The sequence below is a fragment of the Pseudomonas sp. CFII68 genome (genome assembly GCF_000416195.1).
Lineage (GTDB): Bacteria > Pseudomonadota > Gammaproteobacteria > Pseudomonadales > Pseudomonadaceae > Aquipseudomonas > Aquipseudomonas kilonensis.
On the sequence record NZ_ATLN01000074.1, the window covers coordinates 1 to 57,671 of the forward strand.

Here is a 57,671-nt window from a genome sequence, read left to right on the forward strand (position 1 = left end):
CACACCAGTTGCAACTCACCCACGCCCGGCTCGGCGATGAGCAGTTCCGTCAACGCCGCTTCCGGCCAGCCACCACTGGGCAACGCCGCATCCAGTGCCGCATGACCGGTGGGTTGCGGGCTGGCGGCTGGCGGCGCAGGCCGGCCCTTCCAGACCTGGCCGCCGTTGAACAGCGTGTCCAGCGCAACGACAGCGCCCATCAGCCTTGCCTCACCAAGCCACAGAACACCCCTTCTATCGCCAGGTCCTGGTCGGCCTCGACGATGATCGGTTGGTAGGCCGGGTTGCGCGGCAACAAGCGCACCCGCTCGCCAATGCGCTCGAAGCGCTTGATGGTGACTTCGCCATCCAGACGCGCCACGACAATCTGGCCGTTGGAGGCCTGGGGTGTGCGCTGCACGCCCACCAGGTCACCGTCAAGAATGCCGTCCTCGATCATCGAATCGCCCTGGACCCGCAGCAGGTAATCCGGCGCCTTGGTAAAAATCGCCGGGTCCAGCATCAGGCGACTGTGGACCTCGGCATCGGCGCCGATCGGCAACCCGGCGGCCACTCGCCCCAGCACCGGCACGTCCAGCAGCTCGGGTCGTGGTGGCTGGTTCAGCAAGCGAATGCCCCGGGCCTGGTGCGGATTGACCTCGATGAAACCGGCTTCGGTCAGCGCCAGCACATGCTTGCGCGCCACACTGCGGGAGGCAAAACCGAACGCCTCGCTGATTTCAGCGAGGCTGGGAGGCTGGCCCTGATCGGCGATGCGTTCGCGGATGAAAGTCAGGATGGCGGTACGGCGGGGAGTGAGAGTCGTCATGGAGTACATTTGTACTCTTCCGGGGTTTTTCTGACAAGCGCCACCAGTCAGTTCACAGCTCGGGGCTGCTGCGCAGCGGGGATAAATCCCCTCGCCACAGGCTCATCGTTTTCTTAGCCAACAGCATTCACAGGAGGAACGCATTCATAGGGGTTCTGTGGGAGCAAGGCTTGCCCGCGATAAAGAACACACGGTTTATCTGGTACCGAGTCGCCTGCTTCGCGGGCAAGCCTTGCTCCCACAGAGCGGCTGGCCACAGGGGCATTGCGTGCTCAGGGGAGTAACAGCCCCTGCTCCCGTTCGCACAACTGCACCACGTAATCCCACAACACCCGCAATCGTACGGATTTATGCAGTTCGCGGCGGGTGCTGATCCAGTAGCTGCGGCGGATGGTCTCGTCCGGCAGCAACCGCACCAATGTCGGGTCGCCGCTGGCCATGTAGCACGGCAGCACAGCGATCCCCAGGCCTGAGCGCGCGGCCTGTTGCTGGGCGATGACGCTGGTGCTGTGGAACACCACCCTGGGGTTGCGGCAAAAGCCGTTGAGGAACATCAGTTCCTGGCTGAACAGCAGGTCGTCGACATAACCGATCCAGGCATGGCGGGCCAGGTCCTCGCGGCTGCGCAGCGCCGGCGAGCGGTCCAGGTAGGCCTGGCTGGCGTACAGCGCCAGGCTGTAGTCGGTGAGTTTGCGGGTGACCAGCAGGTCGGCCGCCGGGCGTTCGAGGTGGATGCTGATTTCCGCCTCACGGTTGAGGATGCTGACAAAGCGCGGCACCGCCACCAGTTCCACCTCCAGCCCCGGATAGCGCTGGAACAGCCCGTCCATGCGGCTGGCGAGGAACATGATGCCCAGCCCTTCGGTCACTCCCAGGCGGATCTTGCCCAGGGGCGCACTGGACTGGGTGATGTCCTCCTGGGCCAGCAACGCCACGTTCTCCATGGCTTCGGCGTGCTTGAGCAGCGTCTCGCCGGCCGGGGTCAGTTCATAACCCTGGGCATGCTGGACAAACAGCGCGGTGCCGAGGCTTTTCTCGATGGCCTCGATGTGCCGGGCCACCGTGGCGTGGGTGGTGTTCAGGCGTCGTGCAGCCGTCAGCAGACGCCCGCTGCGTTGCAGCTCCAGGAAATAACGCAGGTCATTCCAGTCGAACATGAGGCGATCCTTGAACGCGCCTGAAGGCATGACTGTTTATAAACGCACAGCCGCTGCGCAAAAACTAACATTCTTTTGACGAAAACTAACAACTAGGATGGATCCCACAAAAACAAGAATGAGGTCGCGAATGCAACCTGTCGTCGATGAATACGATTACGTGATCGTGGGCGCCGGCCCTGCCGGATGCCTGCTGGCCAATCGGCTGTCGGCCAATCCGCAACACCGGGTGCTGCTGCTCGAAGCCGGCGGGCGCGACAACTATCCGTGGATTCACATCCCGGTCGGCTACCTGTTCTGCATCGGCAACCCACGCACCGACTGGTGCTTCAAGACCGAAGCACAACCAGGCCTGCAAGGCCGCGCCCTGAGCTACCCCCGCGGCAAGGTCCTGGGTGGCTGCTCCTCCATCAACGGCATGATCTACATGCGCGGCCAGGCGACGGACTACGACAGCTGGGCCGCCGAGGGCAATGCTGGCTGGGCCTGGAACGACGTGCTGCCGCTGTTCCGCCAGAGTGAAAACCACTTTGCCGGCGCGTCCGAATTCCACGGCGCCGGTGGGGAATGGCGGGTCGAACGCCAGCGCCTGTCATGGCCGATTCTCGATGCCTTTCGCAGTGCCGCCGAACAGAGCGGCATCCCCAACGTCGACGACTTCAACAGCGGCGACAATGAAGGCTGCGGTTACTTCCAGGTCAACCAGAAAGCCGGGGTGCGCTGGAACGCGGCCAAGGCGTTTCTCAAGCCGGTTCGCCACCGCGCCAACCTCACGGTGTTGACCGACGTCGAGGTCGACCGCGTGTTGCTGCGTGACGACCGCGCCCACGCCATCAGCGCGCGCTGGCAAGGCAAGGGCATGACCTTCAAGGCCCGCAAGGAAATCGTCCTGTGCGCCGGGGCAGTGGGTTCGCCGGGGATCCTGCAACGCTCCGGGATCGGCCCGCGCAGCCTGCTGCAACGCCTGGGCATCGGCGTGACCCATGAACTGCCCGGGGTCGGCGGCAACCTGCAAGACCACCTGCAACTGCGGCTGATCTACCAGTTGGAAAACGCCCGCACCCTGAACCAGATCGCCGGCACCCTGTGGGGCAAGATGGGCATGGGCCTGCGCTACCTATACGACCGCAGCGGCCCGCTGTCCATGGCCCCCAGCCAACTCGGCGCATTCGCCCGCTCGGGCCCGGAGCAGGCCTCGGCCAACCTCGAATACCACGTGCAGCCGTTGTCCCTGGAACGCTTCGGCGAACCGTTGCACAGCTTCCCGGCGTTCACCGCGTCGGTCTGCGACCTGCGTCCGCAAAGCCGTGGCCGGGTGGACATTCGTTCGGCCGACCCGCACGAAGCACCGCTGATCCAACCCAATTACCTGAGCCACCCCGAAGACTTGCGGATCGCCGCCGACGCCATCCGCCTGACCCGACGCATCGTCGCGGCCCCGGCCCTGAGCGCGTTCAGACCGGTGGAATACCTGCCGGGCCCCAGCCTGCAAACCGAAGAGGAACTGCACCAGGCCGCCGCCCGGATTGGCACGACGATTTTCCACCCGGTCGGCACGTGCCGCATGGGCCAGGATCGCGACGCGGTGGTGGATGCGCAACTGCGTGTCCATGGCATCAAGGGCCTGCGCATCGCCGACGCCTCGATCATGCCGCGCATCACCTCGGGCAACACCTGCTCGCCGACGTTGATGATTGCCGAGAAGGCGGCGCAGATGATGCTTGAGGCAGACACAAGAATCACCACGCTGCAAAAGGAGCCCGCCACGGTATAGAAAACAACAGAGTCCCCCTGTGGGAGCGGGCTTGCTCGCGAAGAGGTCAGCACATCCAACATCATCATCGACTGTGACGCCGCCATCGCGAGCAAGCCCGCTCCCACAGGAGAAACGCGGTCCCCATCAAGAACCAGGTCGGCTCTAAGGCCGCCTCGCGGTGGACGTTGATCTCGGGCGCCCCGTTAACCACGCTGGTTGAACGGTGGTGTTGTGGAGTGGGTAACCCGGCATGGATGCCGGGTTAGCCGCGCTGGGCCATGGATGGCCCTTCGCGGCGGGCCCACGGAGCAATGCCTTCGTTCAGGCATGCCGAGCCTAGGCGAGGTGCCGAGTGGGGGGGCAGAAGCGTTTTGCTTACTTTTGCGCTTCTCAAAAGTGAGCCGCTGTAAGAGCGGAACCCTAAGCCGCCGTTACCGCAGCAACGGATATACACACCGATCACACCCCAAAAAAAGCGAAGCCCAAAAAAAACGGCGCTTTCCGTCTCGGAAGAAGCGCCGTTTTTCTTGAGCAACTGAAATTCAATAATCAGTCAATATACTCAAACAATTTGACGATTTTCTGCACCCCAGACACACCTTGCACCAGGTTGGTCGCCTGCGCAGCCTCTTTTTTGGTCAACAACCCCAGCAAATAGACAATGCCATTCTCAGTCACAACCTTGATACGCGAGCCGGGAATGCTGGCGTCGGTGAGCATCTGGGTCTTGATCTTGGTGGTCAACCAGGCGTCGTTCTGGCGTGCCAGCAGCGAGGAGGGTTGCAGGACCTGCAGTTCGTTGTGCACGGTCTTGACCCGTTGCACGGCGCTGGCTTCCTGTTCGGCCTTGGCCTTGAGGTCGGCGCGCGGGGTCTGGCCGGCCAGCAGTACGACGCCGTTGAAGCTGGTGACGACGATGTGCGAGTTGTTGTCCAGGTCCGGATCGGCCTTGGCGATGTTCACGCCTACCTTGGTTTCAATCAGGGAGTCGTCGATCTTGCTGCCGAAGGTGCGGGTGCCGCGGTCATCTTCAATCGGCTTTTCCCGGCTGGCGTTAACCACCGATGTGCAGCCGCTGATGCCGAGGCACAGGGTCAGGGCCAGTAGGCCTAGGCGATTAGGGGTCATTCTTCACTCCCGAACAGTTGGCTGTCGATCAAGTCGCAAAGGCAGTGGATCGCCAGCAGGTGGACTTCCTGGATACGTGCGGTGACATTGGCCGGTACGCGGATCTCGACGTCTTCTGGCAAGAGCAGGGACGCCATGCCGCCGCCGTCACGACCGGTCAATGCTACGACAATCATTTCGCGATCATGTGCGGCCTGGATCGCTTGAATAATATTGGCCGAATTGCCGCTGGTGGAAATCGCCAGCAGTACATCGCCGGGTTGGCCCAGGGCGCGGATCTGTTTGGAGAAAATTTCGTTGTAGCTGTAGTCGTTGGCGATCGAGGTGATCGTCGAGCTGTCGGTGGTCAGGGCGATCGCTGGCAGGCTCGGGCGCTCGCGCTCGAAGCGGTTGAGCAGTTCCGAAGAGAAGTGCTGTGCGTCGCCGGCCGAACCGCCATTGCCGCACGAAAGCATCTTGCCCTCGTTGAGCAACGCGTTGACCATCACTTGGCTGGCTTGCTCGATGTGCGGTGCAAGTACGTCCATCGCCTGTTGCTTGGTGTCGATACTGGCCTGAAAAAGCTGGCGAATTCGCGATTGCATGTCCATCTGTGTGACCTTAAGTAGCGCGGCTTATCGGCACAAACATGTGCGGCGCGCAAAGCAAAGAGCAAAAAAGTTAGGTGAAGGTGTCCGGCTCGGCATGGGCGCTCAACTGTCGAAAGCGTTCTGCAGCCAGTTCAACTGAGCGGCGTTGCTGTCGATGGCAACCACGTCGAAGCGGCAGGGATGATCGGCCCAGCGAGACTCGCGTTGCAGAAAATACTGCGCGGCGAAAATCAGCTTCTGGCGCTTGCGCTCGTCAATGCTGTCGAGCGCGCCACCCCATTGAGTATTTTTTCTGTAGCGGACTTCGACGAATACTACTGTATCGCCGTCAAGCATGACCAGATCAAGCTCGCCGCGTTTACACAACCAGTTCTGCGCCACCAGCCGCAGGCCTTGTTGCTGGAGATGCGCGAGGGCCTGGCCCTCGGCATCCCGTCCGCTTTGCTGGCGTGATCGGTCAGGCATCAGCGCTGGGTATCCGGCAGCCGCTGCACCTGGCCGTTGACGAACTCGGCCCATGGCAGTTGACGCTGTACGCGCTGGGTTGGAGACACTGCCAGGCTGCCCGACAGGCCTTCGATTCGGCTGTCCGGCAACGTCTTGAGCTGACCCAGGCGCGGTGCCAGGCGATAGGCGTCTGCACCCATCGCGTACAACCGACCCAGGCTGCCGCCCGCCTGGGGCCACTGGGCGGTGACCTGCTTGCGCAGCGGGTCATTGGCGTCGAGCAGCCACGGGGTTTCGCAGAAGCGGATACCGCTCATGTCGTTATATTGATTCTGGTCGCCGCTGGCGCTGAACACTGAAGACGTCGCGTAGACCGGCACGTCGCCAGCGTACTGGAAGTTCAGGGTCGGCTTGATCTGCTGGGCCTGTTGCGGCGTCGATGCCAGGAAGATGAACTCGATGTCCTGGCGACGGGACGGCTGGGCCGCGACCGTGGTGCCAACGGTGCTTTGCAGGCTCTTGGCGCGACCTTCGCTCTGGCGCAGTTGGAACATGTCGGCGATCTGCTGGGCCAGTTGGACCGGTTGGTCGACCCGTTCGATTGCGATGATGGTACCGCCATTGGCCTGCCAGTCCTGGCTGAAGGCTTTCAGTACACGATCGCCCCATTCACTCTTCGGTACCATGACGGCGGCGCGATGCAGGCCATCGGCGCGGGCGCGGCGGGAGACTTCGCGAGCTTCATCCTCCGGTGCCAGGCCGAACTGGAACAGTTGCGGTGGCCCTTGCTCGCCTTCGCTGTAGTTCAGCGCCAGGGTGGTGATCGGCAGTTGCGGGCGGGTGCTGATTTGCTTGACCAGTGGTTTTTCCAGCGGTCCGACTACCAGCTGCACGCCATCGGCCTGGGCCTTGCGATAGAACTCGTCCATGGAGGTCAGGCTGGAGCTGTCGTAGAGCTGGATGCTTGGCGGCTTCTGCCCGGCCTGCTGGGCCTGGTAGTGCGCGGCCATGAAGCCCTCACGCAAGGCCTTGGCAACCGCGGCCAATGGGCCATTCTGTGGCAACAGCAGGGCAATCTTGCTCAGCGGCTGGCTCGCCAGTTCCTTGAGCTTGACCAGGGGGGTTGGCAGCTGCAGGGCGGCGGGGTGCTTCGGGTTCTGTTCGCGCCAGTGGTCGATGGCCGCCTGCTGTTGTTCCAGGGTGCCGGCGGTCTTGACGGCCTGGGCCAGGCTCAGCCAACCGCCTAGGTCGTCGTTGGCGCTTGGCTGCAACTGATCGGTGGGCAGCGAGGCGATCAACGACCAGATGGCTTCGTGGTTTTTTGCCGCAGCGTCGTTTTCCAGCAGGGGCGCGATGAAAATGCGCTCCTTGGCGGCGGCCAGGGTCTGGCCATCGGCCTCCAGGGCGCGGGCGCGGACGGTACCGGTACGGACCTGCTGCTCCACCGGCATTTCGCTCAGGTGTTGCAGGCTTGGGTGGCTCAGGGCGGTCAGTGCCGCCTTGGGCTGGTTGCGGGTCATCGCCAGTTCAGCCGACAGCGTGCTGGCGAAAATCTGCTGGCCGGGCTTGAGTTGCTCCATAGGCACTTGTTGCAGGATCTGTGCGGACTGGCCGGCATTGCCCTGGCGGTAGGCCAGGTCAGCAGCGCTCAGGCGCAGCAGGGCGGCTTTTTCCGGATTCTTGCTTTGAGTGGCCTGTTCGAGCAACTGCTCGATACTGGCATCCGGGGTGCGTGGGAGTTCGCCAAGGCTGGACGAGGGCGAGCTGGCGCAGGCCGCCAGGAGGGCAGCGAGGCAGAGGGCGGAGAGCAGCCGCAGGCAAGCGATCATGTAAGTGTTCCTGATACGAGATCAAATAAGCGTCGAATTGTACCCAAGCACTGGCCGGGGCGCGATGTTAGTGGTGTGAATCGATCAATTTAGGTATTTCAAAGAGTGCGGTGCACCACAAAAGATGACGGCACTGAACTGTGGCGAGGGGATTTATCCCCGCTGGGCTGCGTAGCGGCCCCCAAAAAACGCAGCCTCGGTATATCAGTTAAAAGGGAGCCCAGCCTTCCGGGGGGCCGCTACGCAGCCCAACGGGGATAAATCTCCTCGCCACAACACGCTACAATGGCGGTTTTTACCGATCATGAGGTGTGTGTCTTGACTGCTCCAGGTGCTTTGAATTCCGCTGCCGGCTCGCTTTATGTGGTGGCGACGCCCATCGGCAACCTGGACGATATCAGTGCCCGGGCGCTGAAAATCCTGCAGGAGGTTGCGCTGATCGCCGCTGAAGACACGCGCCACTCCCAGCGCCTGCTGCAGCATTTTGGCATTTCCACGCCGTTGGCGGCCTGTCATGAACACAATGAACGGGATGAAGGCAGTCGTTTCATTACCCGGCTGCTGGCGGGCGATAATGTCGCGCTGATTTCCGATGCCGGTACGCCACTGATTTCCGACCCTGGCTATCATCTGGTGCGTCAGGCTCGGGCGGCGGGCATCAGCGTGGTGCCGGTGCCGGGGGCTTGTGCATTGATCGCAGCACTGTCGGCGGCAGGCCTGCCGTCGGACCGTTTCATCTTCGAAGGTTTCCTGCCGGCCAAGGCGGTGGGGCGACGGGCGCGCCTGGAGGCCATAAAGGAAGAGCCGCGCACGCTGATCTTCTATGAGGCGCCGCACCGCATCCTGGAATGCCTGCAAGACATGGAGCTGGTGTTCGGCGCCGAGCGCCCGGCGCTGCTGGCTCGTGAGTTGACCAAGACCTTCGAAACCCTCAAGGGGTTGCCGTTGGCCGAGTTGCGAGCCTTCGTCGAAGGTGACAGCAACCAGCAGCGCGGCGAGTGTGTCGTCCTGGTGGCTGGGTGGACAGCCCCGGAAAGTGAAGACGCTGTCAGCAGCGAAGCGATGCGCATCCTGAACCTGCTACTCGAGGAAATGCCCCTCAAGCGCGCCGCGGCCCTTGCGGCGCAAATCACCGGTGAGCGCAAGAACGTGCTGTACCAGGTCGCACTGGAAAAACAGAAGGGTCAGTGAAAGCAGGGCGCAGGGCTGGCCCAAGGCTTTTAGCGCTTGTTCTTCAGGCGCTCTACCGTTAACCTTCGCGGCGGAGAGTCGATCGGACAGTCGCTGCCCTCTATGAAAATTAGGGGGGGGAGGAAAGTCCGGGCTCCATAGGGCGAAGTGCCAGGTAATGCCTGGGAGGCGTGAGCCTACGGAAAGTGCCACAGAAAATAACCGCCTAAGCGCTTCGGCGCCGGTAAGGGTGAAAAGGTGCGGTAAGAGCGCACCGCACGTCTGGCAACAGTTCGTGGCTAGGTAAACCCCACTTGGAGCAAGACCAAATAGGGTCCCAAGGCGTGGCCCGCGCTGGGACCGGGTAGGTTGCTAAAGATGTCCAGTGATGGCCATCGTAGACGAATGACTGTTCAAGACAGAACCCGGCTTACAGATCGACTCTCCACCTTTTTCCCTCCCTGCCGGAATCACTGGCAGACGCAGTTCCTAATACCAAAAAAATCTTACTCTTAACAAATCACTTTAACTTGTGCGCGCAGCCTCCTGTGCTCATTCGGGTTGAGGCGAAAATTCCTACGTCAGATTCTTGTTACCCCTCCTGAAACGCTCCTAAATCTCCGATCTATAAGGCTTTTCCTTCAATCCGCGCCTTGACGGTGCGGTAGGCGCATTCCTATAGTGTGCGCAAGTGGCGGAAAGTGGCATGAAGTGGGTTTTTTTGAAGGTAAAACGCCAAAAAGTGGAGAAACGCAGACGTGTTTCGCGGAGCTAACGCTATCAGTCTCGATGCAAAAGGCCGTCTCGCCATGCCGAGCCGGTATCGTGACGAGCTCGTTTCGCGAAGTTCGGGGCAGTTAATCGTCACGATCGACGCTGTTGACCCATGTTTGTGTGTTTACCCTCTCGATGAGTGGGAAATCATCGAAACCAAACTGCGCGCACTGCCTTCGCTGCGTGAAGAAAACCGCCGTTTGCAACGCTTGCTGATCGGTAATGCCGTCGACCTCGAACTCGATGGCAGCGGTCGTTTCCTGGTGCCGCCGCGCCTGCGCGAATACGCCAAGCTGGACAAGCGCGCGATGCTGGTGGGCCAACTGAACAAGTTCCAGCTGTGGGACGAAGATGCCTGGAATGCGGTTTCCGCCGCTGACCTCGCTGCTATTCAACAACCGGGCGCCATGCCTGATGAACTGCGTGATTTGATCCTGTGACTATTGATAGCGGCTTTAACCACATCACCGTACTGCTTGACGAAGCCGTCGAGGCTCTCGCCGTACGTCCTGATGGCTGCTATCTGGACGGCACGTTCGGGCGTGGCGGACACAGCCGGTTGATTCTCAGCAAGCTCGGTCCGGGTGGCCGGTTGCTGGGATTCGACAAGGATCCTCAAGCGATTGCCACCGGGCAAGCGCTGGCGGCCGAAGACGGCCGCTTTGTCATTGTGCAACGCAGCTTTGCCGAGCTGGCTTCGGAAGTCGCCGAGCGTGGCCTGGCCGGCAAGGTCAGCGGCGTGCTGCTCGACCTGGGCGTGTCTTCGCCACAACTGGACGACCCGGAGCGCGGCTTCAGTTTCCTCAATGACGGCCCGCTGGACATGCGCATGGACCCGTCCCGAGGCATCAGCGCCGCCGAATTCGTCAACACTGCCCCGGTGGAAGAAATCGCCCGTGTCTTCAAGGAATACGGTGAAGAGCGTTTCTCCGGCCGCATGGCCCGTGCCGTGGTCGAGCGGCGCGATATCAAGCCATTCGAGCGCACCGGCGACCTGGCCGAGGTGCTGAAAGTTGCCAACCCGGCCTGGGAAAAGGGCAAGAACCCGGCGACCCGTGCTTTCCAGGGTTTGCGCATCCACGTCAATAACGAGTTGGGCGATCTGGAAGTCGGTCTCGAAGCAGCGCTTGAAGCGCTGGAGATCGGCGGTCGGCTGGTGGTGATCAGCTTCCATTCCCTGGAAGACCGCATCGTCAAGCTGTTCATGCGCAAACTCACCAAGGGCGAAGCCGATAACCTGCCGCGCAACCTGCCGGTGCGTTTCGAAGCCTTCGTGCCAAAAATCAAGATCCATGGCAAAGCGCAGTTCGCCTCCGAGGCTGAACTCAAGGCCAACCCACGTGCCCGTAGCGCCGTCATGCGTGTCGCGGAGAAGTTGCGGTGAGCAAGCTCTTCGCCAAGCCACTGCCCGGCGGCAGCTTTTTCATGCTGCTGCTGTTTATCGGCGTGCTCGTGTCGGCCATCGCCGTGTCCTATAGCGCGCACTGGAACCGGCAGCTTCTCAATACCCTCTACAACGAACTGAGCGTGCGCGACAAGGCGCAGGCCGAGTGGGGCCGGTTGATCCTGGAGCAGAGCACCTGGACCGCCCATAGCCGTATCGAAGTCTTGGCCACCGAGCAGCTGAAAATGCGCATTCCCGGCGCCGCCGAAGTGCAGATGGTGGCGCCATGATGAAACTCGAAGGGGCGCTGTTCCCGTGGCGGTTCCGTCTGGTCCTGGGCTTGCTCGGGATCATGGTGGCGGCGATTTCATGGCGCATCATCGACCTGCAGGTCGTCGACCGTGATTTCCTCAAGGGGCAGGGCGATGCCCGCAGTGTGCGGCATATTCCTATCCCGGCTCACCGTGGCTTGATCACCGACCGCAATGGCGAACCCCTGGCCGTGAGCACCCCGGTGACCACCTTGTGGGCCAACGCCAAGGAAATGCAGCAGGCCAAGGAAAAATGGCCAGCACTGGCCGCTGCCCTCGGGCAGGATCCCAAGGCCCTGGCCGAGCGCCTCGAAGCCCAGGCCAACAAGGAATTCATTTATCTGGTGCGCGGGTTGACGCCCGAGCAAGGCCAGAGCGTGCTCGATCTGAAAGTGCCTGGTGTCTACGGCATTGAAGAGTTCCGGCGTTTCTACCCGGCCGGTGAAGTCACCGCCCACATGGTCGGGTTTACCGACATTGATGACCGAGGGCGCGAAGGTGTCGAACTGGCCTATGACGAATGGCTCGCCGGGGTCGCCGGTAAGCGCCAGGTCATCAAGGATCGGCGCGGCAGGCTGATCAAGGATGTCCAAGTCACCAAAAACGCCAAGGCCGGCAAGCCCTTGGCGTTGTCCATTGACCTGCGCCTGCAATACCTGGCCAACCGTGAACTACGCAATGCCATCGTCGAGAACGGTGCCAAGGCCGGCAGCCTGGTGATCATGGACGTGAAGAGCGGCGAGATCCTGGCGATGGTCAACCAGCCGACCTACAACCCGAACAACCGTCGCAACCTGCAACCGGCGATGATGCGCAACCGCGCGATGATCGACGTGTTCGAGCCCGGTTCGACCATGAAAGCCGTGTCCATGGCCGCGGCCCTGGAAACCGGGCGCTGGAAACCGAGCGACACCGTCGAGGTGTATCCGGGCACCCTGCAGATCGGCAAGTACACCATTCGTGACGTGTCCAAGACCGAAGGCCCGGTGCTCGACCTGACCGGCATCCTGATCAATTCCAGTAACGTCGGCATGAGCAAGATTGCCTTCGATATTGGCGGCGAGGCGATCTATCGCCTGGCCCAGAAAATCGGCCTCGGCCAGGACACCGGCCTGGGCTTCCCGGGCGAGCGTGTCGGCAACCTGCCGAACTACCGCGACTGGCGCAAGGCTGAAACCGCCACGTTGTCCTACGGCTACGGTGTTTCCGTGACCGCGATCCAGTTGGTCCACGCGTTTTCCGCGCTAGCGAACAACGGGCGGATGGCACCGCTGACCCTGATCAAGACCGACAAGGCGCCGCAGACCACCCAGGTGATCCCGGAGGATGTCGCCAAGACCATGCAGGGCATGCTGCAACAAGTGATCGAAGCGCCGCGCGGTGTCTATCGCGCCCAGGTCCCGGCCTATCACGTGGCAGGCAAATCGGGTACGGCCCGTAAAACCTCGGTGGGCACCAAAGGCTACGCCGAGAATTCCTACCGTTCGCTGTTTGCCGGCTTCGGCCCGATGAGCGACCCGCGCTACGCCATCGTCGTGGTCATCGACGAACCGAGCAAGGCGGGCTACTTCGGTGGCCTGGTCTCGGCGCCGGTGTTCAGCAAAGTGATGTCCGGCACCCTGCGCCTGATGAACATTACCCCGGACAACCTGCCGCCGACCCAGCAGGCCAATACCGCACCGGTCGTTCCCCTGAAAGCCGAAGGAGGGCGTGGCTGATGTCCCTGAGCCTGAACAAGATTTTTGCCCACGCCGGTCACGATCTGTTGATCCGCGAACTGGCCCTGGATAGCCGCAATGTCCGTGCCGGGGACTTGTTCCTGGCGGTGCCGGGTGCGCGTTTCGATGGTCGCGACCATATCGCCGACGCCCTGAAGCGTGGCGCGGCTGCCGTGGCGTATGAAGTGCACGGCGCGACCGTGCTGCCGATCACCGACGTTCCGCTGATTCCGGTCAAGGGCCTGGCGGCGCAGCTGTCGGACATCGCCGGGCGTTTTTATGGCGACCCGAGCCGCCACCTGAACCTGGTGGGCGTGACCGGTACCAACGGCAAGACCAGCGTGACCCAACTGGTGGCCCAGGCCCTGGACCTGCTCGGCCAGCATTGCGGCATTGTCGGCACCTTGGGCAACGGCTTCCATGGCGCGCTGGAAAGCGGCCTGCACACCACGCCGAACCCGATTGCCGTGCAAGCGACCCTGGCAGACCTGAAAAAGGCCGGTGCCAAGGCCGTTGCGATGGAAGTCTCTTCCCATGGTTTGGACCAGGGCCGTGTGACCGCGCTGGCGTTCGATGTCGCGGTGTTGACCAACCTGTCCCGGGATCATCTGGATTACCACGGCACCATGCAGGCCTACGGCGAAGCCAAGGCCAGGCTGTTTGCTTGGAATGACCTGAAGTGCCGGGTCATCAACCTCGATGACGAATTCGGTCGGCAACTGGCTGCCGAAAAACGCGAGTCGCGGTTGATCACCTACAGCCTGGAAGATGCCAGCGCCTACCTTTATGTACGCCAGGCGCAATTCAATGACGAAGGTGTGCGCGCCACCTTGGTCACGCCCCAGGGCGAGCACCATTTGCGCAGCACCTTGCTCGGCCGTTTCAACCTGAGCAACGTATTGGCGGCCATCGGCGCCTTGCTCGGCCTGGACTATGCGCTGGACGAGATTCTCAAGGTCTTGCCGAAGCTCGAGGGCCCGGCCGGTCGCATGCAGCGTCTGGGCGGTGGGGCTCAACCACTGGTTGTGGTCGATTACGCCCATACCCCCGACGCGTTGGAAAAAGTTCTCACGGCCCTGCGACCTCACGCCAAGGGCAAGTTGCTGTGCCTGTTCGGCTGCGGTGGTGATCGTGATCGCGGCAAACGCCCATTGATGGCCGAAGTCGTGGAGCGGCTGGCAGACGGCGTGCTGGTCACCGACGACAACCCACGCAGCGAAGACCCGCAGCAGATTTTTGATGACATCCGCGCCGGTTTTGCGGCTGTGGACAACGTCACCTTCGTGGCTGGTCGCGGCCAGGCCATTGCCCAGTTGATCGCCAGCGCCTCGGCGGACGATGTCATCGTCCTGGCCGGCAAGGGCCACGAGGACTATCAGGAAATCAACGGCGAACGCCATGCTTTCTCCGATCTGGTGGAAGCCGATCACGCCCTGACCGCGTGGGAGGTGGCCCATGCTTAAAGCCCTGAAGCTCAGCGAACTGACCAACGCCCTGAATGCGCGCCTCATCGCCGCGGACGCCACCTTCAACGGCGTCAGCATCGACAGTCGGGCAATCGCACCGGGGCAATTGTTCGTCGCCTTGGCCGGGCCGCGTTTCGATGGTCACGATTACTTGAACGAAGTCGCGGGCAAAGGTGCGGTCGCGGCCCTGGTCGAGCGCGAAGTGAGCAACAGCGCGCTGCCGCAATTGCTTGTCAACGACACTCGCCAGGCCCTGGGCCAGCTCGGCGCGCTGAACCGCGCGGCGTATGGCAACCCGGTCGCGGCCATCACCGGCTCCAGCGGCAAGACCACGGTCAAGGAAATGCTTGCCAGCATCCTGCGCACCCGCGGTCCGGTGCTGGCGACCCGTGGCAACCTGAATAATGACCTCGGCGTACCGCTGACCTTGCTGGAACTGGCGCCGGAGCACAGTGCCGCCGTCATCGAGCTGGGGGCTTCGCGGCTCGGCGAGATCGCTTACACCGTGGGCATGACCAAGCCCCACGTGGCGGTACTCAACAATGCCGGGACTGCTCACGTCGGCGAGTTCGGCGGCCCGGAAAAAATTGTCGAGGCCAAGGGCGAGATCATCGAGGGGCTGGATGCCGATGGCGTCGCCGTGCTGAATCTCGACGACAAGGCTTTCGAAATCTGGAAGACCCGGGCGGGCGAGCGCAAGGTGCTGACCTTTGCCCTGAGCAACCTCGCCGCGAATTTCTACGCCAGTGACCTGGACCGCGACGCTCGCGGGTGCCCGGCCTTTAACCTGCACAGCCCGGATGGCGCCGAGCGGGTGCAATTGAACCTGCTCGGCACCCATAACGTTGCCAACGCCCTGGCCGCGGCGGCGGCTGCCCATGCCCTGGGCGTGTCGCTGCCGGGCATCGTCGCCGGGTTGAACGCCGTACAGCCAGTCAAGGGGCGCTCCGTCGCGCAACTGGCCAGCAATGGCATGCGCGTGATCGACGACACCTATAACGCCAACCCGTCGTCCATGTGCGCGGCCGTGGATATCCTCGCCGGTTTCTCCGGCCGTACCGTATTGGTGCTGGGGGATATCGGTGAACTGGGCGAGTGGGCGCAACAGGGGCATCACGACGTCGGTGCCTATGCGCGCGGCAAGGTCGACGCGCTGTATGCGGTCGGTCCGATGATGGCCCATGCGGTCGCCGCGTTTGGCGAGCACGCACGGCATTTCACCACTCAGGCCGAACTGATCCAGGCCCTGGGCGGCGAGCAGGACCCGAACACCACCTTATTGATCAAGGGCTCACGCAGCGCAGCGATGGAAAACATCGTCGCGGCGCTGTGCGGCGCCTCCACGGAGAAACATTAATGCTGCTGCTGCTAGCGGAGTACCTGCAACAGTTCCACAAAGGCTTCGCGGTCTTCCAGTACCTGACCCTGCGCGGGATCCTGGGTGTGCTGACCGCGCTGTCGTTGTCGCTGTTCCTGGGCCCGTGGATGATCCGCACCCTGCAGAACCTGCAGATCGGCCAGTCGGTTCGTAACGACGGTCCGCAATCGCACCTGTCCAAATCCGGCACCCCGACCATGGGTGGCGCGCTGATCCTCTCGTCCATCGGCATCAGCACCTTGCTCTGGGCCGACCTGGCGAACCGGTATGTCTGGGTCGTGCTGCTGGTGACCTTGCTCTTTGGCGCCATCGGCTGGGTCGACGACTACCGCAAGGTCATCGAGAAGAACTCCCGTGGGCTGCCAAGTCGCTGGAAGTATTTCTGGCAGTCGGTATTCGGCCTCGGCGCGGCGATCTTCCTTTATATGACCGCCGCCTCGCCAGTGGAAACCACCCTGATCCTGCCGATGCTCAAGGACTACAGCATTCCGCTGGGCGCAGGTTTCATCGTGCTGACCTACCTGGTGATCGTCGGTTCGAGCAACGCGGTCAACCTCACCGACGGACTCGACGGCCTGGCGATCATGCCGACGGTGATGGTCGGCGGTGCGCTGGGGATCTTCTGCTACCTGTCGGGTAACGTGAAGTTCGCTGAATACCTGCTGATCCCTTATGTGCCGGGGGCGGGCGAGCTGATCGTGTTCTGCGGAGCGCTGATCGGTGCCGGCCTGGGCTTCCTGTGGTTCAACACCTATCCGGCGCAAGTCTTCATGGGCGACGTCGGCGCGCTGGCGCTGGGCGCGGCCCTGGGCACCATCTCTGTGATCGTTCGCCAGGAAATCGTCCTGTTCATCATGGGCGGCGTGTTCGTGATGGAGACCCTGTCAGTCGTCATTCAGGTTGCGTCCTTTAAATTGACCGGCCGCCGGGTATTTCGCATGGCGCCGATCCACCACCACTTTGAACTCAAGGGCTGGCCCGAGCCGCGTGTGATCGTCCGTTTCTGGATCATCACCGTGATTCTGGTCCTGGTCGGCCTTGCCACCCTGAAGCTGAGGTAGAACGAGTGTCCCTGATCGCTTCTGACCACTTCCGCATCGTTGTCGGCCTCGGCAAGAGCGGCATGTCCCTGGTTCGCTTCCTGGCGAACCGGGGCGTGTCGTTTGCCGTCGCTGATACGCGGGAAAATCCGCCTGAGCTGGCCACGCTGCGCCGTGACTATCCGCAGGTGGACGTGCGTTGTGGCGAGCTGGACGTCGAGTTCCTGTGCCGCGCCGATGAGCTCTACGTGAGCCCCGGCCTGGCCCTGGCGACTCCAGCCCTGCAGGCTGCCGCCGCCCGTGGCGTGAAATTGTCCGGCGACATCGAGCTGTTCGCGCGTAACGCCAAGGCGCCGATCGTTGCCATCAGCGGTTCCAATGCCAAGAGCACCGTCACCACCCTGGTCGGCGAGATGGCCGCGGCGGCCGGCAAGCGCGTCGCCGTGGGCGGCAACCTGGGTACCCCGGCGCTGGACCTGCTCAGCGACGAGGTCGAGCTGTACGTGATGGAGTTGTCGAGCTTCCAGCTCGAGACCACCGACCACCTGGGCGCCGAAGTGGCGACAGTGCTCAACGTCAGCGAAGACCACATGGACCGCTACAGCGGCCTGCCGGCTTATCACCTGGCCAAGCACCGGATCTTCCGTGGTGCCCGGCAAGTGGTGTTCAACCGCCAGGATGCCCTGACCCGTCCGTTGTTGGGCGAGGGCATGCCGTGCTGGTCCTTCGGCCTGGGCGTGCCGGATTTCAAAGGCTTCGGGCTGCGTGAAGAGAATGGCGAGAAATACCTGGCCTTCGAATTCCAGAACCTGATGCCGGTGCGTGAACTGAAGGTTCGTGGTGCCCACAACCAGGCCAATGCCCTGGCCGCGTTGGCCCTGGGGCATGCGGTCGGCCTGCCGTTCGACGCCATGCTCTCGGCCCTGCGCACCTTCGCTGGTCTCGAACACCGCTGCCAGTGGGTGCGCGACCTGGACGGCGTGGCCTGGTACAACGATTCCAAGGCCACCAACGTCGGTGCCGCGCTGGCGGCCATCGAAGGTCTGGGCGCGGACATCGAAGGCAAGCTCGTGCTGATCGCCGGCGGCGACGGCAAGGGCGCCGACTTCAAGGACCTGCGTGACCCGGTGGCGGCCAACTGCCGTGCCGTGGTGCTGATGGGCCGCGACCGTGAATTGATCGCCCAGGCGCTCGGCGATGCCGTGCCGCTGGTTCGGGTCGGTTCGCTGGACGAGGCGGTGCAACAGTGCCGCGCCCTTGCGCAACCAGGCGATGCGGTGCTGCTGTCACCGGCCTGCGCCAGTTTCGACATGTTCAAGAACTACGAAGAGCGCGGGCAGTTGTTTGCCCGGGCCGCGGAGGACTTGGCATGAGCCTGCTGAATATCATCAAGCCGTACCCGTCGCCGTTGATTACCGGGCGTGGCATCGACCTGGATTTCCCGATGCTCGCCGGTTGCCTGGCCTTGCTGGGCCTGGGCCTGGTGATGATCACCTCCGCGTCGTCGGAAGTGGCCGCCGTGCAGTCGGGCAACACCCTTTACCACATGATCCGCCACCTGATTTACCTGCTGATTGGCCTGGGCGCTTGCATCGTCACCATGATGGTGCCGATCGCCACCTGGCAACGCCTCGGCTGGCTGATGCTGCTCGGTGCCTTCGGCCTGTTGGTGATGGTGCTGGTGCCGGGTATTGGCCGCGAGGTCAACGGTTCCATGCGCTGGATCGGCTTCAGCTTCTTCAACGTTCAGCCGTCGGAGATCGCCAAGGTCTTCGTGGTGATCTACCTCGCCGGTTATCTGGTGCGTCGCCAGAAGGAAGTGCGCGAGAGCTGGATGGGTTTCTTCAAGCCGTTCATCGTGTTGCTGCCGATGGCGGGCCTGCTGCTGATGGAGCCGGACTTCGGCGCCACGGTGGTGATGATGGGCGCGGCGGCGGCCATGTTGTTCCTGGGTGGCGTCGGGCTGTTCCGTTTTACCCTGATGGTCGCGCTGGCGGTGGGGGCCGTGACGGTGCTGGTACAGGCACAACCGTATCGGATGGCGCGCCTGATCACCTTTACCGATCCGTGGGCCGACCAGTTCGGTTCCGGCTATCAATTGACCCAGGCACTGATTGCCTTCGGTCGCGGCGAATGGCTGGGCGTGGGCCTGGGCAACAGCGTGCAGAAGCAGTTCTACCTGCCGGAAGCCCACACCGACTTCGTGTTCTCGGTCCTGGCCGAAGAGCTGGGGGTGGTGGGTTCCTTGTGCACCGTTGCCCTGTTCGTGTTCGTCTGCGTGCGCGGCATGTACATCGGCTTGTGGGCCGAGAAGGCCAAGCAGTTTTTTGCCGCCTACGTGGCGTATGGCCTGTCGTTCCTGTGGATCGGCCAGTTCCTGATCAACATCGGCGTGAACGTCGGCCTATTGCCGACCAAGGGCCTGACGCTGCCGTTCCTCAGTTATGGCGGCAGTTCCCTGGTGATCTGCTGTGCCTGCCTCGGGCTGTTGCTGCGCATCGAATGGGAGAGTCGAACCCACTTGGGCAGCGAAGAGATGGAATTCCAGGAAAGCGACTTCGCCGAGGAGCCGACTCATGGGCGCTAACGTGCTGATCATGGCCGGCGGCACCGGCGGGCATGTCTTCCCGGCGCTGGCCTGTGCCCGGGAGTTCCAGGCGCGCGGCTACACCGTGCACTGGCTGGGCACGCCGCGGGGGATCGAGAACGAATTGGTACCTGGCGCCGGCCTCGAACTGCACCGGATCAACGCCAGCGGCCTGCGGGGCAAGGGCAAGCTGTCGTTGCTCAAGGCGCCGCTGATGCTGCTCAAGTCGATCTGGCAGGCACGGGCGATCATCCGTCGCTTGCGGCCGGTGTGCGTGGTGGGCTTCGGTGGTTATGTGACCGGTCCTGGCGGTGTTGCGGCAAAACTGGCCGGTGTGCCGGTGATCGTCCACGAGCAGAACGCCGTGGCCGGTACCGCCAATCGGTTACTGGTGCCGTTGGCCGCCCGGGTCTGTGAAGCCTTTCCCGACACCTTTACCCTGTCGGGCAGCCGCCGTACCACCGGTAATCCGGTGCGTGCCGAGCTGTTTTTCGATACACCGCGCCCAGCCCTGGCTGGACGCAAGGCGCGTTTGCTGGTCCTGGGCGGAAGCCTGGGGGCAGAACCGTTGAACAAATTGCTGCCCGAAGCCCTGTCGCAGGTCGCCCCCGAACTGCGCCCGGAAGTGTTTCACCAGGCCGGCAAACAACACGATGAAGTGACTGCCGAGCGCTACCGCGCCGCCGGCGTCGAGGCGCAAGTGCAGCCCTTCATCAACGACATGGCCCAAGCCTATGGCTGGGCCGACCTGGTGGTCTGCCGCGCAGGCGCGCTGACCATCAGTGAACTGGCTGCCGCCGGTCTGCCCTCGATGCTCGTGCCTTTGCCTCACGCCATTGACGATCACCAGACCCGTAACGCCGATTATTTGGCCCGTGAAGGCGCTGCCTTCCTGATGCCGCAAAGAACGACTGGCGCCGCGGATCTTGCCGCCCGCCTGACAGAGGTTTTGATGCAGCCGCAACGACTTGAAGACATGGCCCGCGCCGCACGTCGCCTGGCCAAACCCGATGCCACGACCCAAGTGGTCGATACCTGCCTGGAGGTGGCCCATGGTTGAGAATCGCAAAGCCATGCCGCAACCGGAAATGCGCCGTATCCGCCGCATCCACTTCGTCGGTATCGGCGGCGTGGGCATGTGCGGGATCGCCGAGGTGCTGCTGAACCTGGGTTACCAGGTCTCGGGTTCCGACCTGAAGGCCTCCCCGGTCACCGAGCGCCTGGAGTCCTTCGGCGCGCAGATCTTTATCGGCCACCGTGCCGAGAACGCCGCCAATGCCGACGTGCTGGTGGTTTCCAGTGCCGTGAACACTTCCAACCCGGAAGTCGCCACCGCCCTGGAACGCCGCATCCCCGTGGTACCACGGGCCGAGATGCTGGCTGAGCTGATGCGCTATCGCCACGGCATCGCCGTCGCCGGTACCCACGGCAAGACCACTACCACCAGCCTGATCGCCTCGGTGTTCGCGGCCGGTGGCCTGGACCCGACGTTCGTGATCGGTGGCCGTCTGAATGCCGCGGGCACCAATGCCCAGTTGGGCACCAGCCGCTACCTGATCGCCGAAGCCGACGAAAGCGATGCGAGTTTCCTGCACCTGCAACCGCTGGTGGCCGTGGTCACCAACATCGACGCCGACCACATGGCGACCTACGACGGTGACTTCAACAAACTGAAGAAAACCTTCGTCGAGTTCCTGCACAACCTGCCGTTCTACGGTTTGGCGGTGGTGTGCCTGGACGATCCGGTGGTGCGCGAAATCCTGCCACTGATCAAGCGTCCGACCGTGACCTATGGCTTTGGCGAAGACGCCGACGTACGCGCCATCAACGTGCGCCAGCAGGGCATGCAAACGTTCTTCACCGTGTTGCGCCCGGATCACGAACCGTTGGACGTGTCGGTGAACATGCCCGGCAACCACAACGTGCTGAATGCCTTGGCGACCATCTGCATCGCCACCGACGAAGGCGTCAGCGATGAAGCCATCGTCCAGGGCCTGTCCGGCTTCCAGGGTGTGGGCCGACGCTTCCAGGTCTACGGCGAACTGCCGGTGGACGGCGGCAACGTGATGCTGGTGGACGACTACGGCCACCACCCGACTGAAGTCGCCGCGGTGATCAAGGCCGTGCGCGGTGGCTGGCCGGAACGCCGCCTGGTGATGGTCTACCAGCCGCACCGCTACAGCCGCACCCGCGACCTGTATGACGATTTCGTCCAGGTGCTGGCCGACGCCAACGTGCTGCTGTTGATGGAAGTCTATCCGGCCGGTGAAGAGCCGATCCCGGGGGCCGACAGCCGCCAGCTGTGCCACAGCATTCGCCAGCGCGGCCAGTTGGACCCGATCTACATCGAACGCGGCGTGGACCTCGCGCCGCTGGTCAAGCCGCTGTTGCGCGCCGGCGACATCCTGCTGTGCCAGGGTGCCGGTGACATCGGAGGCCTGGCCCCGAAACTGTTGAACAGTCCGTTATTCGCCGGGGCAATCGTGGCCGCCAGCGAGGGGAAACTGAAATGACTGCTGCCTATGCCAACCTGGTCTCGACCCTTGATCCGAAAGCCTTCGGCCGCGTTGCCGTGCTGTTCGGTGGCAAGAGCGCCGAGCGCGAGGTCTCCCTCAAGTCCGGCAACGCCGTGCTGCAAGCCCTGCAAGGCGCCGGTGTCGACGCATTCGGCATCGACGTGGGCGATGATTTCCTGCAGCGCCTGCTGAGCGAAAAGATCGACCGCGCGTTCATCATCCTGCACGGTCGCGGTGGCGAAGACGGCAGCATGCAAGGCCTGCTCGAATGCCTGGGCATTCCCTACACCGGCAGCGGCATCCTGGCCTCCGCCCTGGCGATGGACAAGCTGCGCACCAAGCAGGTCTGGCACAGCCTCGGCATTCCGACGCCACGCCACGCCGTGCTGGCTTCCGAGGCCGATTGTATTTCGGCGGCCACGGAACTGGGCTTCCCTTTGATCGTCAAACCGGCCCATGAAGGTTCAAGTATCGGCATGGCGAAAGTGAATTCGCTGCCTGAGTTGACCGCGGCATGGAAAGACGCCAGTTCCTACGATTCGCAAGTGTTGGTCGAGCAATGGATCTCCGGTCCCGAGTTCACCATCGCCACCCTGCGTGACCAGGTGTTGCCCCCGATTGCGCTGGGCACGCCCCACACGTTCTACGACTACGACGCCAAGTACGTCGCCAACGATACCCAGTACCGCATTCCCTGCGGGCTGGACGCCGCCAAGGAAAAACAACTGATGGACCTCACGGCCAAGGCCTGTGAGGCGCTGGGTATCGCCGGTTGGGGCCGGGCAGACGTGATGCAGGACGCCGATGGGCAGTTCTGGTTCCTGGAAGTCAACACCGCGCCGGGCATGACCGATCACAGCCTGGTGCCGATGGCGGCTCGCGCCGCCGGTCTGGATTTCCAGCAACTGGTGCTGTCGATCCTGGCCGCCAGCGTCGGCCATCAAGAGCCAAGAGGTTAAGCCATGCAAGGCGCATCGCTTCGTCATCAGCCATCCGCACCCGGTCGCAAGCCGGTGCCGCGGGGTGCCAGCCGAATGGTGGCCAAAGAGCCGATGTCGGCGCGCTTGCCGAAAGCCAATTTTGGTTTTCTCAAGAGCTTGTTCTGGCCGGTGCTGCTGGTGGCGCTGGGGTTCGGCACGTATGAAGGTGCGCAACGGTTGCTGCCTTATGCCGACCGGCCGATCGCCCGGATCAACGTCCAGGGTGACCTGAGCTACATCAGCCAGCAGGCGGTGCAGCAGCGGATCGCTCCGTTCGTCGCGTCGAGCTTCTTCACCATCGACCTGGCGGGCATGCGCACGGAGCTGGAACAGATGCCCTGGATCGCCCACGCCGAAGTCCGGCGGGTGTGGCCTGACCAGGTGTCGATCCGCCTGGAAGAACAATTGCCGGTGGCCCGTTGGGGCGACGAGTCGTTGTTGAACAACCAGGGCCAGGCGTTTACGCCGCGGGAACTGGCCAACTATGAACATTTGCCACAACTGTTCGGCCCACAGCGGGCCCAGCAGAAAGTGATGCAGCAGTACCAGGTGTTGAGCCAGATGTTGCGGCCATTGGGCTTCTCCATCGCGCGCCTGGAATTGCGTGAGCGCGGCAGTTGGTTCCTGACCACTGGCGCGGGCAGCTCGGGGCCGGGCATCGAGCTGTTGCTCGGTCGCGGCAACCTGGTGGAAAAGATGCGCCGCTTCATCGCCATCTATGACAAGACGCTCAAAGAACAGATTACGAACATTGCGCGCATCGATCTGCGCTACGCCAACGGCCTGGCTGTTGGCTGGCGGGAACCTGTAGCGCCCACGACGGCCGAACCCGCCGTCGCGAAGAATTAAGAAGAGGCAGGACCCATGGCAAACGTGCAAAGCGGGAAAATGATCGTCGGTCTCGATATCGGCACTTCCAAGGTGGTGGCGCTGGTAGGCGAAGTCGCGGACGACGGCACGCTGGTCATCGTCGGGATCGGTACACACCCGTCCCGCGGCTTGAAAAAAGGCGTGGTGGTGAACATCGAGTCCACCGTGCAATCGATCCAGCGCGCCATCGAAGAGGCGCAACTGATGGCCGGTTGCCGGATCCACTCGGCGTTCGTCGGCGTGGCGGGCAATCACATCCGCAGCCTGAACTCCCACGGCATCGTGGCGATTCGTGATCGTGAAGTCAGCTCCGCTGACCTGGAGCGCGTGCTTGATGCGGCCCAGGCCGTGGCGATCCCGGCCGACCAGCGTGTGCTGCACACCCTGCCGCAGGATTACGTGATCGATAACCAGGAAGGCGTGCGTGAGCCCCTGGGCATGTCCGGCGTGCGCCTGGAAGCCAAGGTCCACGTGGTGACCTGTGCGGTGAACGCGGCGCAGAACATCGAGAAATGCGTGCGCCGCTGCGGCCTGGAAATCGACGACATCATCCTCGAGCAGCTGGCTTCGGCCTACTCGGTGCTGACCGACGACGAGAAAGAGCTGGGCGTGTGCCTGGTGGACATCGGCGGCGGCACTACCGACATCGCGATCTTCACCGAAGGCGCCATTCGCCACACGGCGGTGATCCCGATTGCCGGTGACCAGGTGACCAACGACATCGCCATGGCGTTGCGCACCCCGACCCAGTACGCCGAGGAAATCAAGATCCGTTACGCCTGCGCCCTGGCGAAGCTGGCCGGTGCCGGCGAAACCATCAAGGTGCCAAGCGTCGGCGACCGTCCACCGCGCGAACTGTCGCGCCAGGCCCTGGCCGAAGTGGTCGAGCCGCGTTACGACGAGCTGTTCACGCTGATCCAGGCCGAACTGCGTCGCAGTGGCTACGAAGACCTGATCCCGGCCGGCATCGTGCTGACCGGCGGTACATCGAAGATGGAAGGCGCGGTCGAGCTGGCCGAAGAGATTTTCCACATGCCGGTGCGCCTGGGCGTGCCCCATGGCGTCAAGGGCCTGGATGACGTGGTCCGCAACCCGATCTATTCCACCGGCGTGGGCCTGTTGATGTACGGCCTGCAGAAACAGTCCGACGGGATTTCGTTTTCGGGCATCGGCAGCCGCGACAGCTACAGCAGCGACGAGCCGAAGGCTCCGCTGTTCGAGCGGCTCCAGGCTTGGGTCAAAGGCAACTTTTAAACAGTTTCAAAGCTTCAAGCGGCAGGTTTCAGGCTTGGCGCGGGAAGACGCAGCAAACGCAGTAGGCGAAAAAACTAGAGAATGAAAGGAGAGGGAAAATGTTCGAACTCGTAGACAACATCCCCGCTAGCCCGGTTATCAAAGTAATCGGTGTCGGCGGTGGCGGCGGCAACGCTGTCAACCACATGGTCAAGAGCAACATTGAAGGCGTTGAATTCATCTGCGCCAACACTGATGCCCAGGCGCTGAAATCCATCGGCGCGCGGACCATCCTGCAATTGGGCACTGGCGTGACCAAAGGCCTGGGCGCCGGCGCCAACCCGGAAGTCGGTCGTCAGGCCGCTCTCGAAGACCGTGAGCGCATCGCAGAAGTCCTGCAAGGCACCAACATGGTGTTCATCACCACGGGCATGGGCGGCGGCACCGGTACCGGTGCGGCGCCAATCATCGCCGAAGTGGCCAAGGAAATGGGGATCCTCACCGTTGCGGTGGTGACTCGTCCGTTCCCTTTCGAAGGCCGCAAGCGTATGCAGATCGCCGACGAAGGTATCCGTCTGCTGTCTGAAAGCGTCGACTCGTTGATCACCATTCCCAACGAGAAGCTGCTGACCATCCTCGGTAAAGACGCAAGCCTGCTGTCGGCTTTCGCCAAGGCTGACGATGTACTGGCCGGTGCCGTTCGCGGTATCTCCGACATCATCAAGCGTCCGGGCATGATCAACGTCGACTTTGCCGACGTACGGACTGTCATGAGCGAAATGGGCATGGCAATGATGGGCACTGGCTGCGCCAGCGGTCCGAACCGTGCACGCGAGGCCACCGAAGCGGCCATCCGCAACCCGTTGCTCGAAGACGTGAACCTGCAAGGTGCACGCGGCATCCTGGTGAACATCACCGCCGGTCCTGACCTGTCCCTGGGTGAGTACTCCGACGTGGGTAGCATCATCGAAGCCTTCGCTTCCGAGCACGCGATGGTCAAGGTCGGTACCGTTATCGATCCGGACATGCGCGACGAGCTGCACGTGACCGTGGTTGCCACGGGTCTGGGCGCGAAAATCGAGAAGCCTGTGAAGGTCATCGACAATACCGTTCACACTTCCATGGCTTCGCAACCGCAGCAACAAGTGGCTTCGCGTCAGGAAGCGCCTGCGGTGAACTACCGTGACCTGGACCGTCCGACCGTCATGCGCAACCAGGCCCAGGCCGGTGCTGCGACTGCCGCGAAGATGAATCCGCAAGACGATCTGGATTACCTGGACATCCCGGCTTTCCTGCGTCGTCAGGCCGATTGATGAAATGTATCAGGGGGATACGGGTGATTGGTGTTCAGCAAAGGTCTGGTCTGCTATCATCGCCAGCCTTTGTTGATACCAGTTCGCAATTTGCGCTGAAGCGGCCCATGCCATGATTAAACAACGCACCCTGAAGAATATTATCCGTGCCACAGGTGTCGGCTTGCACTCCGGCGAGAAGGTCTACCTGACCCTCAAGCCCGCGCCTATCGATACCGGCATTGTGTTTTGTCGTGCCGACCTCGACCCTGTGGTGCAGATTCCTGCTCGCGCGGAAAACGTTGGTGAAACCACTATGTCGACCACATTGGTCAACGGTGACACCAAAGTGGATACGGTGGAGCATTTGCTCTCGGCCATGGCTGGCCTGGGCATCGATAACGCCTACGTCGAGCTCTCCGCGTCCGAAGTCCCGATCATGGATGGTAGTGCCGGACCCTTCGTATTCCTGATTCAATCGGCTGGCCTGGAAGAACAGGACGCGGCCAAGAAGTTCATCCGCATCCTGCGGGAAGTGACAGTGGAAGATGGCGACAAGCGCGCCACTTTCGTCCCTTTCGAAGGTTTCAAGGTGAGCTTCGAGATCGATTTCGATCACCCGGTTTTCCGTGACCGCACCCAGAGTGCAAGCGTGGATTTTTCCAGCACTTCGTTCGTAAAAGAAGTCAGCCGCGCCCGTACCTTTGGTTTCATGAGTGACATCGAGTACCTGCGCAAGCACAACCTCGCACTCGGCGGCAGTGTTGAAAACGCGATCGTGGTCGATTCCGATGGTGTCTTGAACGAAGACGGCCTTCGCTATGAAGACGAATTCGTCAAACACAAGATCCTCGATGCAATCGGCGACCTCTACCTGCTGGGCAATAGCCTGATTGGTGAGTTCAAGGGCTTCAAGTCCGGCCATGCACTGAACAACCAGCTGCTGCGCAAGTTGATTGAGCAGAAAGATGCTTGGGAAGTCGTGACGTTCGAAGACGCCAGCACCGCGCCAATCTCTTACATGCGCCCTGTAGCGGCCGTGTAAGCAAAAAAACCTCTCTAGTTTTTGAAGGCTGCCTTTGGGTGGCCTTTTTTTATGGGCGCTTTTTTGGTGTGTATATCCGTTATTTTGGTAATGGCGGCTTATGGTTCCGCCCTTACGGCGGGTCACTTTTGGAAGAGCGCCAAAAGTAACCAAAAACGCTTTTGCCCCACCACTCGGCACCTCGCTAAGGCTCGGTGTGCCCTCACTCCGGCATTGCTCCGTGGGCCCGCCGCGAAGGGCCATCCATGGCCCAGCGCGGCTATCCCGGCATCCATGCCGGGATGCCCACGGATCAATGCCTGCGTTCGGCCATCGTGGTTAACGGGGCGCCCGAGATCAACGTCCGCCCCGAGGCGGCCTAGTAGCCGACCTGGTTCTCCTGGTCGTACACCCATCAGATCTGTTTGAGCAGGACCTGTGGGAGCAAAGCTTGCTCGCGAGGCGGCCTTATAGCCGACCTGGCTCTCCCGGTCGTACTCGGACCCAACTGTGGGAGCGAGCCTGCTCGCGAAGGCGGCCTGACAGCCGATCTGGCTCTCCCGGTCGTACTCAGATCCCATTGTGGGAGCGGGCTTGCTCGCGATGCCGGTGGTTCAGTCACATGGATGTTGGGCTTGCTGGCCTCATCGCGAGCAAGCTCGCTCCCACAGAGGAGCTGTGTTGTGCATAAGTTTTGTGTTCACTGAAGATTTAAATGTGGGAGCGAGCTTGCTCGCGAAGGTGGTGTGTCAGCTTGCGGTGATGTTGGATGTGCCGGCCTCTTCGCGAGCAAGCTTTGCTCCCACAGATCTGACAGGTGTACGACCAGGAGAACCAGGTCGGCTATCAGGCCGCCTCGCGGTGGACGTTGATCTCGGGTGCCCCGTTAACCACGCTGGCTGAACGAAGGTGTTGTGGAGTGGGCAACCCGGCATGGATGCCGGGTTAGCCGCGCTGGGCCATGGATGGCCCTTCGCGGCGGGCCCACGGAGCAATGCCGGAGTGAGGGCACACCGAGCCTTAGCGAGGTGCCGAGTGGTGGGGCAAATTACCGCAGCAACGGATATACACACTAAGTGAACAGCCACAGGGAAAGCGTCACATCGCGCAAACCACACGATTACGCCCACTGGCCTTAGCCTGGTACAGCGCCTTGTCCGCGGCGAACAAAAGTTGCTGGAGCTCGCCATACGGCCCGTTTACCCAAGTGGCGATGCCAATACTCACCGTCATCGGCGCTCCCCCCTCGATCACAGGTGGCAACTGTTCAACCGCGTCGCGAATGTTTTGGGCCATGGTGAACGCACCGGCGGTGCTGGTTTCCGGCAGCACCACCGAGAATTCTTCACCACCGTAGCGCGCTGCCAGGTCGGCGGGGCGACGAACATGCTTGCCGATCAATTGCGCCAAAGCTCGCAAGGCCTCATCACCCCGTTGATGGCCATGGCGATCATTGAATGCCTTGAAGTGATCCGCATCGATCATCAAGACAGACAACGGTTGCCCCGAACGTTGGGCGCGCAGCCATTCCTGTTGCAACGTCTCGTCCAGTGTTCGTCGGTTGGCCAGTCCTGTAAGGGAGTCGACGGATGCCAGTTGAGCCAATTCCTGTTCAGCTCTGTAGCGGCGTCGCAATTCGCGGCGCAGCAGCCAGGTGAGCCAGAGCAAACCGATGCACAGCGCGCCGGTAGCGCCACTGACCAACAATGCCGTGCGTTGCCATGATGCGAACACCTCTTGAGAGGAGAGCGCCACCACGACGATCAAGGGCAAGTTGCCCACCTGGGAAAAGGTGTACAGGCGCTGGGTCTGGTCGACACTGGATATGCCGGTAAAGCTGCCATTGCCTTCGCGCAGGATGCGTACGAAGTTCGGTCGGTTGCTGAAATCCTTGCCAATCATGTCGTCGGCCAGAGGCGGTTCCTGGGCCAACACAATCCCGTCGCGGCTGACCAGGTTGACCGTACCGCCATGACCGATGTTCAGACTCTTGAACAATTGGTTGAAGTAGTTGAGGCGCATCGCGGCCTCGGCCACGCCCATGAACTCGCCTCGTTCGTCGCTCAGTCGATAGCTGAAACTGATGCGCCAGTCCTGCGCATGGCTTCTGGAGCGGAACGGGCGGCTGATCATCATGCCCGGGCTTGGATCCTGGACATGGGACTGGAAATACTCCCGATCGGCATAGTTGCCTTTGCGCGGTGTGATCGAGGCGGAGTCAGCGATCACATCGCCGCGTTTGTCCAGCAGCAGGATGTCGCCTTTGTAGGGGGCGGCGGTGGCGCGGTCGAACAGTGCCAGATGGCGAATCGCTGGCGAAACGTCTCCCAGGTCGTCGCGTTTGGCAGCAGCGACCAGACCTTGCAACGACAGGTCGTAGAGCTCCACGTTACGCAACACATCGGCGTCAATCAGTTGCACGATATTGGTCGCCGCACGTGTCGCTGCCTGTTGTGCGGCGGCATGTTCGCGAATCAGCAGGAAAGTCACGATGCTCAGGATGGCAATGACAACCAGCGAACTGGCCAGTACGAGTACCCGTTCGGAACGTATCGAAGACGGGGTGTTGCCGGGTGTCGCACTGCGCGCGCTCATGGGTCCGATGTCTGCATTGTGATGTGGCTGGGATCCGTCCCAAAGGATTGCAAACCGGCAATGAACCAGATGCTGGCCTTTTGCTGATTGTGCTTGGATCGGTGAAGGCGGGCAATCAGTGTTTGCGCAATAACCGGGTAGGAGGTGCCGAAGGCTGCGATCTGTCGATTTTGATCGAGTTGGCTTTCACCCAGCATTCAATGCTGGAAAAGATCGAACCTTGTGGAGGCCTCAGGCGGGTAAGCGGATCCCGAACGTGTTGGCGCCCTGGTCACTGCGCACGAATACGTCCCCGCCATGCATCAGCGCGATTGCCTTGACGATGGCCAGCCCCAGCCCATGGTTGGCGCCACTGTTGCTGCGCGAGGCATCGACGCGATAGAAGCGTTCGAACAGGCGCGGCAGGTGCTCGCTGGCAATGGGTTCGCCGGGGTTGGTGACCGCGAGGCTGATCTGGTCGCCAAGGGCTTCGATGTGCACGTCGATCACTTGCCCGGGCGCGGTGTGCTGTACGGCGTTGCTCAGCAGGTTGATCAGCGCCCGCCGCAGGTGGGCGATCTCGATGTTGGCCTGGGCATCGCCGCTCACCCGGACCTGGACCTGGGCGTCTTCGAGAATGAAGTCCAGGTAGTCGAGGGTGGTTGCCACTTCGCCGGCCAGGGAGGTGCTGGTCAGTTTGGTGGCCTTGCTGCCCTGGTCGGCGCTGGCCAGGAACAGCATGTCGTTGATGATCGAACGCAGCCGCTCCAACTCCTCGAGATTCGATTGCAGCACTTCGAAGTAGTGTTCGGCCGAGCGCCCACGGGTCAGCGCAACCTGGGTCTGGCCGATCAGGTTGGTCAGGGGCGAGCGCAATTCATGGGCGACGTCGGCGTTGAACGATTCCAGCCGCGAGTAAGCCTGTTCGACCCGGTCGAGGGTGGCGTTGAAGGAACTGACAAACTGGCTCAGCTCCGGCGGCAGGGGCGACAGCTGCAAGCGCCCGGACAGGCGGGGCGGGGCCAGGCGTCGGGCTTCATCGGACAGCTTGATCAGCGGCTTGAGGCCGATGCGCGCGACCCAGTAGCCCAGCAACGAGGCGAGGAGCACACCGACAATCGCCAGGCTCACCAGCGCCACCAGCAGGCGATGCTGGGTCTGGTAGAAGGTCTGGGTGTCGATGCCGATCATGAAGCGCAGCGGCGGACGCTGGTCCTTGGCCGGGAACTGGCTCACCAGTACTTTCACCGGGTAGTGCCGATGGGGCAAGGTCAGGTCGCGCTTACCCAGGGGGCCTTGGGCAAAGGTGCGGATCTGCGCATCGGGATCGCCGTATTCAAAGCGTGGATCGTCGCTGACGATCCAGAAATGGATGCGTTTGTCTTCTTCACCGAGCAACCGCAGCTTGTTGTTGATCTTCACCCAGTGTTCAGGCGTGCCGTAGCGGCCAACGGTGGACTCCAGGACACTGTAGCGGGCATCGAGCTCGGCTTCGGGCAACAGCCCCAGGCCCTTGGCGACCTGTTGGTATAAAGCGCCCCCGATCAACAGGAACACCAACGCCGCTACCAGCGTAAACAGGCCGCTCAGGCGCAGGGCGATGCTGTTAGGGAGCGTCATCACTGCGACTCTCCAGCACATAACCCATGCCGCGAATGGTGTGCAGCAACTTCTGTTCGAACGGCCCGTCGAGCTTGGCTCGCAAGCGTTTGATTGCCACTTCCACCACGTTGGCGTCACTGTCGAAGTTGATGTCCCAGACCATTTCGGCAATGGCGGTTTTCGAGAGGATTTCACCCTGGCGGCGGGCCAGGACGCTGAGCAGGGAGAACTCCTTGGCCGTCAGGTCCAGGCGCTGGCCGGCCCGTGTGGCCTTGCGGCTGATCAGGTCGATCCACAGGTCGGCAATGCTCACCTGCACCGGTTCATGGCCGCCGCTGCGACGGGTCAGGGCTTGCAGGCGGGCCACCAGTTCGAGGAAGGAGAAGGGCTTGCCCAGGTAGTCATCGGCGCCGTCGCGCAAGCCCTTGATGCGGTCCTCGACCCGTTCCCGGGCGGTGAGCATGATCACCGGGGTCTGCTTGCGGGCGCGCAGGGCCCGCAGTACGCCGAAGCCGTCCAGGCCCGGCAGCATCACGTCGAGCACGATCACCGCATAGTCGGTTTCCAGGGCCAGGTGCAGCCCCTCGATGCCGTCCGGCGCCACGTCCACGGTGTAGCCCTGTTCGGTCAGGCCGCGGTGCAGGTAGTCCGCGGTTTTTTCTTCGTCTTCGATAATCAGAACGCGCATGGCCCTGCCTCAGTGGTCTGTGCTCGCCAGCGCCGCCGTCGGCGCCGACCCTGGCTGGTGGGCGGGCCGATGGAACAGTCGCTCCAGCCACAAGTATATGACCGGTGTGGTGAACAGCGTCAGCGCCTGGCTCACCAGCAGGCCGCCCACCACCGCGATGCCCAGGGGCTGGCGCAGCTCCGAGCCGGGGCCATAGCCGAGCATCAGCGGCAAGGCGCCGAGCAGGGCGGCCAGGGTGGTCATCATGATCGGCCGGAAACGTGTCAGGCACGCCTGGAAAATCGCCTCCTGGGGCGCCAGGCCTTTGTTGCGCTGGGCGTCGAGGGCGAAGTCGATCATCAGGATGCCGTTCTTCTTGACGATCCCGATCAGCAGCACCAGGCCGATCAGCGCCATGATCGAAAAGTCCTGGCCCAGCAGCCAGAGCATGATCAGCGCGCCGAGGCCGGCCGAGGGCAGGGTGGAGATGATCGTCAACGGGTGCACGAAACTCTCGTAGAGCACGCCGAGGATGATGTACACGGCCACCAGTGCGGCGAGGATCAGCCATGGCTGGCTGGCCAGGGAACTCTGGAAGGCCTGGGCCGCGCCCTGGAAGCTGCCGGTAATGGCGGCGGGCATGCCGATTTCGTTCTTCGCCTGGTCGAGCAGGCGCACCGCGTCCCCCAGGGCCACGCCGGGCGCCAGGTTGAATGACAGGTTGGCGGCCGGGAACATGCCGTCGTGGGCAATCGACAGCGGGCCGTTGCTCGGCGCATCGAAGCGGGCCAGGGCCGAGAGCGGCACCATTTCCCCACTCAGGGGTGAGCGCAGGTAGAAATACGCCAGGCTTTCGGCCTTGCCTCGTTGCGCGGTGTCGAGCTCCAGGATCACGTTGTACTGGTTGGTCTCGGTCTGGAATTCATTGATCTGCCGTTGGCCGAAGGCGTCGTACAGGGCCTGGTCGACATCGGTGGCAGTGAGGCCGAAACGCGCCGCCGCGCTGCGGTCGATGTTGATGTGGGTGATGCTGCCGCCCAGTTGCAGGTCGTTGGAGATGTCACGGAACGCCGGGTTGCCACGCAGCTTGTCGGTGAGTTTTTGCGTCCAGGCGTTGAGGCTCGGCCCGTCGTTGCTCTTGAGCACGTATTGATATTGGGCGCGACTGGGGCCAGAACTGAGGTTGATGTCTTGCCCGGCCCTGAGGTACAGCACCACGCCGGGGATTTTCAGCAATTGCGGGCGGATCCGGTCGATGAAGCCGCTGGCCGACACGTCACGCTCGCCACGAGGCTTGAGGGCGATCCAGAAGCGGCCGTTGGCGATGGTCTGGTTGTTGCCCGAGACACCGACGGAGTGGGAGAAGGTCTGCACCGCCGGGTCGGCGGCGACGATGTCGGCCAGGGCCTTGTGCTTGGCGACCATGTCCGGGAACGACACATCGGCGGCGGCTTCGCTGGTGCCCAGCACCAGGCCGGTGTCCTGTACCGGGAAGAACCCCTTGGGAATGAACACGTAGCCCACCACCGCCAGTGCCAGGGTCAGGCCGAACACGCCGATCATCATTTTTTGATGGGCCAGGGCCCGACGCAGGCCGTGTTCGTACCCGCCCAGCAGACGCTCGCCGAACCCCATCTTGCTGTGGGCATGATGCACCGGGGCGCGCATGAACAGCGCGGCCAGGGTCGGCGCCAGCGTGAGCGACACCACCACTGAAATCAGGATGGTCGAGGTGGCGGTCAGGGCAAACTCCTTGAACAGGCGCCCGACCACGCCGCCCATGAACAGCAGCGGAATGAACGCCGCTACCAGCGAGAGGCTGATGGAGACCACGGTAAAGCCGATTTCGCCAGCGCCCTTGATCGCCGCCTCGCGCATGCTTTCGCCGGCCTCCAGGTGGCGGTGGATGTTCTCCACCACCACAATCGCATCGTCCACCACGAACCCCACCGAGATGACGATCGCCACCAGGGTCAGGTTGTTCAGGCTGAAGCCCATCACGTACATCAGCGCGAAACTGGCGGTCAGCGAGACCCCCAGCACCGCCGAGACAATCAGGGTCGCCGAGAGCTGGCGCAGGAACAGCGCCATCACCGCGACCACCAGCAGCACCGCGATCAGGAGGGTGATTTCCACTTCGTGCAACGAGGCACGGATGGTCTGGGTGCGGTCGATCAGGACCTTGACCTGAACGGCGGCGGGCAACATGGCTTGCAGGGTGGGCAGGGCCGCCTGGATGCGGTCGACGGTCTCGACGATGTTTGCCCCCGGTTGCCGGAAGATCACCAGGTTGACCCCCGGCTCGTTGTCGGACCAGGCCTGGACGTAGGCGTTTTCCGAGCCGTTGACGACCTTGGCGATGTCCTTGAGCTGTACCGGTGCCCCGTCCCGGTAGGACACGATCAGCTCACCGTACTCCGCAGGCTGGAACAACTGGTCGTTGGTGGACAGGGTGGAAATGCTCGAAGCGCCGTACAGGGCGCCCTTGGCCAGGTTGAGGCTGGCCTGCTGGAGCGCCAGGCGGATGTCCGCCAGGGTCAGACCGATGGCGGCGAGCCGGTCAGCCGAGGCCTGGACCCGGATCGCCGGACGTTGTTGGCCGGTGATGTAGATTTGTCCTACGCCATCGATCTGGCTGATCTGACGCGAGAGCAGGGTTTCGACGTAGTCGCTCAGCTCGGTGCCAGGCATCAGGGAGGAACTGACGCTGAGGATCAGCACCGGGCTGTCGGCGGGGTTGACCTTGCGCCAGGTCGGCAGGTTCGGCATGTCGTTGGGCAGTTTGCCGGCGGCGGTGTTGATCGCCGCCTGTACTTCCTGGGCGGCGGTGTCGATGCTTTTATCGAGGCTGAATTGCAGGATCAGGTTGGTCGAGCCCAAGGCACTGCTGGAGGTCATCTGGGTGATGCCGGGAATGGCACTGAATTGCACTTCCAGCGGCGTTGCCACTGACGAGGCCATGGTTTCGGGACTGGCCCCAGGCAACTGCGCGTTAACCTGGATGGTCGGGAATTCGGCCTCCGGCAACGGCGCGACGGGCAGGCGAGGAAACGCGATCACGCCCAGCAGTACCAGGGCAAACGTCAGCAGCACCGTGGCGATGGGGTGGTCGATGCACCACGCTGAAACCGAGCCGCGGCCCTTCACGGTTGCGGCTCCGCGGTCTTGACCAGGGCGGGCGGATCACTGAGCACCTGGATGTGGCTGCCTGGCTTGAGCCGCGACTGACCGTCGCTCACCAGTTGATCGCCAGCGTTCACCCCTTTGATGATGTGCAGGTCGCTGTCCTGGTAAACCATCACCACCGGCACACTCTCGACCTTGTCGCCCTTGATCCGGTACACGAAGTGTTGCTCCAGCCCGCGCTGGACCACGGTGGGAGGTACCACCAGGGCGTCCTTGTCGAGGGCGGTCTGGATCTTCAGCGTCACCAGTTGCCCGGGCCACAGCCGTTGCGCGGCGTTGTTGAATTCAGCCTTGGCCCGCAGGGTCCCGGTGTTGGCGTTGATCTGGTTGTCGATGAGGCTCAGGCGCCCCTCGCCGAGCAGTTCTCCGGTAGCGCCATCGGCACCGATATAGGCCTTGACCAGGGCTTGCTCGGGCGCGGCGATCAACCGTTGCAAGGTGGGCAGCATTTGCTGGGGCAGGGAGAACTCCACGGCGATCGGGTCGATCTGGGTCACGGTGAACAGGCCATCGGTGTCGCTGGTGCGCAGGAAGTTGCCTTCATCCACGTTGCGAATGCCGACGCGACCGCTCACCGGGGAGCGGATCTGGGTGTAGGACAGTTGCACCTGCGCCGAGTCGATGGCCGCCTGGTTGCCCTGGGTGGTGGCCTTGAGCTGGTTGACCAGCGCCTGTTGCTGGTCATAGGTCTGCTTCGAGACGCCGTCATCGACGCTCAGCAATTTGTAGCGCTTGAGATTGACCTGGGCCACCGCCAACTGCGCCTGGCTCTCGCCGAGCTGGGCCCGGGCCTGGTCGAGGCTGGCGCGGATCGAACGATCGTCGATGGTCGCCAACAGGTCACCCTTCTTGACCCGTTGCCCTTCCTTGACCAGCAACCGGGTGAGGATGCCGTCGATCTGCGGCCGGATGACCACGCTGTGCAGCGACAGGACCGTGCCGATGCCGCTGGCGAAGCGCGGTACATCCTTTTGCACCACGCTGATGGCCCGTACCGGAACGGCAGTCGGAGCGCTGGGCTTGGCGGTCACGGGCTTGAGCACAAACCAGAGGACGAGGGCCGCCAGGGCGACCAACAGCACGACGAGCAGGACGGTTTTCTTCTGGGTGTGCATGGATATGAAGGGCCGGTTCGGGACACAGGAGTTTGAGCTTTCTTATATAGCGTTACGAGCCGGTCAGGAAGGTGACGGCTAACTGACAGGCTTGTCAGTTTTGTCCCGGCTTGCTGTCAGATGAATGGTTGCATCGGATGAAACTGCCCTGCGCGCGGTGATATCGGGCAGGTATACTGGCGCCTTTCGCGGCTCGCCCTTCGGGCCCGACTTGCATGCATGACCCGGAGCCTTACATGACTTCCCCGACACCTTCGCCTGCGGACGAACTCCCCGGCGGCGAACAGGCCGATTTGTCCGACAGCGATGTTTCCAGCGCCGAGGACGCCAAAGCGGCGATTCCTGCCTTCAAATTCCCGTTCAAACCCGGTGAACTGGCTGCGGCCAAGGGCGCCGGCCAGCAGCCGTGGTACAAGAACGGCGCGAAGAATGGCCATACCAAGACCCCGGGCGCGGCGCCTCCCGGCACGCGTCGTTCGATGGGCAAGCGCTGACATCATCCTTCACGCACGGGGGCGACTTCAGTTCGCGACCCGTGCGCCTGCCAGGCTTCCACTCAATTCGTAAGCCGCCAGCTCAGACTGGTGCGCCGCGAGGATTTCCGGCAACGAGCCTCGCAGGTACTCGACCCAGGTCTTGATCTTCGCATCCAGGTATTGGCGCGACGGGTAGATGGCATAGAGGTTCAGTTCCTGGGAGCGGTAGTTGGGCATCACCCGCACCAGTGTGCCGTTGCGCAAGCCTTCGATGGCCGCGTACACCGGTAATACCCCCACGCCCATGCCGCTGGTGATTGCGGTTTTCATCGCGTCGGCGGAATTCACCAGGAACGGTGAGCTGTTGATGGTGACCATTTCCTGGCCTTCCGGGCCGTCGAACACCCATTTTTCCAGCGGAATGACCGGACTGACCAGGCGCAGGCAGGCGTGGTTGAGCAGGTCGCCGGGTTTTTGCGGGCAGCCGCTGGCTTTCACGTAGGCGGGTGATGCGCAGACGATGCTGTAGGTGATCCCCAGGCGCTGGGAGACGAAGCCCGAATCCGGCAACTCGCTGGCGAGCACGATGGAGACGTCGTAGCCCTCGTCGAGGATGTCCGGTACCCGGTTGGCCAGGGTCAGGTCGAAGGTCACATCCGGATGGGTCTTGCGGTAACGGGCGATGGCGTCGATCACGAAATGCTGGCCGATGCCGGTCATCGTATGGACCTTCAACTGCCCGGCCGGTCGCGCGTGGGCGTCGCTGGCCTCGGCTTCCGCTTCTTCGACATAAGCCAGGATCTGCTCGCAACGCAACAAGTAGCGTTTACCCGCCTCGGTCAGGGCGATGCGGCGAGTGGTGCGGTTGAGCAGGCGGGTTTGCAGATGGGCTTCCAGGTTGGAAACTGCGCGCGAGATGTTGGCCGTCGTGGTGTCCAGTTGCGCGGCGGCGGCGGTGAAACTGCCAGCTTCGGCAACACAACTGAACGCGCGCATGTTTTGCAAGGTGTCCATGGAGGGCTCTCTTGGGAGGTGGCAAATTGTGACACGAAGTTACAGAGCAGCGGGACCCGACTAATGGATTATCGCGTTAACGGTAACAAAGATTCACAGAAAGGTCGGCTTATCGCCGGTTAGGGCGATGCCTAGAATTGCTAACACTGTGGCGCAGATCGCCTAACTGTGCGGCGCTGATCCTGTGGGAGCGGGCTTGCTCGCGAAAGCGGTGTGTCTGTCACCGATGATGTTGGATGTCAGTCCGCCTTCGCGAGCAAGCCCGCTCCCACAGGTCCCCGATTTTCTCTTTTAGGAATTTTGCGCAAGTGCCGCGTTGCATCAGCAGAGAGCTGAAGACTCTCAGTGTTTGGGTTCTGACATTAACCATCAGCGGTTGCATCGGGACAGGCGGGATTGGGCCGCGAAGCCAGGTATTGCCGGCCAACCAATTGGCGAACGATGCCGCCATCCGCGAGGCCGCTCGTGACGCCCACTGGCCCACTCGCCAGTGGTGGCAAGCCTATGGCGATCGGCAGCTGGATCGCTGGGTCGACCTGGCCGTGCAGGACAGCCCGAGCCTGGCCATGGCCGCTGCGCGGGTACGTCAGGCCAAGGCCATGGCCGGTGTTGCCGAGGCCGCCGAGTCGCTGCAGATCAATGGCCAGGCGACCCTCAAGCGCCATAACTGGCCCACCGATCAGTTCTATGGCCCGGGCGAGTTGGCCGACACCACGACCTGGGACAACAATGCCGCCCTGGGCTTGAGCTACGCCCTGGACCTGTGGGGCCGCGAGCGCAATGCCAGCGAACGGGCGGTTGACCTGGCCCATGCCAGTGTCGCGCAAGCGCGCCAGGCGCAACTGGAACTGCAGAGCAACATCGTGCGCGCCTACATCCAGTTTTCACTGCACTACGCCCAGCGCGATATCGTCGTCGCCACCCTCCATCAACAAGCGCAGATTCTCGACCTTGCGCAGAAGCGCCTGGACGGCGGCATCGGCACCCATTTCGACGTCAGTCAGGCCCAGGCCCCACTGCCCGAGACTCATCGCCAACTCGACGCCCTGGACGAAGCCATCTCCTTGAGCCGCAATCAGTTGGCGGCGCTGGCGGGCAAGGGACCGGGAGCAGGTGCGCAATTGCAACGTCCGACCCTGGCCCTCGGTGCGCCCCTGAAGTTGCCGTCGGCCTTGCCCGCCGAACTGCTCGGCCAGCGTCCGGATGTGGTGGCCGGGCGTTGGCAAGTGGCGGCCCAGGCCCGGGGCATCGATGTGGCCCGGGCCGGGTTTTATCCCAACGTCGACCTGGTGGGTAGCCTCGGCTACATGGCCACCGGCGGTGGGGCGCTGGCGTTCTTGACGGGCAAGAAGCTCACCTACAACGTCGGGCCGGCGATCACGTTGCCGATCTTCGACGGCGGGCGCTTGCGTTCACAGTTGGGCGAGGCGGCGGCCGGTTATGACATCGCTGTGGCGCACTACAACCAGACATTGGTGAACGCTCTCAAGGGCATTTCCGATCAGTTGATCCGTCGCCAGTCCATGGACAAGCAGCAGGTCTTCGCCGCCGAATCGGTGGCCGCTGCCCAGCGCACCTACGACATCGCGATGGTAGCGTTCCAGCGCGGGCTCACCGATTACCTCAACGTGCTCAACGCCCAAAGCCTGTTGTTCAAGCAGCAACAGGTGCAACAGCAAGTGCAGGCGGCGCGCTTGAGTGCCCATGCCGACCTGGTGACCGCGCTGGGTGGCGGGCTTGAGGCCGGCCGTGATGTGCCTGTTGCGAGCGATGCTCCGTGGCGAGGGAGCTTGCTGTGGGAGCAAGGCTTGCCCGCGACGAAGGCAATGTGGTCTTCCATAAAATCGAGTCGCCTGGGTCGCGAGCAAGCTTTGCTCCCACAGCAAGCTCCCTCGCCACGATGCGGGGTAGCTCCGCTGTGAAGTCGTTGTTTGCCCCCGTGCGCCGACTTCATCGTCTTGAATGGCGTCGTGGTTTCTTCGACTGGGCCCGCAGCGACGGGGTGACCTGGGTCTATATCTTCAAGGTCCTGTTTGCCGCGTTCGTGACCTTGTGGCTGGCGATGCGCCTGGAGTTGCCGCAACCGCGCACGGCCATGATCACCGTGTTCATCGTCATGCAGCCCCAGAGCGGCCAGGTGTTCGCCAAGAGTTTCTATCGCTTGCTCGGCACCCTGGCCGGCTCGGCGGTGATGGTGGCGCTGATTGCCTTGTTTGCCCAGAACACCGAGCCGTTCCTCGCTTGCCTGGCGGTCTGGGTTGGCCTCTGTTCGGCAGGGGCGGCGCGTTATCGCAACTTCCGGGCCTATGGTTTTGTGCTGGCCGGCTACACCGCGGCGATGATCGGCCTGCCGGCCCTGGCCCATCCGGAAGACGCGTTCATGGCGGCGGTCTGGCGGGTGCTGGAGATTTCCCTGGGGATCCTCTGCGCCACCCTGGTCAGCGCCGCGATCCTGCCGCAAACCGCCAGTGCCGCCATGCGCAATGCCTTGTACCAGCGCTTCGGGGTATTTGCCCTGTTTGTCACCGATGGCCTGCGTGGGCGCAGCCAGCGGGAGACTTTCGACGCGCGCAACGTGGGCTTCATCGCCGAGGCCGTGGGCCTGGAAAGCCTGCGCAGCGTGACCGTGTTCGAAGACCCGCACATGCGTCGGCGCAACGGCCGGCTCAGTCGCTTGAACAGCGAATTCATGGGCATCACCACCCGCTTCAACGCTTTGCACCAATTGCTGGAGCGCTTGCGCAGCAGCGCGGTGGATCACGTGGTCAACGCCATCAAGCCAGGTTTGCAAACGTTGGCCGAACTGCTCGACGGTTTCAGTGGCCGCGCCCTGACCGACGCCGACGCGGCCCGTCTGGCGGCGGCGCTGGCCGAGTACAAGGCCGAGCTGCCGGTCCAGGTGCGAAGGCTGCGGGCGTTGTTCCAGGAAACGGCGCCCAGTGATGGGCAGCAACTGGATTTTCATACCGCCTACGAGCTGCTTTATCGCTTCGTCGACGACTTGCACGGCTATGCCCTGACCCACGCCTCCCTGGCCGATCATCGCCACGAACGTGAACGCTGGGACGAACCGTTCGTGCCGCAGACCAACTGGCTGGCCGCCACGGCATCGGGTGTTCGCGCCGCCTTCATCCTGTTGCTGCTGGGGAGTTATTGGGTCGCCACGGCCTGGCCGAGCGGCGCGACCATGACGATGATCGCCGCCGCCACCGTGGGCTTGTCGGCTGCGACGCCGAACCCCAAGCGCATGGCTTTTCAGATGGCCTGCGGCACGTTGTTCGGGGCGTTGATCGGCTTTGTCGAGATGTTCTTCATCTTCCCGTTGATCGACGGCTTTCCTTTGCTTTGTGTGATGCTGGCGCCGGTGATCATGCTCGGCTCGTTCCTCAGCTCGCGACCGAAATACGCCGGGGTCGGGCTGGGGCTGCTGATCTTTTTCAGCAGCGGTTCGGTGCCGGACAACCTGACGGTCTACAACCCCTACGCCTTCATCAACGATTACCTCGCGATGATCCTCGGCATGCTGGTGTGTGCCGCGGCTGGGGCAATCATTCTGCCGCCCAACAGTCGCTGGTTGTGGCGCCGGCTCGAACAGGATTTGCGCGAGCAAGTGGTGTTTGCCATCAGCGGCAAGCTCAAGGGCCTGGCGTCGAGCTTCGAAAGTGGTACCCGCGACTTGCTGCATCAGGCCTACGGGCTGGCGGCGGGGCAGCCTCGGGTGCAACGGGACTTGCTGCGCTGGATGTTCGTGGTGCTGGAGGTCGGCCACGCGATTATCGAGCTGCGCAAGGAACAGGCGATTTTGCCGGTGCATCCGGCGTATGCCGAAAGCCAACCGTGGCGCCAGGCGATCCGGGTGATGGGGCGGGCGCTGGTGCGGCTGTTCCGCCAACCGAGCCAGAGCAATCTGGAGCGTGCCCTGGTGGCGGTGGATCATGCCATCGGCCGCGTGCAGGCCACCGACGAACCCTTCGCCCCGCATTTCGACACCTCGGCGCTGCGCCGGGTGAAAAGCTACCTGCATTTCATCCGCACCTCGTTGCTCGACCCGCAATCGCCTTTGGCCGGCTATGTCATACCTCATGCCACACCGCTGCTCCAGGAACCTGAACATGCCCCGTGAGATCGCCTTCCATGGTGTGTACATGCCCACCATGACCTTGATGTTTTTCATCGCCGCCGGCCTGGCCTGGGCCTTGGACCGCTTCCTGTCGGGGCTGGACCTGTACCGCTTCTTCTGGCACCCGGCGCTGCTGCGCCTGAGTCTGTTTACCTGTCTGTTCGGCGCACTGGCGCTGACGGTCTACCGTTGAGAACGATGCGATGAAAAAGTTTTTCAGCCTGCTGGCGACGCTGTTGGTTCTGGCCCTGGCGCTGTGGATCGGCCGCACATTGTGGGTCCATTACATGAACACGCCCTGGACCCGCGATGGCCGGGTGCGGGCCGACATCATCAACGTGGCCGCCGATGTCAGCGGCGAGGTGGTTGATGTGCCGGTGCGCGACAACCAATCGGTGAAAAAGGGCGACCTGTTGATGCGCATCGATCCTGAGCATTACCGCATCGCCGTGAAGCAGGCTCGCTCCCTGGTGGCGTCGCGCAAAGCCACTTGGGAGATGCGCAAGGTCAACGCCCATCGGCGTGCCGATCTGGACAGCCTGGTGATCTCCCGGGAAAACCGCGACGACGCCAGCAACATCGCCGACTCGGCCCTGGCCGATTACCAGCAGGCCCAAGCGCAATTGGAAGCGGCTGAGCTGAACCTGTCGCGCACCGAAGTTCGCGCGGCGGTGGATGGCTACGTCACCAACCTCAACGTGCACCGTGGCGACTACGCACGCATCGGTGAGGCGAAGATGGCCGTGGTGGACATGAATTCGTTCTGGGTCTATGGCTTCTTCGAAGAGACCAAATTGCCCAAGGTGCGGGTCGGCGATTCAGCGCAGTTGCAGTTGATGAGCGGCGAGAGGCTCAAGGGGCATGTGGAAAGTATCTCCCGTGGCATCTACGACCGGGATAACCCGCAAAGCCGCGAGCTGATCGCCGACGTGAACCCGACCTTCAACTGGGTTCGCCTGGCCCAGCGGATGCCGGTGCGGATTCATCTCGACGAAGTGCCCGACGGGGTGCTGCTGGCGGCGGGGATGACTTGCACGGTGGTGGTAGAACCCCACGCCGAGCGCTGAGCCCCCCGTGGGGATTGTGAGATTTGATACACACCACAGATCCCTGTGGGAGCGGGCTTGCTCGCGAAAGCGGTGGTTCAGTTTGCACTGATATTGACTGTGCCGGCGTCTTCGCGAGCAAGCCCGCTCCCACATTTATTCCGATTGCCCCCAGAATTCTCGCCACAACAGCAAAAAAGCCAAATTCGCGATTATTACAGCGACCCACCCAACCCAAACCGCTTCATCAAGCCTTTCTCCAGCAACCCCTTGGGCAGCCAGCCGGCCATCAAGGGCAGTGATCGGCTGCCGTTGCCCAGGCGCAGCAGGCGGGGGGGCTTGGGTTGTTGTGCTGCCTTGAGCAGGCCGGCGGCGAACTCGTGGGCCGGGGTCGGGTTGTCCTGGGAGGCCTTGGCCCGGGCGCGGATACCATCGCGCAGGGGCCACCAGGGCGACTGTTCGCTGATCAATTGTTCGGCTTCATGACCGGCATTCTTGGCGAAGCTGGAGGCAATGGCGCCGGGCTGGACCTCCATCACGCGGATGTCGAACGGCGCCAGTTCCATGCGCAAGGCATCGCTCAAGGCATGCACCGCCGCCTTCGAGGCGCAGTAGGCGCCGGCAAATGGCGTGACCAGTACCCCGGACACGCTGCCGATGTTCACCACCAGCCCTTTGGCCCGACGCAATACCGGGAACAGCGCGCGGGTGACCCCGACGATGGCGAACACGTTGGTTTCGAATTGACGTTGCATGGCCGGCACGCCGCCGTCCAGCAGCGGCCCCATGGCGCCATACCCGGCGTTGTTAATCAGCACATCCAGGCCACCCTGCTGCTGGTTGATCCGCTCATTCAGTTGTTCCAGGGCCTGGCCATCGTTGACGTCCAGCTGCACGGCGGTGAATCCGGCAGCGCTGAGCGTCGCCACGTCCTCAGCCTTGCGCGCCGTGGCCCAGACCTGATAACCCGCCGCCTTGAAGGCGTCGGCGAGGGCGCGGCCGATGCCGCTGGAACATCCGGTAATCAACGCGACAGGCATGGCGCATTCCTTGTGCAAAAAGTGGGGGAGGGCAGTCAGTTGGAAAAGCTACCGTGCAATCGCTCGGCGCGAAACTCCAGGGTTTGCGGGCGATAACCCGGACGTAGGGGCGGCAGGGGCAGGCAGTCTTGCCACTCGGCGCCGGCCTGCAATTCGCCGGGACCACGATAGCGCGGTGCGTTGTAGGGGCTGTCGGCGAGGTTGATGGTGTCCCCAGGCGCATAAGCCGCGACCCGCCACTGCAGTTCGATCAGCGGCACGTCATTGGTATTTTTTAGGGTCAGTGACAGCGGCCGGTCGGCGGGGCATTGTCCGGGGGCATAGCTGATGCGCAGTTCCAGGCGCTCCAATTGCCGGGTCTCGCGGTTCTCCTGCCAGAGTACCCACGCGGCGACCAGGCCCAGCCCGATGAATGCTGCCAGGGAGACTGGCAAGGCCTTCGCTGGGTAGCGCAAGAGCAAAATGAGCCAGGTGATGACCAGCAAGACGCCGATAAGCATGGTGGAAGCCTCCGTTACCGTAGGCACATCCTACCGAAGGCGACGGGCAATGTTGAAGCGATGATGTCGGCCTGTCGCACACGCCGAAAAAAAGCCCCCACCCAACCCACTGCGGATAGGGGACGCAGTGGGCTGGATGGGGGCTTCTTGAACGGCTGATCGTTGCTAGTTGTTACTGCGCGATGGTCTTCACCGAGACGCCGCGTTCGATCGGAGTGGAGCGACCGTAGATGTCCTCGAAACGCTCGATGTCGTCTTCGCCCAGGTAGCTGCCGGACTGCACTTCGATGATTTCCAGTGGGATCTTGCCCGGGTTGCGCAGGCGGTGGACCGACGCGATCGGGATGTAGGTCGACTGGTTTTCGCAGAGCAGGAACACGTTCTCGTCGCAGGTCACTTCGGCGGTGCCGCTGACCACGATCCAGTGTTCGGCGCGGTGGTGGTGCATCTGCAACGACAGGCACGCGCCCGGCTTGACCGAGATGTGCTTGACCTGGAAACGACCGCCCATGTCCACCGAGTCATAGGAGCCCCACGGACGATAGACTTCGCAGTGGTTCTGGGTCTCGGTGCGGCCCTGGGCGTTGAGGGTGTTGACCATCTGCTTGACGCCTTGGACCTTGTCCTTGTGGGCGATCATCATGGCGTCCTTGGTTTCGACCACCACGATGTTTTCCAGGCCGATCACCGACACCAGTTTGCCGTTGCCGTGGATCATGCAGTTGCGGCTGTCCTGGATGACCACGTCGCCTTTGGTGACGTTGCCGTTGGCGTCCTTGGCATTGACTTCCCACAGCGACGCCCAGCAGCCGACATCGCTCCAGCCGGCCGACAGCGGTACGACGCAGGCACGCTGGGTCTTTTCCATCACGGCGTAGTCGATGGAGTTGTCTGGGCAGCAGGCGAAGGTGGCTTCGTCGAAGGTGATGGTGTCGGCCGTCTGCTCACTGCGCTCCAGGGTCAGCAGGCAAGTGTCGTAGATGTCCGGATCGTGCTTTTTCAGCTCTTCGAGGAAGCGGCTGGCGCGGAACAGGAACATGCCGCTGTTCCAGAAGTAACCGCCGGCCTCGACGAACTCGGTGGCACGCTTGACGTCGGGTTTTTCGACGAAGTGCGAAACGCGGCTCACGCCTTCAGGCAGCAGCGCGTCGTTGGTCGATTTGATGTAGCCGTAGCCGGTTTCCGGTTTGGTCGCCGGTACACCGAACAGCACCATTTCGCCACGCTCGGCGGCCACGGTGGCCAGGGCCAGGGCGCGTTGCAGGGCTTTTTGGTCATCGATCACGTGGTCGGCCGGCAGCACCAGCATCAGCTCGTCGCGGCCTTCGTTGACCAGCATCATCGCGGTCAGCGCCACGGCCGGTGCGGTGTTGCGCCCGAACGGCTCCATCAGGATGCGCTGGACTTCGAGCTTACGGTTGCTCAACTGCTCGTTGACGATGAAACGGTGGTCTTTGTTGCAGACCACGATCGGTGTGTCCATGCCTTCGAACACCAGGCGCTCGAGGGTCTGTTGGAACAGGGTGTGTTCACCGGTCAGGGCCAGGAACTGTTTAGGGAATTGCTTGCGCGAAAGCGGCCAAAGACGTGAGCCACTACCACCTGACAAGATCACCGGAATCATGTTTGTTACTCCTTGAAGCGAAATGGTTGTTAGAGCTACTGCGTTCTGTCGTTTCACTCTCTTGTTCTTGTTCCGTACCCGACTGACACCCCCGATTCAGGGTGGGAGCGGGCTTGCTCGCGAAAGTGGTGCTTCAGCCAACATCAATGTTGAATGTGAGACCGTATTCGCGAGCAAGCCCGCTCCCACAGGGGTACAGCGTCAATCAGGTGAATTCATCAGCGGGTCGACGCCGGGCGTTTTACCCACACTGGCGACAGGCTGCTGCCTGAACCGGTGACGTACAGCACGGCCGCTTCGCCGCGCTCCAGGGCCACGGGCTTGAGGTCGCCGACTTTCTTGTCGCCTTCGAACAGCGCCAGGGTCACTTTCACCGGGTTGATTTCACGTTCGCCACGGCCCTTGGCGGCCACGTTCGGCACCACTTCGGTCTTGCCGTCGGCGGTCTTGAGGGTCAGTGCCTTGTCAGTGAGGTTCTGCACACGGACCAGGGACTTCTGCTTGTTCTTGAACGGTGGTTCTTCGATCAGCTGAGGCTGGCCACTGGCGTTGTTGACCAGGGTGTAATAGTGATCGGGGGCCAGTTTAACCGGAACGGTCTGGCTGCCGACCTTGGCGCTGTAGTCACCGCCAGGCATGAAGCTGAAGTCACTGCTGGCCAGTGGAGCCACGTCGCTCAAGTTGGTGCTGCCAACGGTGGCGCTGACTTCGGCGTTGCTGGCGTTGTAGATACGTACGAAGCTCGAGCCTTTTGGCGCGACTGGGCCGTACAGGGCCGAATCACCGGCAAAGGCGGACAGCGAGAGGGCGCTCATGCTGGCGACGAGGGCAACGGCCTTGAAGGAGCGAGCAGCGAGACGGCGAGGAGTAGTGTTGAAAGTCATGGTGGACCTCTCTTTCAGTTTTGCGCCCGGTCGGGCGTCTCGGATGGGGTGTTGGCGGCTACGTTCTGTTGGCGCGCGCCGGCTTGCTTGAGCTCTGCGACCCACTGTGGGTCGGCGTCGCCGATTTCGTTGTTCACGGGCAGATAACGTTCAGGGAACTCCCAGATCAGCACCTGTGGCGGGCTGTTCTTGAAGGCATCACTCTTGAGGTAGCTGAGCATCGGCAGAATCGGGCCATGGCCGTCCTCGGCGTAGTTGACGACGTCGCTGTGCAGGGCTTGCTTGAGTGCACCGACGAAGTTCCAGTTGGGGTTGGCGCTGTAGCTGGTGCCGATCAGGGCCACGGGCACCTGGGCGTCGGCGAACAGCGCGTCGTCGCTGGTCGGCTGGTCATCGGCTTCGCGGGTGTTGCGCTTGACCAGCGGCTCCTGGGCCGGCATCAGGTTTTCGAACAGTGGGTCCAGGGGCAGGAACTGACGCAGGTCGCCCTTGTGGGTGATTTTTTCTGCAGGTTCGGTGACGAAGCGTTGTGGCTCGCCGTTGAGCGGTGCGCCTTCGGCAATCGCCTTGGCCAGGTTCTCGGCCGCGACCTGGGCACCTTCCGGGGTCCAGTGGGTGTCGGTGCGCAGGAACACTTGCTGGCCGCTCTGCTTGGCCTGTTGCAGCGGGCCGAGCAGGTCAGGGGCGATGATCTTGTCCGCCGCCACGCGAGCGTGGAAATCCTGGTAGAGGTTGGCGTGAATGCTCGACGGCTTCACTTCACCCATGTGTTCTGGATACAAGCGCGCCTTGGCCGGCAGGATCGCCATCACCAGGGTGATGCCTTGTTCCTTGAGCTTCTGGCGCACGCCTTCGACCAGCGCGTAGTTGCCTTGCAGGTTCAGCTCTTCGTTGACGATCGGGTTGAACTCTTCGTCGCTGTACAGCCACTGGTCGCGGCCCAGGACCACGCCTTTGCGGCCTTCGTTGAACAGCTTGTAGTCCAGCGCCGCCCAGATGTTGGTGCCCAGGCGCTTGATCGGGAACTCTTCGTCGTAGTGGGTTTCCACGGCCTTGGCCCAGCGCCCGTTGAGCACGGTCGCGTCGGGGTTGGTGCTGAAGCCGAAGAAACTGCGCATCGACCACATGCCCAGTGCTGTCAGGATCAGCATGAACAGTGCGATGTAAAAGATGCGTAATGAGCGGGTCATGTTCAGATCCCTCAGAACTGGAAGTAAAGGAACGGCGAGAAGCTTTGCGCCGAGAGTTTGAGAATCGAGGCGATGAACAGCAGCAGCACCAGGGTGCGCATCACGTAGCGTGACCAGTCCACGGTCCAGTAGGCCGGTTGCACCTGGGCTTCGACGCCAACGGTGTAGCCAGGTTCATGGATATTCGTCGGATTTTCGCCCGGCGCGGCTTTGATCAGACCCGGTTGTGCAGTGGCCGGACCATCGGCCTCGGTGGTCACTTCAGGTTTTGTCTTGACTGGCGGACGGTTGGTGTAGAAGTCCCGCAGGCCGAAGAAGGCGAGGGTGGCGTAGGCCACCGCCAGCGTGGCGATCTGCAGGCCGGTGAGGTTGGCACGGGTCAGTTCCGACAGCGACCAGTCGCCGAAGCTGAACATGGCGCCGTACATGCGACCGGCCACGTGCAGGTTCTCGGCCCGGAAAATCACCCAGCCCATCACCACCAGCAGGAACGTCAGCGCCCAGCGGATCGGGTTGATGCTGCGTGGCGTGGTGTTGATGCCCACCGCTTTTTCGATGGCCAGCCACATGCCGTGCCAGGCACCCCAGATCACGTAGGTGATGTTCGCACCGTGCCACAGACCACCGAGCAGCATGGTCAGGAACAGGTTGCGATAGGTCATCAGCGTGCCTTTGCGGTTACCGCCCAGGGTGATGTAGAGGTAGTCGCGCAGCCAGGTGGACAGGCTGATGTGCCAGCGGCGCCAGAACTCGGTGATCGACTGGCTGATGTAGGGCTGCTTGAAGTTTTCCATGAAACGGAAACCCATCATCAGGCCCAGGCCGATGGCCATGTCGCTGTAGCCGGAGAAGTCGAAGTACAGCTGCGCGGTGTAGGCCAGCGCGCCGAGCCAGGCATCGCCCGTGGTCGGGTTCTGCAAGGCGAAGCAATGGTCGGCCACCACCGCCAGGGTGTCGGCGATGAACACTTTCTTGATGAAGCCCTGCATGAAGCGGGTGCAGCCTTCGGAGAACTTGTCCAGCGTGTGGGTACGGTTGTTGAACTGGTCGGCCAGGTCGCGGAAACGCAACACGGGGCCGGCGATCAGGTGCGGGAAAATGGCCACGAACGCGGCGAAGTCGATCAGGTTGCGGGTCGCCGGGGTGTCACCGCGATAGACGTCGATGATGTAGCTGATGGACTCGAAGATGTAGAACGAGATCCCGATCGGCAACAGCACGTGGGTCAGGATGAACGGGTTGAGACCGAAGCCGGTGATGATGGCGTTGAGGCTGTCCACGCCGAAGTTGGCGTACTTGAAATAGCCCAGGATGGCCAAATCCACGCCCACGCCGAGCAACAGCCAGCGCTGGGCCGGTTTGGTGCGCACACCGGCGGCGCCGACTTTCAGGCCGATCCAGTAGTTCCACAGGGTGACGCCGGCGAACAGTGCCAGGAAGTCCACCCGCCACCAGGCATAGAACACATAGCTGGCGATCAGCAGCAGCAGGTTGCGATAGCGTTGCCCGCTCAAGTAGTACAAGCCGAGAAAGATCGGCAAGAACAGAAACAGGAACACATTGGATGAAAATACCATCCCGATCTCTCCATGTTGAATCAACAGTCAAGGGCCAGAGCCCCCCCAAACCCCCCCATGAAAACCGGGGGGTTTTATTGCATTTCAGTCGCCGTGATTACTGTGGGAGCAAGGCTTGCCCGCGATGAACGATGACGCGGTCCATTCAGTGCCCCCGCGTCATGGCTATCGCGGGCAAGCCTTGCTCCCACAGGTCCCTTGCCAGGCAAGGGATATGACATCAGCTTCCTTTTTCGCCTTTCTCCCGCGAAGGGTCATACACCCGGGTCAAATCCCCACCGAGGCGGAAGGTCTTGAACGGTTGCATTTCATGCTTGCGCTCCAGCACATCCTCGGAGCAGGTGTAGAGGCTGCAGAACGGTTCGAGCCAGGCGAATTTCGAGTCGACCTTCAGGTCTTTCATGTCCTGCTCATCGCCGTTCTTTTCTTCGAAGATGTCCGGGTCTTTCACCCCGGCCAGCACCCGGTCACCCAGTCGCTTGAGGGCGCCGTTGTTTTCCTGGCGCAGGTCCACACCGTTGACCTGGGCGAAACTGGCAATCATCGCCAGTGGCGGCAGGGCATAGTTGTGGTAGGACAGGGCGCGTTGCTTGCGCTTGAGTTCGTTGGGCAGGAAACCGTCGGCATCGACCTGGTTGACGCCGACCTTGTATTCCTTGACGGCCCAGTCGAACAGGTCGCGGCGGTTGGTTGCCACGGAGGTGGCCATCACCGACCAGGCGGCCCAGTAGGAATGGTTGTTGGTCTTGTCCAGCGGCAGGTTGTCCCAGTCGCTGACCACCTGATCGGCCATCCGGCTGAACCAGCCTTCGATCAGTTGCGCCTGCTCCGGGTGATTGGCCAGTGGGCGGGACTCGGAAAACTTCAGGCGCACATAGGCCGACGCCATGCTGCCCAGCGCCCATTTACGCATGGACTTGCCGGTGTGGTTGAAGTCCTTGGACATCAGCGCATCGGCCTGGGCCCACGCGGTCAGCCAGTTGAGGGTGCATTCCAATTGTTCGGGACGGCCGTCACGCATGAATTGCATCACTTGCTTGCTGACGCCACGCTCGATCTTGGTGATGTCGGCGGTGCTGTCACGAAAGGCTTTTTCCGATTGCACGTTCAGGGTCGAACGGGCCTTGTCGGAGCCCTCGTACTTGCTGCGAAATTGCAGGGAGCCGGTGTAGGGCGTCGGCGTGGCGTCGCAACCTTGGGCGGCTTCGCCGGTCTTGACCTTCTCGATCGGTGCGAAGTAACCCTGTGGCGGGCGCAGCGGGGCCGCTGCCTGCGTGGCCCCGGCGAACATCGCCAGGGTCAGCAGGGAGGGCGCCAGCAGCGTTTTCAACGTTCGGGTGCGCATGGTTCTGGTCATGAGACGAGACCTCATTGTCCGATTTGAGCCGTTTGTTGCCCGGCTTGCGGAGATGCGTTGCGTTTGCAGACTTTCGCTTCGATTTGCTGTGGTTCTTTACCGGCTTCAGGGCCCTGGACTTCAACGGCCAGCAGGGTCTGCGAAGCCCAGTCCTCGTCGGTGCGCAATTGGAAGGCGAAACGTCCGTCGGTGTCGGAGGTATCCGGTTTTTCGATCTTGATATCCTCGTGGCGCCCATTCATGTACCAGAGGGTGGCTTGCAAGGTTTTCACCGAGGTATCGGCGAAGCGGATGTCGACCTGGTGGCTGCCGTTACGCAGATCCATGTTCTTGCTATTGACCATCAATTCGTTCTTGCCCGGCTTGAGCGCGGTCTTGCTGCTCATGAGCGCCGGCTTGCCTTCGCAACCGTTGTTGTCCAGCAGCGCCATCATCTGGCGATAGGTGGTTTCCTGGTCCAGGCGATACAGCGGCGAGAATTCCCAGATGAGGATTTTCGGCGGGCTCTTCTGGAACTCTTCGCTGCCCAGGTACTGGATCATCGCGCCTTCCAGACCGCCGCCAGGGAAGGCGACGTTGAGGATGTCGGCACCGATGGACTCTTCCAGGAACCCGGCAAAGTTGTAGTTCTTGCCACTGTGACTGGTGCCCACGAGGGTGATCTGCGGGTTGCCGGAATCGCTGAACAGGTCGCCGTCGCCAGCCTCGCCCTTGGGCTCGGTGGTGAACTGGTCCATGTACTGGATCGCATAGCTGGTGCCGCACAGTTGCCCGGCCATGTTGTGCAGGGTGCCGGTCTTGCCCATGCGGCCGGACTTCTTGGTCTCGAACTCACGCTTGGGAATGTCGGCGAAGGCCGGGATCTGCTTGACCTTCTCGGCGACGATCTTGGCCGTGCGCTGGGCGCCATACGGCGTCCAGTGCTGGTCGCCACGGAAATAGAAATCGTGGGCCGGCAGGGTTTCGGGCAGGTTTTCGTTGGTCAGCGGCGACAGGTCCGGCACCACGTAACCCATCTGGGCGAAACGACCGAGCATGGATTTGTAGTTGGTCAGGGCCTTGTCAAAGTTGAAGCTGGCCTTTTCCTGCGGGTTGAGCTTGTTGCGGTTCACCAGGCCCCGGGTTGGCTGGTAGACGATCACCAGCTCGACGCCTTTTGCCTTGAACGCATCGTGCAACTGCTGCATGCGCTTGTAGCCGGCCGGGGTGGTGTTGAATTCGGTGCGCAGGTCTTCCTGGGTCCGGAACAGCCAGTCGCCTTGGGCCTGTACCAGCGTGGTGAAGTTCTGCTGGTAGCGCGAGGTGTAGTTCTTTGCGTCATGGGCCGCAGGGCACAGGTTGCAGCACGGTTCGGCGGTGAAGCTCGGTGCCTTGATTTCATCGGCGCGCGCGCCGCTTGCAGCGGCGAGAATGCCGGCAGTCAGGGCGGACAGGCCCAGGAGTTTGATCATCTGTGGGTTCATAAAAGTCATCCTCAGTCCCGCATTTCGGTCTGGCGTTCGACAGGGTCGATCAGCACGGCTTTCTGCTGGCGCACCAGCAGGTCGAGAATTTCATCCTGGCGCTCGCCGAGGATTCCCGAAAAGCTGATGCCGCTGGATTTGGTCGGCGCGAGCATGGACACGCGGTACAGCTCGACGCTCAACGGCGAATCGATGGACAGCGGGCCACTGCCGTTGGCAGCCAGTTCGCCGCCGACCACGATCAGCGAGACCTGGGCGTCGAACGGGTCGAGCTTGATGTCCCGGTCGGTGTCGGACAGGTCTTTGATGTGGCCGTAGAGACCGGTCAGGCCGTTGGCCATGGACACGTTTTCGTAGAGGCGGATGTTCACGCTGTTACGAATGCGGATGCCGTGGCGGCGGTTGCTGATCACTTTGTTGCCCCACAGCAGGTTGTCACCACTCTCGTAGAGCGTGATGCCGTCGGTGTGGTTCTTGTAGATCTCGTTGTAGGCGATCAGGTTGTTCACGCTGTTACGGTCGATCACCAGGCCCGAGAGTTTGTTGTCATAGCTGCGGTTGTTGAAAATGAAGCTGTCGTTGACCTCACGGGAAATAATGATCCCGTGCTTCTTCTTGGTCCCGTAGACCGTGTTGTCGGCAATGATCAGCCGATGGGAACGGTCATGGGGGTCGATGCCGTAGACGATGTTGTCTTTGTAGGTATTGCCCTTGACCACGAAGTCGTTGGTTTCATAGCAGTAGAAGCCGTACCACATGTCCGAGAACTCGGAACCGATGATCCAGCCGGTCGGTTCCGGGCGCTTGAGGACCTTGGCCATGTTCGGCGTGTACTGGGAAATACTGACCCCGTACGACTTACTGTTGGCGTAGCCGAAACTCGCCATCTTGGTGTTGACGATGTAGGTCTCGGTGCCGCCCCAGGACAGCAGGAACGGACGGAATTCCTTGGGCGAGCGGAACGTGGCAGGGCCGTTTTCCTTTTCGCGCCAGCCGGTGACCTTGGTGTCGCGGATGAACATCCGGCCATCGTTGACCAGGAACGCGCCGCCCTCCTGGGACAGGCGCAATTCCTGGGTCTGTTTGTCGATTTCCAGGATGCCTTTCTCGCCGACCACAATTGGAATCCTGGCCAGGAACACGCCTGGCGAGGTTTCGCTGAGGTACTGCTTGGGCACCTTCTTGACCAGGTCCTTGAGGTTCATGTAGCCATCGTCGACGAAGATGGCCTGTGGGATACCGTGCTGACGCACGACCCACTCGGCCATCTTGTTGTCGCCGCCGATGAAGTCCTTCAAGGCGTTTTCCTGCATCATCCGACGCACGCTGACCTTGCCGGGCTTGGTCCGCACGATTTTTGCCGCGACCGCTTCGGCGGTGTAGCCGGAGAGGTCGGGCAGGGTCGGCGTGGCCAGCTCCAGTGGTGCGGTCGGCGCGCTGCTGACGGTGTAGGTCTTGGCCTGTTGCAGTCCCTTGACCACGTTGCCCGGCTTGACCACCGGCTCAACGTTGGCGAACGCCGGCGAGCCGGCCAGCAGCATCGCTGCGACCAACAGGCTGATCGAACCTTTCATCGCCTGGCTGTTCCTGAGGTAGCGGTTCATATCGGGCACTCCCATGGCCATTTGCATCAGAAGCGCCAGATCACGTCGACAAAGGCGCGATGCATGTACGAATCGACCTCTTTGCCGTAAGCGTCGCCTGGCTTGAACACGCCGCCACGAAAGCGCACCAGCGCCGACGGCTCATCAATGGACTGACTCAGCGCGGCGGGCAGCAGGCCTTGCTTGAAGTACTTGGTGACGACCAGGTCGACTTCCTGGCCCAGGTCCTTGTTACCGTCGCGCAGTGGCAGGGACGAGGTGGACAGGATCGCGCCGGTCACGTCGTCGGTGTTGTTTTCCACAGCGTTGATGCCGTTGCTGCCCACCGGCTTGTTGCCGTCCACGCGCCAGAACTTGTGGTACACAAGGCTGGCGTCGTATTCGTCACGCAACTGCCAGGAACCGAACAGGCTGGCGCTCTGGGTGTTGGCCATTTCGCCACGGAACGCTTCGCCGAAACGATGGACCCGCGAGCGCGTGCCGGTGAAGTTCGAGCGGTTGCTTTGCAGGCCGTTCTGTTCGTAGTCCTCGCTGGCGCGGGCATAGGCCGCACCGACTTGCCATTGCGGGTCCAGGCGCAGGCGGATACCCAAATCAGTGGCCCAGCCGTCCACGTCATCGCTGTGCTTGGCTTCTGTTGGGCGCGTGCCGTCGGCGTTGAGCGGGTTGACGGTGTCACGGTCGCCGGTCATGCCGGTGAGGCTGGCCCAGTAGTTGACCGTGTTGGTGTTGCGCCAGTTGTAGGCGTCGCTGTTGGCTTCCAGGCCCAGCCAGGTCAAGTCACCGTTCTCGGTCTTGTCCAGGGTGTCGGTGGCTTCGCCCGGGGTCGGGTAATCGAGGCTGCCATTGTCATGGGAGTGGTGGGCACGGATCCCGGCCCACTGGCCTGGCATCCACTGGTAGCCCACGTCGCCAAAGACGTGCAGGCGGTCCTTGTCCTGGGGGGACAATTCCTTGAGGTCGGTGCGGTATTCGCTGAACCGTTCGGCCACGCCGAGGTTGGCCCGCAGCAAGGTGGTGTCGAAGGTCCAGTTCAGGGCTTCGATGTTGGTGTCGCGCCATTGGCCGTCGTCATTGCGCAGGCGCTGGCGACCGAACTTCAATTGCTCGCCCGGGTAGGGGGTCAGGCCACGGTAGCCGATCCAGAACTCGCGCATGGCCAGGTAGCTTTTCTTGGCTTCGCGATCGCCGCTGTCGGTTTGCTGGGTGCTGTCATCGGACTGTTGCAGGGTGTCGGTCTCGATGATGTCGCTGGACGTCACGGCCTGGGCCATGGCGTAGGCGCTCCAGGCGCCGCTTTCGCTTTCACCGTAGACCCAGGGACGCAGGTCCAGGCCGACACCGTTGACGTCGCCACCGCTCTGGGTGCCGAGGTCGCGGTCGTCTTCGGACTGGCCAGTGATTTTCACTTCCAGGCCGAAATTCTTGGTGTCAGTCAGGGCCGCCAGGCTCGGGCTGGACCACAACAGGGCAAACGACAGGCCAATACCAGCCTGCACAAAAGGATTGAGCTTCAAAAGCTTCATAGAGGTTCCTCGCCGTCATCTTCTTTTAGGGCTTGCAGTTCCAGCGTATCGGGGCTCATCGAGCCGCGAATGGCCTGCTCTTGTTGTAGCAGGCGTTGCGCTTGTGCAAGTTGCTGCGGCGGTAATTGTGCTTCGAGGGTCTGGGCAAGCTCGGTGGCTTGCGGGGTGTTCTGCGCCTTGGCCAACTGGCTGAACACATAGGCGTTGACCGGGTTGGGCTTGGTGCCCTTGCCCTGGGAGAACAGCTGGGCAATGGCGTAGTCGGCGCTGTTCTGGCCGTTGCGGGCGGCCTTGAGCAGGTGGTCCAGGGCTTTTTGCGAGTAGACCTGGCCCAGGTAACCGCGGCGATAGATCTGGCCGAGGTAGTAGTCGGCGGCCACTTCGCGGCCAACGGCTTTCTGGAAATGCGCCTCGGCGACCTTGGCATCGGCCGGGACCCACTTGCCTTCGTAGTAAAGCTTGCCCAGCAACAGTTCGGCACGCGACTGGTCGGCGGCGCGGCCGTTTTCCAGGTACTGCATCATCTTGTCGACGTCACCCAGTTCCGGGAAGTCGTAGAGCAGTTGCGCCAGGCTGACCCAGGCAGCGGGGTAGCCCGGGGCGATGCCTTCGAGCAACGACTGGGCGGTTTTTTCATCGGGCTTGCCCAGGCTGGCATCGGCCAGGACACGGGCGACGCTGTCCACGCGCTGGGCGGACACGACGCCACGGGCGTGGCCATCCTGCATCTGCTTGAGCAACGCGGCCTGCTGTTCCGGTTGGCCGCGTTTCTGATAGACCGTGGCCAGTTCGACGTAGCAGATGTCGGTGGTCGCCAGCGCGGCCTTGCAGACCTTCTCGACTTCGTCCAGGTGCTGGTCGTAGGTACCCTGGGTGCGGTAGAGCAGAATCTGCGCCAGGCCCGCTTCCGGGTAGCCGGCGCTGCGCCATTGGCTGATCTGCTGCTGGGCGTTGACGTTCGGGAAGCTGTGGGGATATTGCAGGTACAGCATCGCCAGCGGGATCAGGGTGTTGCCTTCACCATTGGCGAAGGCTTTCTTCAACAGGCCTTCGGCTTCGTGTTTTTCCGCTTCGGTGGAACCGGGCTTGGCTACCAGCAGGCGACCCAGGCGAGCCTGGGCCCGTGGCGAGATATCGGCCGCGGCGCGGTAAGTCGCCTCGGCTTTTTTCATCTGCTCGGGGTCGTGGCTGTCCACCTGGATGTCGGCCAAGCCGACCTGGGCTTCGCTGTAGCCCAGGTCTGCCAGTTGCTGATAGTTCTGCTGCGCCAGCGCCGTGTCGCCGCGCTTGAGGGCTTCGTTGGCCAGGCGTTGATCGGGCAGGCCGGCGCAACCGGCCAGGCTGACGGCCAATGCCAGGGCGCACAGTGTTCCCATATGGGAACGAGTTAGCGGCATCTCATCCTGACCGCGTGGATCCTTTCGCGAGCAAGCTCGCTCCCACAGGGTCTGTGGGCTGTTCAGGATTTTTATAATGGTCACGGGCATATCCTCGACTTAAATACCGACGGCCATGGCTTTGTCGATCAGCCAGTTCAGGTTCGGGCCACGGTCGCTGGTGACTTCTACCGGACGGCCGGCCAGCGAGCTGTCCAGGGGTTCGTCAGGCTGGATCAGGACACGGATATCGGAGGACAGGTCAGCACTTT

Annotated in this window: 47 protein-coding genes, 1 other RNA gene and 1 pseudogene (1 of these 49 running past the window's edge); 24 read left to right on the forward strand and 25 right to left on the reverse strand. The window is 62.4% G+C overall.

Annotated elements, in window-relative coordinates:
- The 3 genes and pseudogenes from CFII68_RS15865 to CFII68_RS15855 form a co-directional block, all read right to left on the reverse strand.
- Positions 1-200: pseudogene (locus CFII68_RS15865) on the reverse strand (DNA lesion error-prone repair protein ImuA); the annotation flags it as partial.
- On the reverse strand, positions 200-817 hold the full coding sequence (gene lexA / locus CFII68_RS15860; protein ID WP_018606049.1) for a transcriptional repressor LexA: 618 nt from the start codon (positions 815-817) through the stop codon (positions 200-202). The gene lexA and the pseudogene CFII68_RS15865, both read right to left, overlap by 1 nt.
- Positions 818-1,080: 263 nt before the next feature.
- Entirely contained in the window at positions 1,081-1,965 is an 885-nt protein-coding gene (locus CFII68_RS15855) for a LysR family transcriptional regulator (RefSeq protein ID WP_018606051.1), read from the reverse strand.
- 130 nt (positions 1,966-2,095) lie between these two features.
- Here CFII68_RS15855 and CFII68_RS15850 point away from each other — a divergent pair, with 130 nt between their 5' ends.
- Positions 2,096-3,739, forward strand: coding sequence for a GMC family oxidoreductase (locus tag CFII68_RS15850; protein ID WP_018606052.1), 1,644 nt, complete (start codon positions 2,096-2,098; stop codon positions 3,737-3,739).
- Positions 3,740-4,270: 531 nt separating this feature from the next.
- Here the strand turns inward: CFII68_RS15850 and CFII68_RS15845 are convergent.
- From CFII68_RS15845 to CFII68_RS15830, 4 genes are all read right to left on the reverse strand, one after another.
- Positions 4,271-4,849, reverse strand: a complete 579-nt coding sequence (locus CFII68_RS15845) for a BON domain-containing protein (protein WP_003178201.1) — start codon at positions 4,847-4,849, stop codon at positions 4,271-4,273.
- Positions 4,846-5,439, reverse strand: a complete 594-nt coding sequence (locus tag CFII68_RS15840) for a phosphoheptose isomerase (RefSeq protein ID WP_007904374.1) — start codon at positions 5,437-5,439, stop codon at positions 4,846-4,848. Before CFII68_RS15840 ends, CFII68_RS15845 begins: the two co-directional genes overlap by 4 nt.
- Before the next feature lie 102 nt (positions 5,440-5,541).
- A complete protein-coding gene (locus CFII68_RS15835; protein WP_014340075.1) occupies positions 5,542-5,904 on the reverse strand; it encodes a YraN family protein in 363 nt (120 codons plus the stop codon).
- Positions 5,904-7,715 (reverse strand): penicillin-binding protein activator, encoded by a 1,812-nt coding sequence (locus CFII68_RS15830; protein ID WP_018606067.1) that lies wholly within the window; start codon positions 7,713-7,715, stop codon positions 5,904-5,906. The genes CFII68_RS15835 and CFII68_RS15830 overlap by 1 nt, the downstream gene beginning before the upstream one ends.
- A gap of 285 nt (positions 7,716-8,000) precedes the next feature.
- Between CFII68_RS15830 and rsmI the strand changes: the two genes are divergently transcribed.
- The 18 genes from rsmI to lpxC all read left to right on the forward strand — a co-directional run bounded on the left by rsmI (position 8,001) and on the right by lpxC (position 27,479).
- Positions 8,001-8,906, forward strand: a complete 906-nt coding sequence (rsmI, locus tag CFII68_RS15825; protein ID WP_074849468.1) for a 16S rRNA (cytidine(1402)-2'-O)-methyltransferase — start codon at positions 8,001-8,003, stop codon at positions 8,904-8,906.
- A 74-nt stretch (positions 8,907-8,980) separates the two neighbouring features.
- Positions 8,981-9,334, forward strand: an RNA gene (gene rnpB, locus CFII68_RS26310) — RNase P RNA component class A.
- A 309-nt stretch (positions 9,335-9,643) separates the two neighbouring features.
- Positions 9,644-10,099 (forward strand): division/cell wall cluster transcriptional repressor MraZ, encoded by a 456-nt coding sequence (mraZ, locus tag CFII68_RS15820; protein WP_003205355.1) that lies wholly within the window; start codon positions 9,644-9,646, stop codon positions 10,097-10,099.
- The gene (rsmH, locus tag CFII68_RS15815) at positions 10,096-11,043 is read left to right on the forward strand and encodes a 16S rRNA (cytosine(1402)-N(4))-methyltransferase RsmH (RefSeq protein ID WP_003205354.1); all 948 of its coding nucleotides are present in this window, start codon (positions 10,096-10,098) and stop codon (positions 11,041-11,043) included. The genes mraZ and rsmH overlap by 4 nt, the downstream gene beginning before the upstream one ends.
- Positions 11,040-11,333, forward strand: a complete 294-nt coding sequence (gene ftsL / locus CFII68_RS15810) for a cell division protein FtsL (RefSeq protein WP_003178214.1) — start codon at positions 11,040-11,042, stop codon at positions 11,331-11,333. The genes rsmH and ftsL overlap by 4 nt, the downstream gene beginning before the upstream one ends.
- Positions 11,333-13,072 (forward strand): penicillin-binding protein 2, encoded by a 1,740-nt coding sequence (locus tag CFII68_RS15805; RefSeq protein ID WP_018606077.1) that lies wholly within the window; start codon positions 11,333-11,335, stop codon positions 13,070-13,072. Before ftsL ends, CFII68_RS15805 begins: the two co-directional genes overlap by 1 nt.
- Positions 13,072-14,535, forward strand: a complete 1,464-nt coding sequence (locus CFII68_RS15800) for a UDP-N-acetylmuramoyl-L-alanyl-D-glutamate--2,6-diaminopimelate ligase (RefSeq protein ID WP_018606079.1) — start codon at positions 13,072-13,074, stop codon at positions 14,533-14,535. The genes CFII68_RS15805 and CFII68_RS15800 overlap by 1 nt, the downstream gene beginning before the upstream one ends.
- Positions 14,528-15,895 (forward strand): UDP-N-acetylmuramoyl-tripeptide--D-alanyl-D-alanine ligase, encoded by a 1,368-nt coding sequence (gene murF, locus CFII68_RS15795; RefSeq protein ID WP_018606081.1) that lies wholly within the window; start codon positions 14,528-14,530, stop codon positions 15,893-15,895. Before CFII68_RS15800 ends, murF begins: the two co-directional genes overlap by 8 nt.
- A complete protein-coding gene (gene mraY, locus CFII68_RS15790; protein WP_018606083.1) occupies positions 15,895-16,977 on the forward strand; it encodes a phospho-N-acetylmuramoyl-pentapeptide-transferase in 1,083 nt (360 codons plus the stop codon). The genes murF and mraY overlap by 1 nt, the downstream gene beginning before the upstream one ends.
- Positions 16,978-16,982: 5 nt before the next feature.
- Complete coding sequence (gene murD, locus CFII68_RS15785; RefSeq protein WP_018606085.1) at positions 16,983-18,329, forward strand: UDP-N-acetylmuramoyl-L-alanine--D-glutamate ligase; 1,347 nt, start codon at positions 16,983-16,985, stop codon at positions 18,327-18,329.
- Positions 18,326-19,543: a putative lipid II flippase FtsW gene (ftsW, locus tag CFII68_RS15780; RefSeq protein WP_018606088.1), complete on the forward strand. Its 1,218-nt coding sequence runs from the start codon at positions 18,326-18,328 to the stop codon at positions 19,541-19,543. The genes murD and ftsW overlap by 4 nt, the downstream gene beginning before the upstream one ends.
- On the forward strand, positions 19,533-20,603 hold the full coding sequence (gene murG, locus CFII68_RS15775; protein WP_018606090.1) for an undecaprenyldiphospho-muramoylpentapeptide beta-N-acetylglucosaminyltransferase: 1,071 nt from the start codon (positions 19,533-19,535) through the stop codon (positions 20,601-20,603). Before ftsW ends, murG begins: the two co-directional genes overlap by 11 nt.
- Entirely contained in the window at positions 20,596-22,056 is a 1,461-nt protein-coding gene (gene murC, locus CFII68_RS15770) for a UDP-N-acetylmuramate--L-alanine ligase (RefSeq protein ID WP_018606092.1), read from the forward strand. Before murG ends, murC begins: the two co-directional genes overlap by 8 nt.
- Entirely contained in the window at positions 22,053-23,018 is a 966-nt protein-coding gene (locus CFII68_RS15765; RefSeq protein ID WP_018606094.1) for a D-alanine--D-alanine ligase, read from the forward strand. The genes murC and CFII68_RS15765 overlap by 4 nt, the downstream gene beginning before the upstream one ends.
- Positions 23,019-23,021: 3 nt before the next feature.
- Positions 23,022-23,888, forward strand: coding sequence for a cell division protein FtsQ/DivIB (locus tag CFII68_RS15760; RefSeq protein ID WP_018606096.1), 867 nt, complete (start codon positions 23,022-23,024; stop codon positions 23,886-23,888).
- Between the two features lie 15 nt (positions 23,889-23,903).
- A complete protein-coding gene (gene ftsA, locus CFII68_RS15755) occupies positions 23,904-25,163 on the forward strand; it encodes a cell division protein FtsA (protein WP_003205342.1) in 1,260 nt (419 codons plus the stop codon).
- Positions 25,164-25,261: 98 nt separating this feature from the next.
- Positions 25,262-26,455, forward strand: a complete 1,194-nt coding sequence (ftsZ, locus tag CFII68_RS15750; protein ID WP_014340060.1) for a cell division protein FtsZ — start codon at positions 25,262-25,264, stop codon at positions 26,453-26,455.
- A gap of 112 nt (positions 26,456-26,567) precedes the next feature.
- Positions 26,568-27,479 carry a UDP-3-O-acyl-N-acetylglucosamine deacetylase gene (lpxC, locus tag CFII68_RS15745; RefSeq protein ID WP_003178240.1) on the forward strand — a complete coding sequence of 304 codons (912 nt, stop codon included), beginning with the start codon at positions 26,568-26,570 and terminating at the stop codon, positions 27,477-27,479.
- Positions 27,480-28,556: 1,077 nt separating this feature from the next.
- Here lpxC and CFII68_RS15735 read toward each other — a convergent pair.
- The 5 genes from CFII68_RS15735 to CFII68_RS15710 form a co-directional block, all read right to left on the reverse strand.
- Positions 28,557-30,053, reverse strand: a complete 1,497-nt coding sequence (locus CFII68_RS15735; protein WP_018606106.1) for a sensor domain-containing diguanylate cyclase — start codon at positions 30,051-30,053, stop codon at positions 28,557-28,559.
- Positions 30,054-30,284: 231 nt separating this feature from the next.
- Positions 30,285-31,652: a heavy metal sensor histidine kinase gene (locus tag CFII68_RS15725; protein ID WP_018606109.1), complete on the reverse strand. Its 1,368-nt coding sequence runs from the start codon at positions 31,650-31,652 to the stop codon at positions 30,285-30,287.
- Positions 31,639-32,322, reverse strand: a complete 684-nt coding sequence (locus CFII68_RS15720; RefSeq protein ID WP_018606111.1) for a heavy metal response regulator transcription factor — start codon at positions 32,320-32,322, stop codon at positions 31,639-31,641. The genes CFII68_RS15725 and CFII68_RS15720 overlap by 14 nt, the downstream gene beginning before the upstream one ends.
- Positions 32,323-32,331: 9 nt before the next feature.
- Positions 32,332-35,448 (reverse strand): multidrug efflux RND transporter permease subunit, encoded by a 3,117-nt coding sequence (locus CFII68_RS15715; RefSeq protein ID WP_018606113.1) that lies wholly within the window; start codon positions 35,446-35,448, stop codon positions 32,332-32,334.
- The gene (locus tag CFII68_RS15710; RefSeq protein WP_018606115.1) at positions 35,445-36,602 is read right to left on the reverse strand and encodes an efflux RND transporter periplasmic adaptor subunit; all 1,158 of its coding nucleotides are present in this window, start codon (positions 36,600-36,602) and stop codon (positions 35,445-35,447) included. Before CFII68_RS15710 ends, CFII68_RS15715 begins: the two co-directional genes overlap by 4 nt.
- A gap of 236 nt (positions 36,603-36,838) precedes the next feature.
- On the opposite strand from CFII68_RS15710, the gene CFII68_RS15705 reads away from it, so the two are divergent.
- Positions 36,839-37,096: a hypothetical protein gene (locus CFII68_RS15705; protein ID WP_018606117.1), complete on the forward strand. Its 258-nt coding sequence runs from the start codon at positions 36,839-36,841 to the stop codon at positions 37,094-37,096.
- Between the two features lie 27 nt (positions 37,097-37,123).
- Here the strand turns inward: CFII68_RS15705 and CFII68_RS15700 are convergent, their stop codons facing one another.
- Positions 37,124-38,092, reverse strand: a complete 969-nt coding sequence (locus CFII68_RS15700) for a LysR family transcriptional regulator (RefSeq protein ID WP_003205334.1) — start codon at positions 38,090-38,092, stop codon at positions 37,124-37,126.
- Positions 38,093-38,400: 308 nt separating this feature from the next.
- Between CFII68_RS15700 and CFII68_RS15695 the strand changes: the two genes are divergently transcribed.
- From CFII68_RS15695 to CFII68_RS15680, 4 genes are read left to right on the forward strand one after another with little or no spacing between them, the layout of a single operon-like run.
- The gene (locus tag CFII68_RS15695; RefSeq protein ID WP_371103544.1) at positions 38,401-40,014 is read left to right on the forward strand and encodes an efflux transporter outer membrane subunit; all 1,614 of its coding nucleotides are present in this window, start codon (positions 38,401-38,403) and stop codon (positions 40,012-40,014) included.
- Positions 40,011-42,215: an FUSC family protein gene (locus tag CFII68_RS15690; protein WP_018606122.1), complete on the forward strand. Its 2,205-nt coding sequence runs from the start codon at positions 40,011-40,013 to the stop codon at positions 42,213-42,215. The genes CFII68_RS15695 and CFII68_RS15690 overlap by 4 nt, the downstream gene beginning before the upstream one ends.
- Positions 42,205-42,405, forward strand: coding sequence for a DUF1656 domain-containing protein (locus CFII68_RS15685; protein ID WP_003205331.1), 201 nt, complete (start codon positions 42,205-42,207; stop codon positions 42,403-42,405). Before CFII68_RS15690 ends, CFII68_RS15685 begins: the two co-directional genes overlap by 11 nt.
- 10 nt (positions 42,406-42,415) lie before the next feature.
- Positions 42,416-43,279: an HlyD family secretion protein gene (locus tag CFII68_RS15680; protein WP_018606124.1), complete on the forward strand. Its 864-nt coding sequence runs from the start codon at positions 42,416-42,418 to the stop codon at positions 43,277-43,279.
- Positions 43,280-43,473: 194 nt separating this feature from the next.
- On the opposite strand, the gene CFII68_RS15675 is transcribed toward CFII68_RS15680, so the two are convergent.
- The 12 genes from CFII68_RS15675 to CFII68_RS15620 all read right to left on the reverse strand — a co-directional run.
- Positions 43,474-44,298: an SDR family oxidoreductase gene (locus CFII68_RS15675; protein WP_018606127.1), complete on the reverse strand. Its 825-nt coding sequence runs from the start codon at positions 44,296-44,298 to the stop codon at positions 43,474-43,476.
- A 35-nt stretch (positions 44,299-44,333) separates the two neighbouring features.
- On the reverse strand, positions 44,334-44,798 hold the full coding sequence (locus CFII68_RS15670; RefSeq protein ID WP_018606128.1) for a hypothetical protein: 465 nt from the start codon (positions 44,796-44,798) through the stop codon (positions 44,334-44,336).
- Positions 44,799-44,970: 172 nt separating this feature from the next.
- Positions 44,971-46,422, reverse strand: coding sequence for a mannose-1-phosphate guanylyltransferase/mannose-6-phosphate isomerase (locus CFII68_RS15665; protein ID WP_018606130.1), 1,452 nt, complete (start codon positions 46,420-46,422; stop codon positions 44,971-44,973).
- Between the two features lie 218 nt (positions 46,423-46,640).
- The gene (locus tag CFII68_RS15660) at positions 46,641-47,306 is read right to left on the reverse strand and encodes an alginate O-acetyltransferase AlgF (RefSeq protein ID WP_018606132.1); all 666 of its coding nucleotides are present in this window, start codon (positions 47,304-47,306) and stop codon (positions 46,641-46,643) included.
- Between the two features lie 14 nt (positions 47,307-47,320).
- A complete protein-coding gene (locus tag CFII68_RS15655; protein ID WP_018606134.1) occupies positions 47,321-48,496 on the reverse strand; it encodes an alginate O-acetyltransferase in 1,176 nt (391 codons plus the stop codon).
- An 11-nt stretch (positions 48,497-48,507) separates the two neighbouring features.
- On the reverse strand, positions 48,508-50,073 hold the full coding sequence (locus CFII68_RS15650) for an MBOAT family protein (protein WP_014340044.1): 1,566 nt from the start codon (positions 50,071-50,073) through the stop codon (positions 48,508-48,510).
- A gap of 220 nt (positions 50,074-50,293) precedes the next feature.
- A complete protein-coding gene (locus CFII68_RS15645; RefSeq protein ID WP_033062609.1) occupies positions 50,294-51,418 on the reverse strand; it encodes a mannuronate-specific alginate lyase in 1,125 nt (374 codons plus the stop codon).
- Positions 51,419-51,441: 23 nt separating this feature from the next.
- Positions 51,442-52,893 (reverse strand): alginate O-acetyltransferase, encoded by a 1,452-nt coding sequence (locus CFII68_RS15640; RefSeq protein ID WP_018606139.1) that lies wholly within the window; start codon positions 52,891-52,893, stop codon positions 51,442-51,444.
- 11 nt (positions 52,894-52,904) lie between these two features.
- Complete coding sequence (gene algG, locus CFII68_RS15635; RefSeq protein ID WP_018606141.1) at positions 52,905-54,497, reverse strand: mannuronan 5-epimerase AlgG; 1,593 nt, start codon at positions 54,495-54,497, stop codon at positions 52,905-52,907.
- A gap of 26 nt (positions 54,498-54,523) precedes the next feature.
- Complete coding sequence (locus CFII68_RS15630; protein ID WP_077505786.1) at positions 54,524-56,023, reverse strand: alginate export family protein; 1,500 nt, start codon at positions 56,021-56,023, stop codon at positions 54,524-54,526.
- The gene (gene algK, locus CFII68_RS15625; protein ID WP_050585393.1) at positions 56,020-57,504 is read right to left on the reverse strand and encodes an alginate biosynthesis TPR repeat lipoprotein AlgK; all 1,485 of its coding nucleotides are present in this window, start codon (positions 57,502-57,504) and stop codon (positions 56,020-56,022) included. The genes CFII68_RS15630 and algK overlap by 4 nt, the downstream gene beginning before the upstream one ends.
- 15 nt (positions 57,505-57,519) lie before the next feature.
- Positions 57,520-57,671 carry the 3' end of an alginate biosynthesis protein Alg44 gene (locus CFII68_RS15620; RefSeq protein WP_018606147.1) on the reverse strand. It continues 1,018 nt past the right edge of the window, so only the last 152 of its 1,170 coding nucleotides appear in the window; its start codon lies beyond the right edge, outside the window; the stop codon is at positions 57,520-57,522.

Bases quoted from the DNA above. Each gene is read 5' to 3' on its own strand.
- lexA (WP_018606049.1), bottom strand. From the start codon at position 817: ATGTACTCCATGACGACTCTCACTCCCCGCCGTACCGCCATCCTGACT.
- CFII68_RS15855 (WP_018606051.1), bottom strand. From the start codon at position 1,965: ATGTTCGACTGGAATGACCTGCGTTATTTCCTGGAGCTGCAACGCAGC.
- CFII68_RS15850 (WP_018606052.1), top strand. From the start codon at position 2,096: ATGCAACCTGTCGTCGATGAATACGATTACGTGATCGTGGGCGCCGGC.
- CFII68_RS15845 (WP_003178201.1), bottom strand. From the start codon at position 4,849: ATGACCCCTAATCGCCTAGGCCTACTGGCCCTGACCCTGTGCCTCGGC.
- CFII68_RS15840 (WP_007904374.1), bottom strand. From the start codon at position 5,439: ATGGACATGCAATCGCGAATTCGCCAGCTTTTTCAGGCCAGTATCGAC.
- CFII68_RS15835 (WP_014340075.1), bottom strand. From the start codon at position 5,904: ATGCCTGACCGATCACGCCAGCAAAGCGGACGGGATGCCGAGGGCCAG.
- CFII68_RS15830 (WP_018606067.1), bottom strand. From the start codon at position 7,715: ATGATCGCTTGCCTGCGGCTGCTCTCCGCCCTCTGCCTCGCTGCCCTC.
- rsmI (WP_074849468.1), top strand. From the start codon at position 8,001: ATGGCGGTTTTTACCGATCATGAGGTGTGTGTCTTGACTGCTCCAGGT.
- CFII68_RS15805 (WP_018606077.1), top strand. From the start codon at position 11,333: ATGAAACTCGAAGGGGCGCTGTTCCCGTGGCGGTTCCGTCTGGTCCTG.
- CFII68_RS15800 (WP_018606079.1), top strand. From the start codon at position 13,072: ATGTCCCTGAGCCTGAACAAGATTTTTGCCCACGCCGGTCACGATCTG.
- murF (WP_018606081.1), top strand. From the start codon at position 14,528: ATGCTTAAAGCCCTGAAGCTCAGCGAACTGACCAACGCCCTGAATGCG.
- mraY (WP_018606083.1), top strand. From the start codon at position 15,895: ATGCTGCTGCTGCTAGCGGAGTACCTGCAACAGTTCCACAAAGGCTTC.
- ftsW (WP_018606088.1), top strand. From the start codon at position 18,326: ATGAGCCTGCTGAATATCATCAAGCCGTACCCGTCGCCGTTGATTACC.
- murG (WP_018606090.1), top strand. From the start codon at position 19,533: ATGGGCGCTAACGTGCTGATCATGGCCGGCGGCACCGGCGGGCATGTC.
- murC (WP_018606092.1), top strand. From the start codon at position 20,596: ATGGTTGAGAATCGCAAAGCCATGCCGCAACCGGAAATGCGCCGTATC.
- CFII68_RS15765 (WP_018606094.1), top strand. From the start codon at position 22,053: ATGACTGCTGCCTATGCCAACCTGGTCTCGACCCTTGATCCGAAAGCC.
- CFII68_RS15760 (WP_018606096.1), top strand. From the start codon at position 23,022: ATGCAAGGCGCATCGCTTCGTCATCAGCCATCCGCACCCGGTCGCAAG.
- ftsA (WP_003205342.1), top strand. From the start codon at position 23,904: ATGGCAAACGTGCAAAGCGGGAAAATGATCGTCGGTCTCGATATCGGC.
- ftsZ (WP_014340060.1), top strand. From the start codon at position 25,262: ATGTTCGAACTCGTAGACAACATCCCCGCTAGCCCGGTTATCAAAGTA.
- lpxC (WP_003178240.1), top strand. From the start codon at position 26,568: ATGATTAAACAACGCACCCTGAAGAATATTATCCGTGCCACAGGTGTC.
- CFII68_RS15735 (WP_018606106.1), bottom strand. From the start codon at position 30,053: ATGAGCGCGCGCAGTGCGACACCCGGCAACACCCCGTCTTCGATACGT.
- CFII68_RS15725 (WP_018606109.1), bottom strand. From the start codon at position 31,652: ATGACGCTCCCTAACAGCATCGCCCTGCGCCTGAGCGGCCTGTTTACG.
- CFII68_RS15720 (WP_018606111.1), bottom strand. From the start codon at position 32,322: ATGCGCGTTCTGATTATCGAAGACGAAGAAAAAACCGCGGACTACCTG.
- CFII68_RS15710 (WP_018606115.1), bottom strand. From the start codon at position 36,602: ATGCACACCCAGAAGAAAACCGTCCTGCTCGTCGTGCTGTTGGTCGCC.
- CFII68_RS15705 (WP_018606117.1), top strand. From the start codon at position 36,839: ATGACTTCCCCGACACCTTCGCCTGCGGACGAACTCCCCGGCGGCGAA.
- CFII68_RS15700 (WP_003205334.1), bottom strand. From the start codon at position 38,092: ATGGACACCTTGCAAAACATGCGCGCGTTCAGTTGTGTTGCCGAAGCT.
- CFII68_RS15685 (WP_003205331.1), top strand. From the start codon at position 42,205: ATGCCCCGTGAGATCGCCTTCCATGGTGTGTACATGCCCACCATGACC.
- CFII68_RS15680 (WP_018606124.1), top strand. From the start codon at position 42,416: ATGAAAAAGTTTTTCAGCCTGCTGGCGACGCTGTTGGTTCTGGCCCTG.
- CFII68_RS15675 (WP_018606127.1), bottom strand. From the start codon at position 44,298: ATGCCTGTCGCGTTGATTACCGGATGTTCCAGCGGCATCGGCCGCGCC.
- CFII68_RS15670 (WP_018606128.1), bottom strand. From the start codon at position 44,798: ATGCTTATCGGCGTCTTGCTGGTCATCACCTGGCTCATTTTGCTCTTG.
- CFII68_RS15665 (WP_018606130.1), bottom strand. From the start codon at position 46,422: ATGATTCCGGTGATCTTGTCAGGTGGTAGTGGCTCACGTCTTTGGCCG.
- CFII68_RS15660 (WP_018606132.1), bottom strand. From the start codon at position 47,306: ATGACTTTCAACACTACTCCTCGCCGTCTCGCTGCTCGCTCCTTCAAG.
- CFII68_RS15655 (WP_018606134.1), bottom strand. From the start codon at position 48,496: ATGACCCGCTCATTACGCATCTTTTACATCGCACTGTTCATGCTGATC.
- CFII68_RS15650 (WP_014340044.1), bottom strand. From the start codon at position 50,073: ATGGTATTTTCATCCAATGTGTTCCTGTTTCTGTTCTTGCCGATCTTT.
- CFII68_RS15645 (WP_033062609.1), bottom strand. From the start codon at position 51,418: ATGCGCACCCGAACGTTGAAAACGCTGCTGGCGCCCTCCCTGCTGACC.
- CFII68_RS15640 (WP_018606139.1), bottom strand. From the start codon at position 52,893: ATGAACCCACAGATGATCAAACTCCTGGGCCTGTCCGCCCTGACTGCC.
- algG (WP_018606141.1), bottom strand. From the start codon at position 54,497: ATGAACCGCTACCTCAGGAACAGCCAGGCGATGAAAGGTTCGATCAGC.
- CFII68_RS15630 (WP_077505786.1), bottom strand. From the start codon at position 56,023: ATGAAGCTTTTGAAGCTCAATCCTTTTGTGCAGGCTGGTATTGGCCTG.